38 protein-coding genes and 1 pseudogene (1 of these 39 running past the window's edge) are annotated in these 57,671 nt (G+C 47.9%); 3 read left to right on the forward strand and 36 right to left on the reverse strand.

Annotated features, from left to right (window positions below):
• Positions 1–86: 86 nt before the first annotated feature.
• The 4 genes and pseudogenes from ACE5KN_RS28700 to ACE5KN_RS28715 all read right to left on the reverse strand — a co-directional run bounded on the left by ACE5KN_RS28700 (position 87) and on the right by ACE5KN_RS28715 (position 2,800).
• Positions 87–245 carry a hypothetical protein gene (locus ACE5KN_RS28700; RefSeq protein WP_375527834.1) on the reverse strand — a complete coding sequence of 53 codons (159 nt, stop codon included), beginning with the start codon at positions 243–245 and terminating at the stop codon, positions 87–89.
• 80 nt (positions 246–325) lie between these two features.
• Positions 326–1,324 (reverse strand): SDR family NAD(P)-dependent oxidoreductase, encoded by a 999-nt coding sequence (locus tag ACE5KN_RS28705; RefSeq protein ID WP_375527833.1) that lies wholly within the window; start codon positions 1,322–1,324, stop codon positions 326–328.
• Between the two features lie 200 nt (positions 1,325–1,524).
• Positions 1,525–1,779: pseudogene (locus tag ACE5KN_RS28710) on the reverse strand (beta-xylosidase family glycoside hydrolase); the annotation flags it as partial.
• Between the two features lie 169 nt (positions 1,780–1,948).
• Positions 1,949–2,800 (reverse strand): SDR family NAD(P)-dependent oxidoreductase, encoded by an 852-nt coding sequence (locus tag ACE5KN_RS28715; RefSeq protein ID WP_375527832.1) that lies wholly within the window; start codon positions 2,798–2,800, stop codon positions 1,949–1,951.
• A gap of 359 nt (positions 2,801–3,159) precedes the next feature.
• On the opposite strand from ACE5KN_RS28715, the gene ACE5KN_RS28720 reads away from it, so the two are divergent.
• Positions 3,160–4,191 (forward strand): helix-turn-helix domain-containing protein, encoded by a 1,032-nt coding sequence (locus ACE5KN_RS28720; protein WP_375527831.1) that lies wholly within the window; start codon positions 3,160–3,162, stop codon positions 4,189–4,191.
• A gap of 40 nt (positions 4,192–4,231) precedes the next feature.
• Here the strand turns inward: ACE5KN_RS28720 and ACE5KN_RS28725 are convergent, their stop codons facing one another.
• From ACE5KN_RS28725 to ACE5KN_RS28800, 16 genes are all read right to left on the reverse strand, one after another.
• Complete coding sequence (locus ACE5KN_RS28725) at positions 4,232–6,733, reverse strand: glycoside hydrolase family 3 N-terminal domain-containing protein (protein WP_375533308.1); 2,502 nt, start codon at positions 6,731–6,733, stop codon at positions 4,232–4,234.
• 44 nt (positions 6,734–6,777) lie between these two features.
• Positions 6,778–8,400: a response regulator gene (locus ACE5KN_RS28730; protein ID WP_375527829.1), complete on the reverse strand. Its 1,623-nt coding sequence runs from the start codon at positions 8,398–8,400 to the stop codon at positions 6,778–6,780.
• Positions 8,397–10,154: a sensor histidine kinase gene (locus ACE5KN_RS28735; protein WP_375527828.1), complete on the reverse strand. Its 1,758-nt coding sequence runs from the start codon at positions 10,152–10,154 to the stop codon at positions 8,397–8,399. Before ACE5KN_RS28735 ends, ACE5KN_RS28730 begins: the two co-directional genes overlap by 4 nt.
• A 144-nt stretch (positions 10,155–10,298) precedes the next feature.
• Positions 10,299–11,183, reverse strand: coding sequence for a carbohydrate ABC transporter permease (locus ACE5KN_RS28740; RefSeq protein WP_375527827.1), 885 nt, complete (start codon positions 11,181–11,183; stop codon positions 10,299–10,301).
• Positions 11,184–11,196: 13 nt separating this feature from the next.
• Entirely contained in the window at positions 11,197–12,168 is a 972-nt protein-coding gene (locus tag ACE5KN_RS28745) for an ABC transporter permease (protein ID WP_375527826.1), read from the reverse strand.
• A gap of 78 nt (positions 12,169–12,246) precedes the next feature.
• Positions 12,247–13,779, reverse strand: coding sequence for an ABC transporter substrate-binding protein (locus tag ACE5KN_RS28750; protein WP_375527825.1), 1,533 nt, complete (start codon positions 13,777–13,779; stop codon positions 12,247–12,249).
• Positions 13,780–13,885: 106 nt separating this feature from the next.
• The gene (locus ACE5KN_RS28755; RefSeq protein ID WP_375527824.1) at positions 13,886–16,354 is read right to left on the reverse strand and encodes a glycoside hydrolase family 2 TIM barrel-domain containing protein; all 2,469 of its coding nucleotides are present in this window, start codon (positions 16,352–16,354) and stop codon (positions 13,886–13,888) included.
• A 26-nt stretch (positions 16,355–16,380) separates the two neighbouring features.
• Positions 16,381–18,192, reverse strand: a complete 1,812-nt coding sequence (gene uidA, locus ACE5KN_RS28760) for a beta-glucuronidase (protein WP_375527823.1) — start codon at positions 18,190–18,192, stop codon at positions 16,381–16,383.
• Between the two features lie 31 nt (positions 18,193–18,223).
• Positions 18,224–19,525: a glycoside hydrolase family 1 protein gene (locus ACE5KN_RS28765; protein WP_375527822.1), complete on the reverse strand. Its 1,302-nt coding sequence runs from the start codon at positions 19,523–19,525 to the stop codon at positions 18,224–18,226.
• Between the two features lie 169 nt (positions 19,526–19,694).
• Positions 19,695–21,755, reverse strand: a complete 2,061-nt coding sequence (locus tag ACE5KN_RS28770; RefSeq protein ID WP_375527821.1) for a PKD domain-containing protein — start codon at positions 21,753–21,755, stop codon at positions 19,695–19,697.
• A gap of 193 nt (positions 21,756–21,948) precedes the next feature.
• A complete protein-coding gene (locus ACE5KN_RS28775; protein WP_375527820.1) occupies positions 21,949–23,235 on the reverse strand; it encodes a family 43 glycosylhydrolase in 1,287 nt (428 codons plus the stop codon).
• Between the two features lie 66 nt (positions 23,236–23,301).
• On the reverse strand, positions 23,302–25,707 hold the full coding sequence (locus tag ACE5KN_RS28780; protein WP_375527819.1) for an alpha-L-rhamnosidase-related protein: 2,406 nt from the start codon (positions 25,705–25,707) through the stop codon (positions 23,302–23,304).
• Between the two features lie 29 nt (positions 25,708–25,736).
• Positions 25,737–26,582, reverse strand: a complete 846-nt coding sequence (locus ACE5KN_RS28785; protein ID WP_375527818.1) for a class II fructose-bisphosphate aldolase — start codon at positions 26,580–26,582, stop codon at positions 25,737–25,739.
• Entirely contained in the window at positions 26,576–27,598 is a 1,023-nt protein-coding gene (locus ACE5KN_RS28790; RefSeq protein ID WP_375527817.1) for an aldose 1-epimerase family protein, read from the reverse strand. The genes ACE5KN_RS28785 and ACE5KN_RS28790 overlap by 7 nt, the downstream gene beginning before the upstream one ends.
• A gap of 3 nt (positions 27,599–27,601) precedes the next feature.
• The gene (locus tag ACE5KN_RS28795) at positions 27,602–29,014 is read right to left on the reverse strand and encodes an L-fucose/L-arabinose isomerase family protein (RefSeq protein ID WP_375527816.1); all 1,413 of its coding nucleotides are present in this window, start codon (positions 29,012–29,014) and stop codon (positions 27,602–27,604) included.
• Between the two features lie 3 nt (positions 29,015–29,017).
• Positions 29,018–30,520: an FGGY-family carbohydrate kinase gene (locus ACE5KN_RS28800; protein WP_375527815.1), complete on the reverse strand. Its 1,503-nt coding sequence runs from the start codon at positions 30,518–30,520 to the stop codon at positions 29,018–29,020.
• Positions 30,521–30,646: 126 nt separating this feature from the next.
• On the opposite strand from ACE5KN_RS28800, the gene ACE5KN_RS28805 reads away from it, so the two are divergent.
• Positions 30,647–31,501 carry a PocR ligand-binding domain-containing protein gene (locus tag ACE5KN_RS28805; RefSeq protein WP_375527814.1) on the forward strand — a complete coding sequence of 285 codons (855 nt, stop codon included), beginning with the start codon at positions 30,647–30,649 and terminating at the stop codon, positions 31,499–31,501.
• A 44-nt stretch (positions 31,502–31,545) separates the two neighbouring features.
• On the opposite strand, the gene ACE5KN_RS28810 is transcribed toward ACE5KN_RS28805, so the two are convergent.
• The 8 genes from ACE5KN_RS28810 to ACE5KN_RS28845 form a co-directional block, all read right to left on the reverse strand.
• Positions 31,546–32,700: a serine hydrolase domain-containing protein gene (locus tag ACE5KN_RS28810; RefSeq protein WP_375527813.1), complete on the reverse strand. Its 1,155-nt coding sequence runs from the start codon at positions 32,698–32,700 to the stop codon at positions 31,546–31,548.
• Between the two features lie 60 nt (positions 32,701–32,760).
• A complete protein-coding gene (locus ACE5KN_RS28815) occupies positions 32,761–33,645 on the reverse strand; it encodes a carbohydrate ABC transporter permease (RefSeq protein WP_375527812.1) in 885 nt (294 codons plus the stop codon).
• 21 nt (positions 33,646–33,666) lie between these two features.
• A complete protein-coding gene (locus tag ACE5KN_RS28820) occupies positions 33,667–34,554 on the reverse strand; it encodes an ABC transporter permease (protein WP_375527836.1) in 888 nt (295 codons plus the stop codon).
• A gap of 141 nt (positions 34,555–34,695) precedes the next feature.
• On the reverse strand, positions 34,696–36,429 hold the full coding sequence (locus tag ACE5KN_RS28825) for an extracellular solute-binding protein (protein ID WP_375533309.1): 1,734 nt from the start codon (positions 36,427–36,429) through the stop codon (positions 34,696–34,698).
• A gap of 124 nt (positions 36,430–36,553) precedes the next feature.
• Positions 36,554–38,179: a response regulator gene (locus tag ACE5KN_RS28830; RefSeq protein WP_375527810.1), complete on the reverse strand. Its 1,626-nt coding sequence runs from the start codon at positions 38,177–38,179 to the stop codon at positions 36,554–36,556.
• Positions 38,172–39,908, reverse strand: coding sequence for a sensor histidine kinase (locus ACE5KN_RS28835; protein WP_375533310.1), 1,737 nt, complete (start codon positions 39,906–39,908; stop codon positions 38,172–38,174). The genes ACE5KN_RS28830 and ACE5KN_RS28835 overlap by 8 nt, the downstream gene beginning before the upstream one ends.
• Positions 39,909–40,013: 105 nt before the next feature.
• Positions 40,014–42,665 carry an alpha-L-rhamnosidase gene (locus ACE5KN_RS28840; RefSeq protein ID WP_375527808.1) on the reverse strand — a complete coding sequence of 884 codons (2,652 nt, stop codon included), beginning with the start codon at positions 42,663–42,665 and terminating at the stop codon, positions 40,014–40,016.
• 47 nt (positions 42,666–42,712) lie between these two features.
• Entirely contained in the window at positions 42,713–44,767 is a 2,055-nt protein-coding gene (locus ACE5KN_RS28845; protein WP_375527807.1) for a beta-galactosidase, read from the reverse strand.
• Positions 44,768–44,930: 163 nt separating this feature from the next.
• Here ACE5KN_RS28845 and ACE5KN_RS28850 point away from each other — a divergent pair, with 163 nt between their 5' ends.
• Positions 44,931–45,806: a helix-turn-helix domain-containing protein gene (locus tag ACE5KN_RS28850; RefSeq protein ID WP_375527806.1), complete on the forward strand. Its 876-nt coding sequence runs from the start codon at positions 44,931–44,933 to the stop codon at positions 45,804–45,806.
• Positions 45,807–45,885: 79 nt separating this feature from the next.
• Here ACE5KN_RS28850 and ACE5KN_RS28855 read toward each other — a convergent pair whose 3' ends face one another.
• From ACE5KN_RS28855 to ACE5KN_RS28890, 8 genes are all read right to left on the reverse strand, one after another.
• Positions 45,886–47,460 (reverse strand): response regulator transcription factor, encoded by a 1,575-nt coding sequence (locus ACE5KN_RS28855; protein ID WP_375527805.1) that lies wholly within the window; start codon positions 47,458–47,460, stop codon positions 45,886–45,888.
• Positions 47,461–47,480: 20 nt separating this feature from the next.
• Positions 47,481–49,097 (reverse strand): cache domain-containing sensor histidine kinase, encoded by a 1,617-nt coding sequence (locus ACE5KN_RS28860; RefSeq protein WP_375527804.1) that lies wholly within the window; start codon positions 49,095–49,097, stop codon positions 47,481–47,483.
• 568 nt (positions 49,098–49,665) lie between these two features.
• On the reverse strand, positions 49,666–51,246 hold the full coding sequence (locus ACE5KN_RS28865) for a glycoside hydrolase family 43 protein (protein ID WP_375527803.1): 1,581 nt from the start codon (positions 51,244–51,246) through the stop codon (positions 49,666–49,668).
• Positions 51,247–53,691 (reverse strand): glycoside hydrolase family 3 N-terminal domain-containing protein, encoded by a 2,445-nt coding sequence (locus ACE5KN_RS28870; protein WP_375527802.1) that lies wholly within the window; start codon positions 53,689–53,691, stop codon positions 51,247–51,249.
• Positions 53,684–54,550 carry a family 43 glycosylhydrolase gene (locus ACE5KN_RS28875; RefSeq protein ID WP_375533311.1) on the reverse strand — a complete coding sequence of 289 codons (867 nt, stop codon included), beginning with the start codon at positions 54,548–54,550 and terminating at the stop codon, positions 53,684–53,686. Before ACE5KN_RS28875 ends, ACE5KN_RS28870 begins: the two co-directional genes overlap by 8 nt.
• 433 nt (positions 54,551–54,983) lie before the next feature.
• Positions 54,984–55,886: a carbohydrate ABC transporter permease gene (locus ACE5KN_RS28880; protein WP_375527801.1), complete on the reverse strand. Its 903-nt coding sequence runs from the start codon at positions 55,884–55,886 to the stop codon at positions 54,984–54,986.
• 17 nt (positions 55,887–55,903) lie between these two features.
• A complete protein-coding gene (locus ACE5KN_RS28885; protein WP_375527800.1) occupies positions 55,904–56,854 on the reverse strand; it encodes an ABC transporter permease in 951 nt (316 codons plus the stop codon).
• A gap of 63 nt (positions 56,855–56,917) precedes the next feature.
• Positions 56,918–57,671: the end of an ABC transporter substrate-binding protein gene (locus ACE5KN_RS28890; protein ID WP_375527799.1), read on the reverse strand. 779 nt of this gene lie beyond the right edge of the window; 754 of the gene's 1,533 nt are visible here — the last part of the coding sequence; its start codon lies off the right edge, out of view — the gene reads right to left on this strand; it ends in the stop codon at positions 56,918–56,920.

The following is a 57,671-nucleotide window of genomic DNA, read 5'->3' on the forward strand; positions in this document are numbered from 1 at the left end:
CATGAGCCGGTATCACCGAGGGCGCCTTGGGTATCTCGCTTGCGATGTCATCGGTAAGATGGAGCTTGTAGCCGAACTATTGGACTCTATTGCGCCTCTGACGGAAAATAAAACGAAAATCTGTTACTGGTCCCCTCGAAGCCTCCATGGATATTCCGGTGGCGAACCAGCTGTTCCCGCCATTCATCGATATCCATATAAGGCTGCTGAAACTGGGAGGCTTGAGTTCCGTCATAACCTCCCATATTCTACCTCCCGAAAGTTTTGTAAGCAGCGCTTCCCCAACATCGCTTCGTACAAAACTCGCTTTGGAAGCGCTGCTAAACTAGGCCCACTCATTACGAGTGGCGATGGACACATAATCTTTCAATAAATTTTCGGGAACGGTTTTAATCAATTCCTCCACCGTCCAAGGATCATCGTTTTTATTGATCTCGCATGCCGGTTCAGGATCCGAGTATAGACTCAGTCGTCCGTTGGCCGTGATCGAAAACACCGCTCCGCTGATGAAGGAAGCTTCCCCCGTAGCCAAATAAGCGACGAAAGGTGCCATATTTTCCGCCGGTCCATGCGCCTCTTCAACCTCCTTCATTTTCGCCTCGTCAACCTCCATAGTGATCCCTTGCGCCTTCATCAACTCTCGCAACGTAGCGCGAAAATTGACGTGGCCGCGTGACGCGGCTTGGGGACAAAAAGCGTTGCAAGTTATCCCGAACGGCCACAATTCCTTGGCTGCCGCCTTCGTCAGACCGATAATCCCCGCATTCGCTGCACTGTACGCACCGAGCCCGGCTATTCCCACCCATGCGTCGGAAGCGACGTTCAGGATACGTCCGAACTTCTGCTTCATCATGAAAGGAATCCCATGGCTCATGCAGTTAAACGCGCCCTTGAGCTTAGGCACCGTTTGGTAATCCCAATCCGCTTCCGTCGTTGTTGCCAACATTCCGAATCCTAGACCCGCGGCGTTGTTAACCAGAATGTCGACTCTACCAAATGCATCAACGGCCGTTTGAATCAATTTTCCGGCTGTAGCATAGTCGGACACATCACCGTAAAAAGGTACAGCCTCCCCGCCTTCCCGGATAATTTCGTTCGCTGTACTTTCGGCATCGCCTTTTAATGCTAGAAGTTTTGCCCGCTCGTCCGCGCTGAACTGTTCGTCAAGTTCCTTCTTGAAGGAAGCTGCACCGGTCGATCCTGGTTTGCGGTTGTTGGTAACGACTTTGGCCCCTTCACGAGCCAGGACAAGCGCAATCCCTCTCCCGACGCCCTGTCCGGATCCTGTCACAACAGCTACCTTACCCTCTAATCTTTTGGTCATAATCGTTACCTCACTTTCCTTTTTGATCTATTGGAGCTTAGAAAGCCCTTGCACGTTTTAAGTATGGCAGACACTCCCTGGAAGATGGTAAGAAATCGGGGTTTATGCGATGCTCATCATAATTGTCAGAAACGTCACCAGTGCCAAAAAGCGAAGGGTTTCATTTTTCGATTCACACTGTTGCTCCCAGTAAGTTTGGTTCAGATATTACATCTGCATCGTACATTCGGGACGAAAGCGCCGGCTAACACTTTGATGACTTTCCACATCATAATATTGCTCTTAAAATCAACTGATTGGAGTGTATTGAAACCAGTCAAAATAGGCACCTTACGGCCGTCCTCCAAGTTATACGTTAAAGCAATCTCATAATGGAATCGCTCATTCATATACACCGTTAACCCGGCTTCTTCGTCCGCTTGGACCGGTTCAACGTTTAACAGCGTTGAAACAACGCACCAAAAATGCTATTGGAATGACGGGGGACGCTTTGCCGGAAAAAATTGTGATCCGCGAAGGCTTTCCACAAAGTAAGCACCATGGCTTAAAGCACATGCAATTCTATCATCAGCACACCCATTCCACCAAGCACAGAGATCGGGTTTTCACATGAGATTTCCAAATTTATTCACTTAAATTTATATGGGCTCCGCCGTCTACAAGTATACTTGCCCCATACATGAAATCCGCTATCTTTGTGCACAGCATGAAGATAACGCGAGCTACATCGTCCGGAGTTGTACTCATCGGCATTTTAATATACGCCATTTTAGCGCGAGTTTCTTTGTTATCCATGCCCTTATTATTCAAGAAATTTGCACCAATGGTATTCATTGCTCCAGGCAGTACCATGTTTACATTGATACCATACTGCTTAACCTCACGGGCAAAGGACCTGGAAAAACCCATCGCGCCGGCTTTTGCGGCGGCATAATGATTGAGAATGCCAAGCGGAGGTTCACAGTTTACGGCAGCATCAGATCCAATGGGGACAATTTTACCTCCATTGCCAAGTTGCTTCATGACTTTTGCGGCACTGCGACAAGTATTAAACGTGCCTGTCAAAACTGTATCAATGGTGTATCTCCACTCTTCATCAGTTAGCTCAAGGGAGGGGAAATAACTCCAGTATGCTGCACTATTAACACATATATCAAGTCTTCCAAACTGTTCAACAGCAAAATTCATAACGGTATCCATTTCTTCGGAACTTCTGATATCGGCCTTTATGAATTTAATATTTTTCCTTCCTATGGTAGTGAATGCTTCTAATGCAAAAACACCACACTCCTCGTCGATATCTGTCAATACGATTGCAGCACCTGCTTCTGAAAGACGGTTAGCCACCAGAAACCCCAGGCTGCCTGCACCACCTGTTACAACAGCAACTTTGCCGGTCAGATCGAGTAAGTCGGACATCGGGCCTGCCTCAGTTACATATTTCGAAGTCAAACTAAAAAATACATCCTTTTCCATTTCAACACTCACTCCCTTATTTTAATATCATTAACTATGAGATAGCCCTTACGCCTTTTTAGTATGGCAGATATTCTCCTGGAAATATGGTATAATACATATAAAAATCATATAAAATCGAGGGATTTACAATGTTCACAACGAATGATTTTCCCGATTTGGCTTATCTGTGCAAACAGCTACATGAAAGTTTGCAGCTTCCGGTTTATTGCAAACCGAATGCAGATTTTGAAGAGGAAATGATTTTAAATTCCAACCTCTCACCACATCCCTTCTTTTCGGATCCGGCTGAGCTTTTCCGTTCTGTGGTAAGTCAAGGAACTGATTTGCATGGTCCAATTCTCCGCGAAACCAATTTCATGGAGCAATTTATCGTTCTGCCATTAAAACAAAACGGCCCTGGTCAAACCATCATTGTCATCGGCCCGGCCATCCGGCAAAAGCTGAATGACGAGATTTCCACCAATCTCTTAAACGATTACAGCTTATTTCATCCGGAACGAACAAGATGGATGGAGTATTGGAACCGCCTTCCGGTCATGAACCGACTGCGCATGCTGCATATCGGCGTATTGGCCAACTGGATGATCCATCGGGAAGCATTGGATATTACGGATGTGCTTCAATCCAGCTTGCAATATGGACTTCCGAATCGGCAGAAGGAGAAAGTGGAGTTTGCTCTGGCGGACCGCCGCGAATTTTCCATCTTCTATGAGGGGATTGAAAGGGCAAACCGAATGCTGGCTTTAATTCGCAGCGGGAATAAAACCGAGCTGATGATGAAGTTAGCCGAAACTACTTACGAGGAAACCGAAGCACTCTCTAAGCGAAGCCATCTTCGCAGCGTAAAGAACCTCGCGATAAGCGGAGTCTCCATAAGCATGCTTGCGGCCATCGAAGGAGGTTTGTATGCGGGATTAGCCTTTACGCTCTGCAATATGCAAATTCAACATATAGAAGAACTCAACGAGGTCAAAACGGTAGAGGCCGCCGCCATCCAAGCGATGTTGGATTTCGCCGACCGTGTCGCCCAATGCCGCAAGAACTGCTTCTCCAAATCGGTTTATGTTTGCAAGGAATACATCTACCGCCATCTATTCGAAGAAATTAGTCTGCAACAGCTTTCGGAACTCTCTGGGCTTAACCCCGAATATCTGTCGCAGTTATTCAAGAAGGAAACCGGATTGACATTAATGAACTATATCCAATGGGAACGAATCGAAGAGGCAAAAAAGCTGCTCGCTCATTCCAATGAGCCGATTTCAACCATCGGAGCGCGACTCACCTTTTATGATCAGTCGCATTTTATTAAGGTCTTCAAAAAACACACGGGAGTAACGCCTAAGCAGTACAGGAACGGGATTCGAGCGGGCAGTGTTCAATTCCCGTAATAACAACTCGCCGAATTACGTCAGTCTGAACGCCCTATTGTTATCTAACCATTATTTTCGAAGCGAAGACCTTTCTCTCGATCTTCAACTTATCCCCGATAATCTCAAAATATCCCTGAAGCCGGATATCTTGTGAAGATGCAGCAATGAACAGATCCATCTCTCCCGGCTCCACGACTTGATTCATGCTCAGATCGTGGAAGGCTAACTGCTTCATATCGATCTCTGCCGTCACGTCTCTGGTCTCGCCTGCACCCAGGCTTATTCTGACGAAGCCGACCAGTTGTTTCACCGGTCTGACGATGCTGCTTACGCGGTCTCTGATGTAGATCTGAACCACTTCATCCCCTCGTAGCTGACCCGTATTCCGAATCTTAAACGACACTGTAAGCACCCCATCCGGGTGAACATACGCATCATGCTTCAGATCGCTGTATGCAAACGTAGTGTAGCTGAGTCCGTGTCCGAACGGATACAAAGGCTTATTCATGTCGCTGTCAACATACTCTGCCCAATCCTCAATCTCAACAAAAAAAGGCAGCCTGCTGTGATACATCGGGATCTGACTTACGTCTTTCAGAATTGTCACCGGAAGTTTGCCGCTTGGGTTGCACGCTCCCGCCAAGATGTTGGCGATTGCTTTCGCTCCTTGCTGCGCAGGCAGCCATGCATACAATACCGCTTTGCTACGCTCGCTGACGAGCGGTGTTGTTAACGGCCTGCCGGAGACGATGACGGTTACGACGGGTTTGCCGAGCTTGAACAGTTCTTCCATCATCTCAAGCTGTGTTTTCTCAAGCCCTATGTTGGTGTTATCCTTGTTCTCGCCCTCGGTGGCATCCGGATGGGTCATGCTCTCCTTGCCGCCTAAAATCGCGATAACAATATCCGCCTGCCCGGCAGCTTGTATGGCAGCTTCAATCCCACCAGCGATCGGCTTCCGAAGATCGCATCCCTGAGCGTAGAGAATATGATCTTCCCCGAACTTTTCCACCAAGGCCTCTCTGACCGATTTACAATCCGGATAGAACCGTTCGACGAACTCATCGGCGGTTTGATACGTTTTGTTTATACCCGCCTTCCGGCTCCTTAGCCTGGCGATAATCAGCTCTTTCTGTTCAGCCGAAGGTTCTTCCTCGAACACGATACCGTCCTGGGCCAGAACATGTTTATATTCTGTAATCATCGCGGCATAAGCCGTTTTGATAAAGTGATCTTCCTCAGAACGATCGAAATCGCTGCTGATCGTGCTCGCCGTGTTGACGGAGGAATATCCGCCAAAGAAGTTCGTTTTGCTATCGGCAGAAGGTCCGACCAGCGCGATTTTCAAACCTTTTCTAAGAGGCAGCACTTGATCCTCGTTCTTTGCCATGACGATCGACTTCTCTGCGATTTCCAGAGACAACTTCGCATATTCCGGGTTCTCGATCTCTTCGTCAAAGTCTCCGATTTCATACGGATTCTCAAATAATCCGAGCCTAAACTTCGTCTCCAGCACCCTTCTGACGGAGCGGTCAATATAAGCCTCCTCGATTTCTCCCAGCTCGACCGCCTCCACCAACGTTCGGTAGATGCTATTACTGGGCTGCTCGACATCCATACCGGCCTTAAGGGCCAAGATCGCCGTTTCCTGCTGATTCTTAGCCACCCGGTATCGAGCGTGTGCGTGGCTAATGCTGCCGTAATCCGCTACGACAAGCCCTTCGAAACCTAATTTCCCTCTCAACACATCAGTCAAGAGCCATTTGGAAGTGGACACCGCCTGTTCATTCAATATGCCGTAGCTGTTCATCACCGCCGTTACACCCGCTTCATGAATAGCCGCTTCAAACGGGAAGCAATACGTATCGAACAGCTTCCGTTGATCGATCTGCTGCTCGCCACCGTTTCTCCCACCCTCGGCGTTGCCGTAGCCGATGAAGTGTTTTGCCGTAGCCATTATTTCCTGCTCGCCTTGAATCCCCTTGACATATGCCACTCCCATCTGTGCAACAAGATAAGGATCTTCCCCGTAGGTCTCGCCGACTCTTCCCCATCTCGGATCTCTTGCCAAATCAAAGAGAGGCGAATGGACTGCCCGAATGCCGTATGCCAATAGCTGTTTGCGTACCGTTTCCCCGATCTTGCGAGCCAGTTCCGTATCCCAGGTGGAAGCCACATTCATCGATTGTGGAAAAGTCGTCGCGCCGGGAATCTGCGCGCCAGCAATTCCTTCGTTATGGACAAGCGCCGGAATGCCCAACCGCGTCTCTTCTATAAGATATTGTTGCAGGCTTCTTAATTTCTTCCTATCCTGCCCGTTATCCCCACTCAATGAGCTGTTCAAATAACTTAAAGTGCCAATGCCATGTTGCATGTTGCCTTGGATGGTGTCAACGTCTCCTACGATTAAAGAGCACGTTAACTGGGCCACTTTCTCCTGCAAGGTCATCCTGCTCAGCAAATCTTCTATCCTTTCTGAAATAGGTCTGACCGAATCTTTGTAAATCATCGTATCCTCCTTGCTAACCCCCTGTTTATGCAATTCAACATCTCCCTTCATGGTAGAGCATCCTTACCAGGTTCAGCTATACTTTTGCCGACCATTTAAGTAACAGTTTCACGACTTTTATCTGCCAGAACAAGGCTTCTGTATTCCCTAGGTCCTAATCCTATACATTTTTTGAATATTCTAGTGAAATGCGAAAAATTCGAATACCCGACGGAATTTGCTATAGAACTGATCGGAATATTCGTTTGTGTGAGCATGACCTTGGCCAGCTCGATTCGTTCTTTCAAGATATAATCCGAAATCGAATATCCCGTTCCTTTCTTGAATAACCGGGATAAATAATCGGGATTCAGAAAAACCATCTCGGCAATGGCTTCTCTGGACAAGTCCTGGTCAATATACTTCGTAATGTACCGTTGAACGGTTTGGACAACGGTATCGGACGCTTTTACCACTTCCGCATGATTCATAGCCTTCTCTACGGCGTGATGCACCCATATTACGAGATCCTTTACCGAGCGGCTTGCTTTGTCAGAAATTGTCATCGACTGTTCGTCGCTGAATAGTTGATGAGCCTGAATCCCCTCCATATGCAAGTAGGAGTATAATGCCTGCATAAAGTTTTGGTGAAACTGATAAAGAGACTTTGCATTAATTAACAAACCATCTACTAGTTGGCGCAAAAAATTCTCCACTTCCAAAATCACAGAATCTTTCGTGCCGGTTTTTAGCAAGGAAAGCCAGAAATTAAGCTCAGGCATCGCAATATTATAATCCGTGACCTCAACCGTATCGAGAAAGAAAACCCGGTTATAAAAAGCAACGTTGTTGAGGTTCTTTTGTAACAATTGCGCAGCCGTATCTGCCATTTGATGCGCTTTGACCGACTTCCCGATATAACATGAGACGCCGCAATAGAAATAACGATTGCAGGATTCAATAAAATGCCGGCAAGACGCCGCAACTTCTTCAAGATCCCATTTCATACTTAGCCCTAAAGTTATGATGCCAAGCAACAAGCCCCGATCCAGAGTAAAAAAAAGGCCGCTGGTGTCGGATTTTGTAATAATGTCTTCCGCCGAATTTTTGAGCGCATATTCCAAAATTTTCTCGTCACGCCTGTTTATTTCCTTATTCCAACTTTGCACTGCGATTAAAACAGGAAGAAATAACATATTATCCGTAATCGGCAGTTTATGCTGTTCGATCTGTGCGTGAATGGCTTTCGGATTACTCGGTATATTATGACTGATCAGATCCTGCCAAAATCTTTCAATGATCAGCGAATGGTGCTTCACCCACAACTGATGTGACAGGTTGGCCATATCTATCTCACTATTTTTGTCAATCTGCCTCTGCGCCTTTTGTAATGCCTCCTTGAGGTGGTCTCGAAGCACCGGCTTCAATAGATAATCCAAACTTCCAAGGCGTATAGCTTCTTTGGCGTACTTAAAGTCCGCATGGCTGGTCAGAAATATCGCGACGGTGCGCAACTGATGTTCCCTAACCCAGGTTAGGAGATCCAATCCGCTGCCCTGCGGCATCTCAATATCGCACAACATGATGTCGATCCGTTCACGAAGAAAAAAATCTTTGGCCTGCTTCGCATTGTGCGCCACGAATAAATGGCTGATTCCCAGCTTCTCCAGATCGAGATCTGCCCTCACTCCTTCTACCGCGTGTACTTCATCATCTACCAACAACAGATGATAGCTCATAATCCCCCCTCCTTGCTCGTTAGATCGGTTGGCATCACGATGGTAACGGCAGCACCGCCTGTATCTCTGTCGTTTTCAAAGCGAATTGAAGCGTTCTCATCATACAGTAGTCTCAGGCGCCGCTGCACGTTCCAAATCCCCGTCCGCTCTCCATATCCATTCTCGACACTTCTGCCCGCCTGAAGTTCCCGAAGTACATCCGCCGGGAATCCCTTTCCCGAATCCTCAATTCGGATACTGATTTTAGAGCCGGAATCGTCCACATATGCAATTTTGACGGCAAGATGGATCGTATCTTCCATAGTCAACGCATGTTTTATTGAATTCTCGACAAAAGATTGAACGATAAGCGGCGGTACAGGGATTTCGGCCAAATATTCCGGCGCATCGATGTCCCATGTCAACTTCAACGGAAATCGCAGCATCTGAATTTTTAAATAATTCCGCGTATGTTCCAGCTCATCCGCCAGTTTCACGAACATTGTATTGCTGCGGAATAAATAGCGAAAATACAGGATAAGGGCCAAGGTCATTTCCATGATTAAGTTGTAGTTTTTCACCTTGGCCAGATTATACACGATGTTCAATGAATTCAGGAAAAAATGCGGATTTAGCTGCAACTGCAGCCTCTGCAGTTCCTCTCGTTGCTTATTGATTTGTTCTTCGTATACATCCGCGCGAAGCTTCTGTATCTCATCCATCATGGAGTTGAAGGAATGCCCTAGAAGTTTGAATTCATATGAAGTTTTCCCTAGCTCCACCCGTTTACTCCAATCTCCGGTGCTAACTTTTTTCATAGCGAGCAAGACTCGCCCCAAAGGAACCGAAAATGAGCGAATCAAGTAGTAGAAGCCAATCGGAATAAAAATTAGTGTCACCAAGGTAATCACCCAAATGAATCGCTGCAGATAAGGGAGATTGTCCAGGATCGTACTATCCGAAATCAGGACATACAGTTGAAACGCTCCACGTGTAGATTCCGCCCGGATGATCAAGTACTTTTCTTCTGTACCGGATAGGTAATAGTCTTGCGGATCGTATCGCAAAACAATTCCTTTTTTTTGAATAAAATCCACATCTGTGATGGGCTCGTACTGATCATTGGCCAACACGACGACTCCATCCTCTCCAAACTGCAGTGACCGGAGCGGCGTGAGGATTCCGTCTGATTTGACCCAAGCACCAAGATAAGCATCACCCACTTGCACGATGTTGATAAAATAATCTCCCTCGCCGATTTTCACATGCGTCCATCTTTTGGAGTTCGTCCCTCTAGGAATTTGATCGCTTCGGATCAAGTTCGTCACATACTTTTGAATAGACTCTTCCTCATCGTATGGCAAGCTATTTGCATGGATGTTCATGTAATCTTGACGATGCTCGACATAGACGAAAAACCCATCTAGTAATGGATATAACATGATATCCTGGACAAGTTTATGAAACAAGTAAACTTTTTGCATATAATAGTCTTCCTCTGATTCCACCAAACTAAGTGACGCCAGATCAGTCGAGCCTATGCCCGCAACAGTATTAATATAAGCATCGACACCGTTCAAGTCGTTGTCAATCTGACTCATATGATGGTTCAACGTCTTCTTGTAGGATTCCGCAACCTGTTCCCGAACCACTTGGATGGCGTAGAAGTTGTTATAAAGCAGCAAACCAACAAGGGGCAGTATCATGATGAATACACTTAATGTCAGTTTGAAGCGCAAGGAACTATGCGGCTTTAACGAATGAAGTAGGCTCATATATTGCGAAGGCTCCTTAACGTTGTGTTGGTTCCTCGATTAAATCATATCAACAAGCAACGATTGTAGCCATGATTATATTTCTGAAAACTAAAATTTCCAGTTCCTAAAAACAAGCGTTAAAATAGCGAATTCCGGCTTATATCAACCTTTCACAGCGCCGAACATAATCCCTTTGATAAAATACCTTTGGAAAAACGGGTAGGCTATCAGAATTGGGAGCGATCCGATGACCGCTATCGCCATCTTGGCCGTATCCGACGGCATCTGTTGCATCAATTCGCCTGCATTCCCAGGCATATTCCCCGTGATAAACTGGATATCGTCCATAATTCGTTGCAACAAATTTTGAATACTGAATAGCTCTGGATTCGTAATATAAATCATCCCGTTTTGCCAGTCGTTCCAGTACATGATAGCCGTAAACAATCCGATCACAGCCAAAATCGGGGTGGAGGTCGGGATCACGATATGCCATAGAACTTTGTATTCATTGGCCCCATCCAATTGGGCGGATTCGATTAAAGTCGGTTCCAGAGAGCCTTGCAAAAATATCCTCATCATCATAATGTAGTAGCCGTTAGTAAGCAGTCCCGGGAAGATCAGCGCCCAGATTGTATTCTTAAAGTCTAGCAACTGCGTATAGACGAGATAAGTTGGAACCAGTCCACCGTTGAACAAGATGGAGAAGAAGACGATAAACAGGATCAAACCGCGATGGGGCGTTTCTTTTCTGGCTAACGGGTAAGCTATCAACAAAGTGATTATGACGCCGAGCAGTGTCCCGAAAACGGTAATAGACACCGAAATACCGTAAGCCCGAGCGATGTCCGCCCCCCTCATGAACAAGTATTCGTAAGCAGCTGAACTGAACACCTGAGGTATAAACGAATATCCATTAGCTAAAATTGAATCTTGATCCGTGAACGATGCCGAGATTAGCAAGATGAAAGGCAGTATACATACTGCTGAAAATAACAACAACGAGATATGGCTGATCCATGACAAGACCGGACTTTCGTTTTTCACCACAGCTTCCTCCTTAGAACAATGCGCTGTCTTTGTTTTTACGACGTACCAGATAGTTCACCGTGATCACCAGGATAAATCCGACAATCGACTGATAGACCCCTGCCGCAGCTGACATACCGATGTCGCCGCTTCCCGTCAGTCCGTTAAATACATAGGTATCGATCGTAGCCGTCGTTTCGAACAGCGCCCCGGAGTTCAGCGGAACCTGATAAAACAGGCCGAAGTCGGAATAAAATATCCGCCCCATCTGAAGCAATGTCATGATGATAATGACAGGCACCACGAGCGGAAGCGTAATATGGGCAATCTGCTTCCAGCGGCTGGCACCATCGATCCTCGCAGCTTCATAATATTCTTCATTGATTCCGAGCAAAGCCGCGAAGAAGACGATGCTGGAGTAACCGACCCCCTTCCAGAAGTGGACCAGACTTAGGATGACCGGCCAATATTTCGCTTCGTAATACCATGATATGCCATCCTTAATTCCCAATAGGGGGAGGATGGTTTTGTTCAATAATCCATTATCAACACTCAAGAACGCATACACCAGGTAACTGAGAATAACCCAAGAGATCAAATGCGGCATTGAAATGATCGCCTGATACGCTCTGAGCAGCCCCTTCTTCTTGATTTCGTTAAGGAAGATGGCGCAGATGAATGACAAAAATGTCCCTGCTACGAGAAAGAACAGGTTGTACAGGATTGTATTTCGAGTAATGATATAAGCGTCTGTCGTTTTAAACAGATACTCAAAGTTTTTGAAGCCGATCCAATCGCTTTGCCAAATCCCTTTGGCAAAATTGATGTCCTTAAACGCGATGGCAATCCCTAACATCGGCAAAAAATTGTTAATAAACAGATACAACAAGCCCGGGATCATCATAATCAAGAGCGGCGAATATTTCCGATAATCATACTTCTTCTTTTTCTTCCGCTTTGGCACGATGGCCGCCGATCGGGAAACCGTGGTTCCTTGATTCATAGAAGCATCACTTCCTTGTTTAAGTCTGGCTATATGCTCACATAAAGCCGGATCCTCCCAGAATCCGACGAATTACAATCACTTATTATTCGCAGCTGCCCATTCGTCCAGTTGCCGTTGTTTTTCCGCCATGTATTTGTCGACACCAGCAGCTTTCAATGCTTTTCTGAACTCATCAAGCTTATCAGTTGGACTGACCGTTCCGGATTCCAGGATAGCTTGATAACGCTCAATCACGTTATTAATGGCCGTAAGTTCGTTTTTGACCGGTGTTGCGTCAAAGAAGAAACCTAATGCTTTCGATTCGATGGCTTCTTCATTCCATTTCTTCACTTGTTCCCAATGGTCTGGCGACTGTGTACTCGAAACATAAGTGATGAGCGGATTACCCATGATCCAGGCCTGCATTTGATACCCTACGTTCGATGCGTCTACCCCTTCAGGATATGTGACTTGGGTTTCCGACACTTTAACGTAATGTTTTCCCTCGATTCCCCATACCAACAAATTCGCAAGCTCTCTATTCGTATACATGAGATTAAGCATCATCATCGCACGTTCTGGATTTTCCGACTGCTGTGCTATTACGTAAAGCCCGGTAAGAACATCGCTGGTCGTCTTATGTGTCTCTTCCATAAGAGGGGCGACGACCATGTCATGACCCATCAATCGGGTAGCCACTGCATCCGATCCCGGCTCGCCGACGATCATGGCGGAAAAGGCTTTTCCGGATTTGATCAATGCGTCCGGCGTACTCTGCGTCGTAGCCGCATCTTTGTTGATGAATCCCTTTTTATACCATTCATTCATTAAATTCAACAATTCTTCATACTCTGCGGACTCATAATAGTTTTCAACCTTCAACCCATTATCGTACCCCATCAGTACGCCCAAGCTATCACCGAGCCGATCATACGTGCGGTAGTACTGCAGTGGCGAGGCTAATCCGCTTGCCAGAGGATAAATATTGGGTTCATTCTTCTTGATGTTCTCGAATACGCTTTCCAAGTCATCTAAAGAGTTGATTGAAGCAACATCGATATTATACTTCTCGACCATATCTTTCCTTAGCGCAATCTCCGGCCTTTTGCCATAAACGCCAGTGACGGGCACGCCGTAGAGACTTCCATTAATTCTAGCCGCTTCAAGATTCCTCTCTCCGACAGCCTCAACGACTCCCTGCCCGTATTTCTCCAACACCTCGTCGAGAGCGGCGAGTCTCCCTTGTGCTACATCGGTTCCGTAACTCTGCCCGAAGGTGAAGAAGAGGTCCAGCTTTTCTCCGCCGGAGATCATAAGGTTTAGCTGCTGAGACCAAGCACCAACACTAATCGGCAAAATCGTTATCGTTGTATTGATTTCCGCTTGCGTAATTTTGTTGATCTCCGCTTGAACTTCCTCCATATCTTTAGGGACTGCCCCATATACTGGAATTGCCAACGTCAATTTGTATGGCTCCAACGCTCCTTCGTAGCCCTCGCCCTGTGTACCATTTGAACCAACTGTGGTGTTACCGCTGCCGTTGTTGTCCTGTGTCGAACAAGCGGCCATCAGCGATATGATGATCATGACAATAATCGGAATTGCAAGCATTTTGAACTTTCGACTCATGATTTGTCTTCTCCCCTCTGATCCTGGTTAGCATACGATTTCAGTATAGCTCCTGCTTGAGATGCCCACTAACTCTTTGACGACATTTTTAATAGCGTTTTCACGACTACTTCTTAAAAGATTCATCCAACCGATTGATCACAGGAATCTTGACGAAAGACGTACTGAGTCCTTCTATGCTGACCTTAAATACAGACGCCCCCGGTTCGTAACCCGCGCGGATAATCGCAAGCAGGCGCCCTTTATAAGAAGTGAATTCACCGCTAGTATAATTTTCGGTGGTCTGTGGCCTGCCGGTGCCGAATGCCGCAAGCACCGCCGAGCCTTCCACGTTAGCCGATGCCTTCAATTCGGCTGTCGGAACGAGACGGCCTTCCCCGTCGACTATTTCCACGATCGCATGAACCAACGCTTGACCGTCTGCAGGAAGGACATTCTTATCGGGAGTGATGCGAATGCCTGAAGGCTTTCCTGCGGATTTCAGCAAGTCGGACGAGATTTTCCTACCTCCTCGATAACTTATGGCCTCCAAGATCCCCGGCTCAAACGTTAGCTCGAAGCGGGCCGTGTATCGATGTTCTCTACCGGCCGGCTTTCTCCCCAGGCTCTTCCCGTTAAGAATCAACTCTACCTCCTCAGCTGCCGAATAAACATCAACCTGAACAGGTTTTCCTTCATGCCTGGTCCAGCTCCATGCGTTCTCGCAATCCGGCCATCCCCATCGGCCCAGAATTTCCGTTTTGCCGTAATTGGCCGGATTGTGCGAAGCAATGAAGGTTTCGTCGGAACCCCACACGATTCTGCGATAGGCAAGCTGCGGGCGTTCGAAGCCGCAGAGATCGAAATCAGCGTCACAGGCAGTGCGCCAAGGATAAGGGGATACATGGACTTTCATGGCCGCTTCTGCCACCGCTTCCGGGTTGACATACATTTGCTTGCCGATACCCGCTTCGCCGAGGTAGTCGTGGCTCGTCCAATTAAAGTCGCCGATCACGTGGGAAAAGCGTTCAACATCATGCCAATAAATATCCATTTCTCTCGGTTTGCTTTCGGTACTGCAAATGACCCGATTCGGAAATTTGGTCAAGGCGTCTTCAAAATGATAATTTAAGTAGTTATAACCCACGACATCCAGAGGTGCGCAGAAGGCTTCAGTGTAGTCGGGCCAAACGCTGCGGCCGAATTCCGAATCCAAATTTTGCATACCTACCGGCTTTACCTTCATTTGTCGCAGACCTTCAAAAAATTTCGCCTGATCCTCATCCTCCAACCCATTAAAGAAGGAGCATAAGGAACTAATAATCGGGCGCGTCGGATCCAGCTCGCGTGCATAATCCGCCAGCTTGGAAGCCCATACATAGCCGTCGGAAAGACCGCCCCGTTCCGGAACTTCGTTACCGGTCGACCACATGATGACGCAAGGATGGTTCCGATCGCGCAGGATAAACGTTTTCATATCCTTCTTCCAATCCGTTTCAAAATATTGGCTATAATCATGAATGTTCTTCTCCATGACCCACACGTCGAAGGCTTCATTAATGACGAGCAGTCCTAATCGATCGCATGCCTCCAACATATCCCTTGAGGGCGGATTGTGCGCGCTCCGGATTGCATTGTACCCGTTGTCCTTATGGATTTTCATTCGGCGATATTCACTGTCGTAGAACGAAGCTGCGCCAAGAATGCCATTATCGTGATGCACACAACCACCCTTAAGCTTAATCGTACGCCCGTTCAGCATAAATCCATTTTTGACGTCAACGGAAATTGTCCTGATACCGAATAGGATGCTGTCTTGATCGATCACGGACTCCTTATCCGTCAATTGGGCAGTGATCTGATAGAGGTTTGGGGCGTCAATATCCCATAGATTGGCGTTTTCAACAGCGATCATTACCCGTCCAACCCCGCTTTCTCTTGCAGGAATATGAACTTTGACCCTGCCTAATCCTGCTTCCTTACCACCCGATTCCTTCTCGATCTTAATCTCCACCCATACGTTCGTGCTTTCGGATGTATGGTTTTCCACCTTCGTTTCCACGATAACAAACGCGGTTCCGCCTACAATATGTGAAGTTCGGGCATAGATTCCCCACGGCGCGATGTGAACCTGCGGAGAAACAAGCAAATCTACATGTCGGTAAAGACCGCCCCCGGTATACCATCGCCCGTTCGGTTGCGCTCCATTGTTAACCGTGACCGCAAGACGATTCAACGTCCCCGGCTTGATATAAGGAGTCAGGTCGGCATGAAAAGGCGAGTACCCCGAGTGCTGTTTGGCAACGGTATGTCCGTTCAGTACGACGGTGGTATTCATGTACGATCCGTCGAACTCTACCAATACGCGTTTCCCCACAAGTGTCTCTGGTATGTCAATCCATTTCGTATAGGTGCCAACTCCTCCCCCATAATACCCCGTTAAAGAACCACCCGGCGCCTCCGAAAAGGTATCGGTCCCTATCATAAAATCATGCGGCAGATTTACTTTTTTTGTACAAGTTGCTCCAAAGCCCGGTATCGAAGACGGCTTCCCGTTTACGAATTCCCAGGAGCGGTCAAGGCTTTCTCGAATCATGCAAAGCACTCCCTTTCTACTTCGGATTAACGGTCTCCTTTATAACCAAAATTTGGTATAATATGCCAACGTCTACGCAGTTCATGAGCTGCTGCTTTCGGCTTGCGATCTCGCGTAAAGACACCCTTCTTATTCCCTTGCACCCGTACAATGCCTTGGCTGGTTTGAAAATCCGCAAAGTTCCAAACGTGTTCACCTACAAACGGAACAATTTCATCAAATACTTCATGATTCGCCCGTAAGAACTCGACCTGATATTCTTCCGTGAAGAGCACGGGATCTACGTCATGGAGTCCCGCGATTGTATCCGCGCCGTATTCGGTCATCATGATCGGCTTCCCCGGACAACGCTGGATCCAGGCGCTCAGTTCCTGTTTTAACATGGCTTTGGCCGTTTCCAAGTCACCTGCGAATACATACCAGCCGTAATAACGGTTCAGACACAACACGTCGACAAGTTCCGCCACTTTATCCTTATCCGGAGTGGCCATCATCATATTTACGATCGTAACCGGCCTTTTTTGCGGATCTATTTCCTTGGTCAATTCCACAATCGGCCGGAAATATTCCGCCGCCCCCTTTTCCTCGGAGGCAGGTTCGTTGGCAACGCACCACATCACCACGCTGGGATGATTTTTGTCACGGGCGATAAGTTCCCGCACCGCGTGCATATGGTCCGCTTGTGTTTTCAAGACCTCCCAAGTATTCCGTTTGGGACCTCGCTGAGGAGTAATATTAAAACTCAGATGCAAACCTACGGCGGGGGTTTCGTCGATGACCACAATTCCCTCCTTATCCGCTAAACGCATGATCTCCTCCGAATATGGATAATGCGCTGTCCGGAAGGAATTAGCCCCAATCCAGTTCATCAGCCGGAAATCCATTACGTTAGCAGCTTCGTTCAATCCCCGTCCGTTCATTGGAGTGTCCTCATGTTTGCCAAAACCTTTGAAATAAAACGGTTTGTTATTGATCAGGAATTTGCCGTCCTTCACTTCTACCGTCCTGATGCCGAATGGCTGCTCATATATATCGATGACTTGTTCGTCCTGCATGATTTGAAGCTTAAGATGATAAAGGAAAGCATTCAGCGGTTCCCATAATTTCGCGTTGTGGATATGGATGGTACCGGACGTCCCTTCACACTCTCCGCGAATTGCGCCCGACTGATCCACACACGCGACCTTGACCTTGACCTGAGCCTGGCCTTCGATCACCGCTTCATAACTGACGATCCCCGCCGAACCATTCAATTTCGTCACAATACTTATATCCTTAACGTAGGCCGTTCTAGGGGTTGTGTAAATCTTAACCGGCCTGTGAATTCCTGCATAGTTAAAGAAATCAAAATAAGGACTGTTCTTGGCAACTTTGCCTCTTCCCGGCACTTCCGTCTCGCTGTAACTTCCCATTGGCAGCGTAGTTTCATCTACGATGTTGTTTACCGCTACCGTAAGACGGTTTTTGCCAGCTCGAACCAACGAGTTGATCTCGGCTTCGAACGGAGTGAATCCGCCCACATGTTCGACGACAGGTTGCCCGTTTACATAAACCTTGGCCTTATGAGTAACAGAACCGAATCGGAGCACGATTCGTTCCGAAAATAACAGGATTGGCATCGTAAAGTCCCGTTCGTACCAGACCCAGCCGACATGGTTGCGAATGTCGGCTGTGACGCCGACATCATTGAACGAAGACGGGACGGACATGCTGATCGGATCGGGAAGGTTAGCCGTGTACCATTCTTCCTGAAAACCAATGCCTGAGTCCAGTTTAAAATTCCAAATGCCGCATAAATCGATCATGCTGCGCGTTTCCGTCACGATCGGGTATAACATAAGAGTGTCAGCTCCTTCATGGTTTGTTGTACTACTCGACAATGCTTTGACTGTCTTCATCCGCCAACCTATTCGTTGCGGCAATCTTTCCATAATAATAGGCACTGGGTTTTGGATAACGCTGCTGGGTCGTGCGGTCCACGGCAATCAGACCGAAGGTCTTGGAGAACCCCAACTGCCATTCGAAATTATCAAGCAGCGACCAATGCATATACCCTATGACCGGAATCCCGTCAGCAATGCAGGCGTGTACTCCAGTTAAAGCACGTTGAATGAAAGCGATTCGCCGCTCATCCTGGTCCGTAGCCACACCGTTCTCCGTCACAAGAACCGGCATATCCAGTTGCTTGGCCACATAACGAATAACCGCCTCCAACGCTTGCGGATAGTATTCGTTGCCCATTTGGGTCTTCTCGGCATCGTCCGGGATCGGCAACATGCCGTCAGGTCCATAGACCGCACGAGTATAATTTTGCAAACCGAAGAAATCGTCTTCCTTCAAATAAGCTTGGAATCGCAAAAATTCTTCGTTTAACGCATGCTCTGCCTGTTTTTCCCCGCCGGATATGCTCTGGATATCATAAAGGGACATCGTGATTCCGATGCGAGTGCTTGGACTAACGCAACGAATTGCATTTCTGGCCTCAACATGCGCCTGAAAAATAATCTCGAGCCCCTTTTCCGTCCGCGGCCCCAAGAAGGAGTGCACTTCCTGTGGATGAACGTTGAAAGCATCGCTCAGCGCGGCATAATAAGCTTGCATGCGGGTTCCCTTGTCCGTATTAATGCCGACTTGTACAGCAGAGGCATTGATCTGATGCCGCTTTATAATTTTAGCTATCCCAATGGAAATGTTCGCCTCGTTGATCGTACATACATACGGAATCATGTCGCCTAACTTACGCATGACATAGGAGCAATAACGCGCGAATCGGAAAGGGGTTTCGGCCGACTCCCATCCCCCCGACCGAATCAGCCAAGCCGGAGAAGTAAAATGGTGCAGTGTCACGATTGGCGTAATCTTGTTTTCCTGGCAGGCCTTCAGAACATCCCGGTAATGCTCGATCTCCGTTTCGTTAAAGACGCCTTCTTCCGGTTCAATTCTCGCCCATTCGATTGAAAACCGATAAGCATTCATTCCTAGTTTTTCCATTAGGGCAATATCTTCCCGAAAGAGCCGGTAATGGTCCACAGCGTCTCCGGAAGGTTCTTTAAACGTGGAGCCATCCAGATTCTCCATCACCCAAAAATCGGAGTTGACGTTATTGCCTTCCACTTGATGGGCAGCGGTAGATGCTCCCCACAGAAAACCTTCGGGAAAATGATAAGACATTGTTTAAAATCCTCCTCTGTAATCATTGTCGCCCTTACTCTCATTCTATAAAAAGCTTTCCACCCAAACTAACGCTTTCCCGACTTCTTAACTAACGCTTTCCCGACTATTTCCCCATGAAAAAAGCGGCCTGCCCGGGTTGATGCCGAGCTGCCGCTGTATTTTGCGCTTAGTGGACTACAACACGAACACGCCCCAGGTTCTGAACTTTCGCAAAAGGCGTGGCCTTATCACCTTCACGGTCGGAGGTCGCTCGCAGCGCCGGGAAATAGGTACCAGGCGTTTTGTAAGTGAATGTTGCCGACATCTTTACTGTCTGACTGGGACTTCCGTAGGACGATGCCACGAAGTCGCCCGTGCCAAGGAAATCCCAATCGACGCCCACAATCTTGCCAGCCCCTGGCGGTACCTGAATCTTCGCAGTAAAAGTAACGGTCTGGCCAGCAGCGATGTCAATCCGGTCGGATCCGTCTACGGTCAGATTGACAACAGGCTGAATCCCTCGGCGTGCCGCAGCGATTTCCGGTACCTTGATCTGACTATCGACTACATTGTAACGAGTCGATCGCGCAGGCGGTACGCCCTTCTCGGCCCAAGCGCTCACGTCTCGCAGCGCCTGTTGGAGAATACCGTTGTACTGCGCAAGGCGGGCGGTGCGAGCACCTATATGATCCGTGTTGTCGTTATACCAGAGCCGGAAGTTGTCGTCATAGCGCTTGCCAAGAGACTCCCTCACTCTTGCGCTGTACCAATCGGCATGCCACGGAAAGGCATCGGTATCGAGCAGATTTGCGACCATGATAACCTTGCCTTGAATCTTGCCGTTATGCGTACCCCCATCGCTCACGTTGCGGGACATGGTGGGGCCTATCTCAATGGGGCGCTGAGGATAAAGCGTTGTCCCGTCAAGCGCCTTATATTGACTCCAGGCGTAGTAGCCTGATCGCTTAGGTACCTGGTGCCTGTGGTACGAGAGTAGTGCGAGAGACCATCGATTGTCGATCCTAAGCTTGGAACCGGAATTGATGGCGCTTAGTACACTGTCTGAGTTCCCCTCTCCGATGGTGAAAATTTTTGTGGCCGGATCCAGAGAACCCGCTAGTATCCCGACTCTTGTCGTACCGTCGGCTGCGTAGAGCGTGTAATCAAGACCCATTTTTGTCGGAACCGTTGGTACGCTGTCGAGAATAAAGCTTGTTGGCACATTTTGATCGTTCCTGCTGATCTGGGAGATGCTGGTCAAGTGATCTATCTTAGCTGTTTGGAGCAGATTCCCAAGCGGCGAACGATCCGTCCCAAGGTATCCCGGCTTGCTCCAGAAGTCATCGACATACGTGGGATCAACAGTCCGAACCACGCTTGCGAAGCCAAGGAGACCATCGGAAGCGTTCAGACCGAGCAAATACGCATAGTCCTCCCAGGCCTGCAATGGTACACCCATCTTTGTCACCTCGCGCAGAACCTCCCGCTCCATCCCGCTGAGTCCAGCATAGGGATTGCCGCTGCCGCCCGGGCTTACCGCATCGGCAATCTGCGGCGCTTTGTCCTCCAACACGAAACGCGCGAAAGCCCGGACAAAAAAGTCATTGGGAATGGAGGTCGGTACGCCTGGGATAAACGGTACGGCACCGTCCCACACCCCGGAGCTATTCTCGATGGCACCGATAGTCTGATAAGACCCGCCGCTTCCCCCGTAAATATAGCCATATATTCGTCTGGACGAACCGTAATAATTCGCTGCGACCGTCTTGGAAAACTTGGCCGCGGCCGCATCGACCCGGTAACCAACGCTGCTGTTCGTCTGAACCGTATATGCCCCGCTGTCCGCGCCGAAGCTAACGGCTTCATCGCTGGCAATCTCGTCTTGTAAGGGGTACACCGCTTGAAAGAAGCGCCCCTCCCACTGATTCTTTGGCGGGAAATAGAAGGTAAATCGCTTGTCGGTACCCTCGAAGTGGCCCGACACCTTGCGATGAGGCACGGGGGTGCTCAGATCGATCTGGCTGTCGATAACCGGGCGGTTGTACAGTGGATCGACACAGTCCGCAGTGACCCAAAGGGGGCCATCGGCTTCCTGCGATGCGCACTCCGGAAGCGCTGCCTTGGCCGAAATACTCCTGTCAACTAACAGCCATTCGCCGAGGATTAACATTAAAACTATCACAAACTTCCAATTCGATCCCGACCTACGAGCTGCTGTGCGGAAACCTAATCTTTTGAAAAACGTCATTGCTTTCCCCCCATCAACTTATATACTTGAGTCGTTATTGTGTAAATGATTGCGCTTTCAGTTTTGACTTGCACAAGTCATTGTATGAGATCTCTTGAACTAAGTATATAAAGAGGAGACGAAAACGTGTATGGGACTCTATTTGGATTTTTAACTTCCCTTTGTGAATTTACTCCGTCCCCTTAGTACGCCGTTAGTCCCTGAACCAAAAGCTCTCCAGATTAAACAACCTTCCGTTCGGCCTGCCTTTAAAAATCAGAAAAACCGCATGAACGCCGGAAGTAGGTTTGATCATGCACGATACATTCTCCCAGACATGCCAGCCTCCAGTACAGCCGATCTTGCAAGAACCGATTCGAGTACCCTCTGGAGAATCGAGCACAATTACAATTTCACCACCATAGGCGGCGCTGGACACCAATGCTTCGAATGAGGTTTTACCGAGACCGAAATCGATATATTTGTATGCCGCCCAATTTTCGTTCTCAATGAAAGCCAGATGCTCACGATAACGTTCTTCTCCCGCTCCAGGCCCTTTGTCAACAGGCTCCGTGCAAACCGTCCCCGACAGCAGGCACGCCCGCCAGGCTTCCACTCGACTTCCCGCGTCGAGCGGCGCCGACACACCTTGAGTGGTCATCTCGACCTCATTGATGCTGCCGTTATCATTGAAGAAGATCGGCTCTACACATACGCGGCGGTTGTAGCGGCTGGCTTGAGAGGATCGATGATAGAAGACGTACCAGTTTCCGTTGAATTCCGCAAGCGACCCGTGGTTATTCCATGTTTCTGAATCGCATCCATCGTTATCGATAATAATGCCTCTTTTCTTGAACGGACCGAGCGGGGTCATACTGGTCGCATATCCGATGCATGTTGCTCTCCCCCGGCTAATATCGGTATAGACTAAATAATAGATCCCGTTCCGCTTGCGTAGGGAGGCTCCTTCGTGAAAGCCATGCTCCTCTTCGTTGATCAGGTTTGTATTTAAGGTAGCAGGATCGATCGATTTCATATCAGGCTTCAGCCTTGCGCCGCGGCAATTGAATTGTCCCCAATAGATATATGCTTGCCCATCATCATCGACAAAAACGGCCGGGTCGATCGCATCTTCATGCGGCCCTTCTACGGGCACCGCATCTCGGAAGGGCCCGTATGGTGTATCGCTGACGGCAACTCCTTCACTATTATCCGCAGAGCAGAAATACAAATAGTAGCGTCCGTCTTTATAGATGCAATCTGGCGCGTACAGTGGGAGCGGGATAATCCCCGTGTGCCACGGCACGTCTTCCGATGTGAAACTGACGCCGTGCTCCTGCCAGTTCACCAAATCTGCCGAAGAAAATACACGGTATTCGTTGCTGCACCAGAAGGTATCGCCACTGAGGTCATAGGACCCGTAGATATACATTCTCCCATCTTTCCATTGTCGAGCCTCTGCATCTGGAACAAAATACTGTACAGGTAATATTGGATTCAAGGAAAAACCTCCTTTTAATTTATGTGAATATAAAGCTCTTCCGCCCTCGCCAAAGCTTCAAGAATTCTATTCGTTCCATTTCACAGACTCGTGAAACGAGCCGCCGTTCTTGTAATAACTGTCGATCCCGCCGCTCCATCGAACACGGAACGGAACTCCATCAGGCACCTTGCCTGAAATGAAGAAGGACGTATCCGATTTACACCAACCAACAGATATAACCCCTGCTGGAGTGTATATCTCGCCTTTCATTTCCGGGATATCCAAAGTTTGAGGTTCGATTAGAATTTCGCTCCATCCCGGCTTGACACTTTTCACCCCGAGTATGCAATGGGTAAATTCATAGATCGGCAGCGCGCTCCAAGCGTGGCAATCGCTTCGCGCCTCCACAGGCGTCTCCGGAAGAGTGGTCAACTGAAGCGGCAATAAATCCCTCCATTGCTTCATCAGCTCAGCCGTTCGTTCATAAAGACCGCCTTTTTCCAATGCACGGAACAGATAAAACGCCATGGAAAAAGAACATTTCAACACTTGCGGCTTATCTAACGCACGGTTCAAAATACTCTTCGCTCTTTCGCCCTCGCAAAGTCCGGTAAGCACCGCCCACAGTTGGGCATGCTGGCTGTATTGCTCAACTGCCGGACCTTCACGGTACATTCCCCGTTCCTCAGACCAGCAAAGACGCTCAATCGAGCATAGAATACTCTGAGCGCGCACCTCGTATTCATCTCCGATTTGGCTGCGTCCGGTCGCAAAGTATAATTTAGCTGCAACTTGCAATGCACTTGCGTAAACTAGATTATGGATGGTAGATGGCCCTACTTTACACGCGGAAGGCTCTCCCCCCTCCCATTCCGTTACCCAATCGATATATTCCCAATAACCTATACGCTCTACCAAGCCTGATTCGCCTACCTTGCGGTCAAACCAGTCAAGGATAGCATCTATAGTCGGCCGATACCGTTTGATGAGATTTATATCGCCCGTTTGCCAGTAGTAATCATGAAGCATAAAAATATAATGCAAAGAGAACGAGGGGATGATCTGCACCATGGTACTGGGGAAACGATTCTGCGTAATTCCCTCCGGAAGCAAAGAACAGTGGAAGTCCTCCAACGCCTTACGGATCAGGCCAATATCGCCTCCTGCACTATACGTAAACAAGGCTTGGAGCCGCGTATCCATAATGAACTGCATCTGTTCGTAATAGGGACAATCTTCGTAGGTCTCATGCATGCAGAACTGCAAAGTTCGCAAACTGATATTATACAATGATTCAACCCAGGAGACCGGCGAAACGACAGAAGACCGCGGTTGAAGCGGATACGCACTCTCCCTGTACCATGGACGCAAGAAACGCAACGGACGCTCCTCCGTCTGTACTTCGATCCTGACAAAACGAAACGTCCTTAGCCAAAAGGGTTCATATAACTCAGTTCTGCCGGATGGGTAATAAACATCTTCAAAACCTATGATGACGCCATTTCGCGCGTCGTCCCGCACCGTACTACTTTTCTCATTGCCAGGTTTAAAATAGCGCTCCGCATACCGGAAGGTAACACAAGCCCCTTCTCCTTGTTCAATGCAATAGGCTGGGTACCCGGTGACCAATTCTCCTGCATCCAACTCGACGACAACATGGCTGTGAGAAGGAATCTCCACCCATTCGTTTGCTACAACCGAATTAATGAAGCTAAACGGCTTGACATCGTCCTTACGAATTGGCATTTCCCGAATAAAGTCCCGCTTCCTTTCGTACAACAACGGAATCGGACGCTCAACAAGAGGATGCGTTGGTACAATATAAAAAGGATAAGGATCTTCAATCCCCAGGCAAGGTTCGCTCTTTTCCGCCTTGAACCATCCCCCTTCCGGCTTCTCCTCGTACTTCCAACCGTGTGGAAGCCGACCCGCGTTAACTCGTTCGGCAATCGCTCCCAAGAAAATGGTATACTTCTCGTCCGAATGGAAAGTGATCGCGTCGTCGACATAGACACGCCAATCGGCTACACCGGTTGTGAGGTCTGCCAGTGACTCTCCATGAGCGTTTCTGCAGATTCCGTTTAAAGCAAGTCTTGGGCCGACCGGCAAGGATGAGATGGAATACAAGGGTTGATCTGCTCGTAATGGATCGTTGACCAGGTAAGTGTTAAGCGACCACACCTGTACTGCAAAAATGTTAAGCCCGGATCGCAAACTGGAACCCACGTTCAAAGTCTCGTAATAGTGTCTCCATCGATCACCCTTGCACGGTCCGGAAACAATCGGCTCCCCATTAATCCATAATCTATAACGGCTATTTGCACTGATCGATATTTCAAGTTGATCAGGCTCATCGAGATGAACGGCATAGCGGTAATAGACAAATCGACTTTCTTTTAAATCTGGTGCAAGACCTTTCTGCTCATAGGCTTCCCGAGGTGGTTTAATCCAGTAAGCTCCCTTGAGCTTACATTGCTTTATTTGTGTCATGGCGCCTCCTTTATCCCATATGTGGACTTTTATCGAGAATAAAAAACCCTCATTGCTTTTTCAATATCGGCTTTCATCGCTTCCATCGCCGCTACGGACAGGTCATGGAAAAAGTCCACCTTTTTTTCCTGCAACAATTTCTCTGCTCCCTCTACACCCGCTCTGGCCATATAAGAATAATAGTTGATCTTCCGGATTCCTTTATCAATGGAGGTTATATAGTCTTCCGGACTCACTCCGGAACCCCCATGCATCACCAGGGGAATATTAACCAGCGATCTTATTTTTTCAATTCTGTCAAAATCCAGCTTGGGCTTTGCTTTGTAAAACCCGTGTGCGGTTCCGAAGATCGCAGCTAAAGCGTCGATGCCAGTTTCTTTCACAAATCGGTCTGCCAAATCCGGATCCGTATAGACACTTTCCATCGATGGGGCAGGTTCATTCCCTCCCGCTTCCCTGCTGCCAAGAATGCCGATCTCCGCTTCTACGCTTGCACCATATTGTTTGGCCATACGCACGGTTTCAACGGTATTGCGCACATTTTCCTCATAAGACAGCAGTGAGCCATCATACATAACGGAGGTAAATCCCAGTTTTAGTGCTTTTTCTACATAATCCAGGGTCTCGCCATGATCCAGATGGACACATACGGGAACTGTTGCGCTTTTGGCAAAATGCAGCATGACCGGGCCGATTGTCTCGATAGGTATAATGCTTTCATGCAATTGGGCATGGCTGATGATCACCGGTGCGCCCATGTTTTCTGCAGTTTCAATCACCGCTAGAATACTTTCCAAATTAGGCGTGTTAAAGGCCCCGACGGCGAAATTATGATCCTCCGCCATTTTCAATACTTCCGCCAATGAAACTAACATATTTTTGCCTCCTTGATTCTTTTCCAGGCCTGATAACTTTGAATCATTTCGATATCAATTTGATACGTGACCGTTTCCCCCGGGCCAATAAACTTTAAGGTATTGTCTCTACGCATGACATTTCTGCCGTCGGGATGGCAGTTCCCGGGCTCCAGTCCCAGCACGTAGTCTCTGTGTCCAAACATTTTCCACACGGTGAAATAGTCCAATAACCGGGCATCGAATGAAATAACCAAACCTTTATGGATCACTGGGTTAAAGATTCCGGCAAAACCACTTTCACGCTCGAACTTATGGTAATAACACTGTTCCTCGAAATTGGACTGGGGTTCCAACATTTGATCCCAGGTCAGGATATCTTTTTCCGCATGTTTGTTTCTTGCCGTTATGTGGCTGGAAGGAATAAACAATTCCGCATGCTCGCTCAGCAAAGGATACCCGATGTTCATATGGTACAAAATCATCAGTGGGGTTAACTGATCGCCCTTATTTTCGATCCGGTCTTCGATCTGCAATTTGTTATCCCGTTTCGAACACGTGATCTTACGGAACATCATTAGCTTCTCCGAAAACAAGCCCATCTGATTGACAGCTGCATGAATAACGATGTTGTCTTCATCTTCCGTATAGTAGACATGTTCGGCCGGCGTGTTGCTTACCGTTCCATGCAAGGGCAGTTCCTGACCGTTATCCTCGCAAGGAGCCCCAACCGCCGTTAAACCGCACGTTGTTAAAAACCCCGCCGTAAACGATTTTAAAAAGCCTGTGCCTTTATCGTCATAATAGGTCGGCGCCACATAGCCACTCGGGGAAATGTAAGCAAAGTTATCTCCTTTAAAATACAGCCTGGAAATATCGGCCCCCCGGTCCACCGACACCGTAAAATGAAGACCAAGTCCGTTGCGCACCTCCAATAGATGCATCCCGTCGCCTTTTCCTCCAACCAGTCGATGCTCCTCTACTCCGCTAACCTGGGAAGGATGTCCGATATATTTATGGATCATACGGTTTGTCATCCCTTATTTCTCCAAATCAAGGATTTCGTACCCTAAATAATACTTGAAGGCTTCATACAATACCGATTTCAGATGACCTACACCAACCGCAGTATGATGGCGGAAACCGTTGCGTCCGAGCGTAATGAGCTTCTTCTGCAAGCCTGGGATATGGGCCACACCAGCACAGCCGAAAAATCCGTCTTCGATAACATCGTCGGTGAACTCGCCTTCTTCTACATAGAAAGTAAGTTTGCCATCCTCCGTAATACAGTTGGAATAGGTCATCGGGAACGCCCTGATTCGCCCTTCGTTACTTCCCCAACCGCATCCGGGAGCCGTTTTGGCGAACATTTTATGGTCGGTGACGGTTCCTTTGCCGGTCATTAAGCTTTGGGCTACCGGTCCGCAGTGGAACAAAATGACTTTATCCGGATCATCGCCGTAATTGTTGTTCCAATCGAGGCAAGCCGCCGGCTCTTCCGCAGCAAGCTGCAGCGAGTACATATTAATCGCGGTACAGATATCAATCTCGCAGGAAGCAACGATCCCTCGATCATTCAACTCACTTAAGATCACGCATGGCGCAACCCCCAGTACCGTCTGCAGCTCCGTCCAGCATCGAATCGACAACGCTTGCAATCGGTACTCGGCAATATAATCGTCGAGCACTACGCTGATTTTGGCCAGAATGGTCAGCTTGTCATCCGGCACGTTGCTGCAATCCGTGTAGTTGATGAAAGTTTCCCGCTTGGCTAATACTTCCGGTCTATCGTCCTTCATGTTTTGCACACGATGAATAAGTTCGGACAAATCGAAGGTCTCTACCGTAATACCGTATTTCTGCAGCGTGATCTCATCAAAACGAACCGTCTTGAAGGCGGTGGTCCGGGCTCCAAAACAGCCAATGGTGAACTTTCGCATCCCGTTAACCACCCGGCAAATCGCCGCAAAATCCCGCAGATTCTGCGTAAATTGCGGAGAGGAGGGATGAACGACATGCGGTTGCAGTGCGGTAAAAGGGACCCGATACTGATGGAACACATCTTCGATGCTTAATTTGCCGCAAAAAGCGTCTCTTCGATAGTCAAAGCCCATTTTGCCGATTTCATCCGGATAAGCCTGGATCAGGATCGGTTTTCCGCATTCCTCCAAAGCCGCGATGGCGCCGTTTTCGTCGCTGAAATTCGGCATGGACAAGATAACCCCATCATATTGTCCTTCATGCTCTTTTAGCCATTTCGCATAAATCCGGCCTTCCTCCCTGGTTTCCACCGATCCGTATCTTGTGGCTTTTTCATCCATCATGATGTAATCGTAGCCGGCGTCCGTAACCGCCCTGGATACTTCCTTCCTTGCTTCAAGCGCCAGCGATTCCGGCATAAAACCTCGGTTTCCGAAATAAAGGGCAAAAGTGAGTTTCTTTGTTTTCAACATGGCTTAGTCCTCCTCTTCCGTTGCAAGCACGGTTTTAACAGCGTTATAACACTTTTTGTATTTTTTCAGCCATTTCTTGTATTGTTCATGTTTATCGGGGTTCGGAGCATAGGTTCGGTTGACCTTAACGAAAATTTGCTCTGCTTCTTCAATGGATTCGTACAATTCACATGCCAGTCCCGCCAGCATAATACACCCCAGCGTACCCGACTGTGTCGCCCCTAGAGAGACAATAGGTTTGTTCAGAATATCCGCTTTCATTTGCAGCCAGACATCGGATGCAGCTCCGCCGCCGGTCGCCCGGATCGTATGAATTTCGATTCCCGCTTCCGCCAAACGCTCCATATTCAAAGCCATCTCATACGTGACTCCTTCCATCAGCGCCTGATAAATCTGCATACGGGTGGTTTCGGTGGTTAAACCGATAATGGCGCCCCTGGACTCAGGGTCCATATAAGGCGTTGCCGCTCCGGCAAAATGGGGCAAAACCAACAGTCCTGACGGTTTCGAAGCATCAACTTGCCCGTTGAAGAAATCATACGGATTCGCTCCGAGTTTCTGAATTGTATCCGCTTCCATATAGGCCAACTTGTCACGGTACCATTTCAGTAAAGCCCCGCCTGTAAAAGAAAAAGCATAGGTCACAAACTGGCGGTCCAGAAATGGAACGATAGCGTAACTTCCTCTATATAACGGTTCACGATGAGTATCTCGGCCAAAAACCGGAGTGATGCACTCGACAGTCCCCGTTCCGTCCACGGCCATTCCCGGTTTGTATACACCGGTTCCGATCGCTGCAGCAACTTGATCATGACATCCGGAAACAATGATCGCCTCTTCCCATATCCCCAATTCCAAGGCCATTTCTTTGCGAATCTTACCTGCTTTGCTTCCAATCGGAACGGGAATCGGTAATACACAGCTGTCAATTCCCGCGAACTGTAAGATGGGCTCACTCCACTCCAGGGAGTTGATATCAAAAGCCATCGTTCGACTCGCAAGCGAATAATCGATCTGCCGAGCTCCGCATAACATATAAATGATAAAGTCACCAAACAAACAAATTTTCTCACACTGCTTGAACAATTCCGGCTGGGTCTCTTTGATATACATGATCTTGGGAATGCTGTACATGGGACTCGGGTTTAATCCGGTGATTTGCGATAAATCCTCTTTTCCGAAGTGCCTTACAAGTCGCTCGCATTGCTCGCCCCCGTTTGGATCGGTATACAACAAAGAATATGTCAGCGGATTATCGTTTCCGTCCAGCAATACAACTGCTTCTCCAAAAGAAGTGACGCCGATTGCTGTGATGGGTTCGACGCCTCTGGCCGCCTCTTGCATAACGGCTTTCGTATTTTCCCAAACGAGCCATGCATCCAATCTATGATTTTCGGTCATACCGGGCTGGTATTCGCGATATGCCTCACTCAGGAAATGTCCTTCCCGGTCATATACCGTACACTTGCAACCTGTTGTACCGATATCGATTCCCGCTATCGCCACTTGGTTCACCTCCTGCCTAAGTAGTAATTTTGACTTCACTACGTGTTGATCTTATCACTTGCAAAATGTATGATCATAGTAACAATTGATCGAAAAAATAGTCATTTTGTTTCCGGAGGTACATATATGGGTTTGCAGTTTAACCTTTCCGATTTAAAAGAATTGCTGCGCAATTTTTATACGTTGACGAAAATACGCACCGTCATCTTCGATGATTCTTTCCATGAATTAGCGGCCTATCCAACCCGCCATTCCTCCTATTGCCATCTCATTCGCAGCGATCCCCGCGCGGAAGCGAAGTGTATCAAGTGCGACCAGGCCGCATGTATTCGCTGTAAAAACGAACAGAATCTTTACACGTATCAATGTCATGCTGGGCTAACGGAAACGGTGGTTCCCATCAAAGCGGACAATCTGGTGATTGGCTATATCATGTTCGGCCAGGTCCTGCAAACCGAAGACCGCGAGCGATTATGGTCTGAAATCAGCAAAGAATTAAGCGCTTTCAACTTGGATATGAACGAGCTGCGAAAAGCTTTTTTGCGCAAAAAATATATATCTAAGGAAATCATTGACGCTTATGCGAAAACGATGGAAATGAGCGCCAGTTACCTTTACCTGTCACGGAAGCTGATACTGAAAAAGGATGCGCTGGCTCAAAAAATCGATGATTATATCGCGGTTCATATCAAAGAAGATCTTTCCGTTCCCGTTCTCTGCAAACACTTTGGGATCAGTAAATCACATCTTTATAAACTATCGCAGCAAAGCTTCGGTATGGGGATCGCCGAGCATATTCGCAGCACACGGATTCACTTGGCAAAGCAACTGTTGGGGGATACGGATGCGCCAATCTATGAAATCGCGGAACAAGTCGGAATATCCGACTATAATTATTTTACGAAGGTTTTTAAACGGGAAACGGGGGTTCTGCCAACGACGTATCGAAAGGAAAGTGCTTTAAGGTATAGAATGACTTGAACATATAAAAACTGCTCGCTCTTCATTGGAAAAGGGGATTTCCCCTATTCAATCATTCCATAAACAGCCGCTCTCACTTTATGCTGTCGGATTTCGTCGTATTCCGATGGCATCAATTGATGCATATAGACAATGGACAACTCTTCTTTCGGATCGACCGCCATCCAGGTGCCTGCCGCTCCGCCCCAACCGAATTCACCTACAGTGCTGTTGCTTCCGCCTTTCGCCCGATCGATCATGACCCGAACTCCCAGACCATAACCGTATCCCGACCAGGTGCCAACTGCTTCGAAATCGCCCAATGGCTGCCTGTTCAAATGGTTCGTCGCCATAAGCTCGATCGTCTTGCGCCCCAGTAAACGGTTGCCGTTCCACTCGCCGCCACGTGACAGCATTTGCGTGAAGCGCCCATAATCATGGAGCGTTGACAGCAGCCCATGGCCTCCAAATTCGATTTTCCAATCAGGCTCGTAGTAGATTTCGGAGTCCATATTCGGTGTAAGCGCGTTATCTTCAGCACGGCTGTATAACATGGACATCCGTTCCTTCTTATTCTCCGGAATCCGAAAGAACGTGTCACGCATGCTGAGAGGTTCGAACAGCTCCTCATTCAAAAATTCTCCAAACGATTTTCCCGACAACACCTCGATTAACGCGCCGAGCACGTCGTGACTGAAGCCGTAATTCCATCGGGTTCCTGGGTCAAAGGCAAGCGGAATATCGGCGAGCCGCTTGGCCATCGTCCGTAAGTTGGGGATATCTTTGAGCGACAACTTGGATACTTGCCTCTCCGTTTCGTTACGGTTTCCGTGCATGGTCAAACCGGAAGTCATGGTGAACAAATCATTGATCCGAATCGGGCTTACAGCCGGAGACGTATACAACGTTCCGTCGACTCCTTGGCGGTGCACCAACACATTCCGAAACTCCGGCAAATATTCATAAAGCGGATCAGTCATCAAATAAAGCCCCTTCTCATACAGCAACAGAGCGGCCGTACATGTCACGACCTTGCTCAATGAGAAGAGCCGGTATATCGTATCCGGCTCGATCGGCCGCTTTTCAGCCAAATCTGCATACCCGAAATAACCCTCGTACAGCGTTTCCCCGCGGCGAACAACCGAAAGCGCACAACCGGCTGGTCCTTCTTTTAAGAAACTTCGAAGCAGTGAATCCAGAACATCATTTCGTGACGTCACCGTTCTTTCTCCTCTCCAAATTAACGTAATACAATCCCTCCATATCGGAAGGAAAAACCATTACCCCTTCACACTGCCCAGCACAATTCCTTTCATAAAGAAACGCTGGAGGAACGGGTATACGAGCAGAATCGGCAGCGAGCCGAGAAAGATTTGCGCCGCTCTGAACGTTCGATCATCTACTTTCTGCAAAGCCTGTATCACCTCAAGGTTGTTGATCGAGAAATTTTTCGCAATGACCACGGTTTGCAAGTAGCTCTGCAACGGATAGTGGGTCGGAGAATTCATGAAGATCAGTCCGTCGAACCAGGAATTCCAATGAAAGACCATCGCAAACAGCGCAATCGTGGCCAAGGCGGGCATGGACAGCGGCACATATATTTTCCACAACGTCGTCCAGTGGCCGGCCCCATCTATGAAAGCGGCTTCCTCCAATTCCTTAGGTAAGCCGCGGAAAAAGTTGAGCAGCAGAATCATATTGAAGACTGGCAGCGCCCCAGGCAGCACGAGCGCCCAAACGGAGTCGAGAATGCCCGTGTATTTGACAGTCATATACAAAGGAATGAGACCGCCATTGAACAACATCGTAAACACGAATACCCAGGCGTAAATCGTTCGTGAGCGGAATTTTTGCACTTCTTTCGACAGTGGATAGGCTACCAACACCGTCAACACCATATTAACGGATAAGCCAATGACCACACGTTCCAACGTCACAAGGATAGAACGGAAAAACTCCTCTTTTCCAAGCACATACTCATAGGAAGCCAATGTGAAATCAACCGGCCACAGCTTGACGTAGCCTGCAGCGGCCGCGGAACTCGAACTGAATGAAACTGCCAGAACATGGATGAGCGGCAGCAGACACAACATGGACAGGAGGGTCAGGAAAATGTAATTGAAACCTATAAATAGCCTGCGGCCAAGCGTAAATCGTTCTACCATAAAGATCGACCCCTCTCTTCATTAGAATATTCGGTAGTTGGCGAAACGGTAGGCTAGGAAATAAGCAACCGAGAGGAGTGTGAGCGACACGACGGATTTAAAGAGCCCGACAGCCGTTGCCACCCCGTACTGCGCATCGACGATCCCGATCCTATACACAAACGTGTCTATAATGTCGCCGGTCTCATACACCTGCGGACTATAGAGATTGAACACCTGATCGAAACCGGCGTTAAGGACTTGGCCCAGCGCAAGTGTTGCTGTCAGAATAATAATCGGAGCCATTCCCGGCAGAGTGACATAAAACGTCTGTTTCCATCGGCCAGCTCCGTCGATGACCGCCGCCTCATAAAGGGCCGGATTTATGCTTGTCAGCGCAGCCAAGTAGACGATCGTGTTAAATCCGAATTCCTTCCACACGTCCGAAATCACGAGCACGGAGCGAAACCATTCGTTGCTGCCCAGAAAGTAGATGGGTTCTATTCCGAGCCACCGCAGGAAGTCGTTGACAATCCCATGCGAAGGGGACAAAATGTCGATCAAAACTCCTCCGAGAATAACCCACGACAGAAAATGCGGTAAATAAATTATCGTCTGCACGCTCCGCTTGAACAGTTCCTTACGTACTTCATTTAGAAGCAACGCAACCGCGATAGGGACAATGAGCCCGACGACGAGTTTCAATACGGCAATGATTAACGTGTTCCAGACGACTTGAAAGGAGTCAGGCAAATTCATGACGTAGCGAAAGTTCTCCAGGCCATACCAAGGCGACTTGAAGATACCGAGCGCCGGATTGAAGTCCTGGAATGCTATGACGGAGCCTAACATGGGACCGTAGCTGTAGACGATCGTCAATAGGAGCGCCGGTAGGATCATCAGATGCAGCGGCCATTGCGATAGTCTCATCGGTTTCGTTCGTCCACCGGCCTTGAGATCCATGTATACCGGTCTACCCTCAATCTTGTATTTCAACACAGTTACACTTCCTCTTCTGACAAGTTGATCGGAGTCCGTCCGCTAGGCAGACAGACTCCGGTTTTAGCCGATTTATCTCGACTTGTACCAATCGTTGACTTCCTTCGTCATCTCATCGCCGCCGAGTTTCTTCCAGTTCTCGACGAACTGGTCGAAACTGTCAAGGGGTTCACCCATGATAATCTTGGAGAATGTCTCCAGTTCCAGCTTCTGTAGAGTCGAATCACGCTTCAGCATTGTACTTGTCGAAACCGCGGCAAACGCGTTCGGCTGCAGCATGTTATCGTTCACGTATTGATCGATCACGTTGAACGAGGAGTTTTCCGGACCGAAGACACGGTTTAGAGCCCACTCCATCGGTTCCAGCTTCTCACCAGACAAAGCTTTCATGACGCTTGTATAAGCACTCTTCTGTTCATTGTTCAATGCCGATTTGTCTTTGCTGCCGTTTACGATCTCTTTGAGCAATCGATGCGTATTCAGGTTCTTTTCCGGCTCGCCCGTGTAGATGGAATACATCCAGCGCTCGACACCGTCAGTAGGACTGGTCCCCAGTTTATCTACTTGTTCTGTAGTATAACTTTTTCCATAAAATACTTCGAAGAACAGGTTAATCATCTTGATCAGCGCTTCCGGATTCTTGGCATCCTTTGACACCGCAAGATATTGTGGAGAACCGAGCGCAATCCCATCTACTTGCGGCTTAACCGGCTGATCATCAACCGATACAAGCGGGAAGGCTTGCCAATCCGCATTCGGATCATTCATTCGCATATCGTTAATAACGATTGGAGTCGACATGCCGCCATAGTATAAGCCAATCTTACCGGAAGCGACCAATTCTTTTTCCTTGGACCAGTCTTTCACCCCGAATTCGCGGTCAATGTATCCTTTCTTGTACAGCTCCTGTAGCTTGCCAAGCGCCGTCTTCACTTCCGGTTGAATACTGCCGAAGATGAGGTTGCCATTGCCGTCTTCAACCCAGTTTGCTTTCCCTCCATAGCGTGGATACGCGTGATAGCTGTTGAAGAATCCTTCTAGAGTCGCGAAGAACCCATACAGATCTTTGTTCAAGGCCATACCGTATGTGTCCTTCTTCCCGTTGCCGTCCGGATCCTGGTTGACGAACGCATCCATGATTTTATACACGTCATCCATCGTTTTGGGAGGTTTAAGGTTCAACTTATCCATCCAATCGGTACGAATAAAAATCAACGGTACACCGTTGTTAATAGAAGCGACGGTAGGAATCGCCAGCAGTTTTCCGTCGAAAGTAGCGGATGCCAGCGGGGCAGATCCTGCTTGGGAAAAGATATCCTTGGTCATTGGTGATGCATATTTTTCAAAAACTTCTGTTATGTCCGCTAACTTGCCCGCATCCGCTAACTGCCTCAACTGTGAGGCAGTTAGCGGTACGATGTCCGGTAAGCTACCCGAGGCGATCGTGACATTCATCTTCTGTTCGCCTTGGCCGCCAGGCTCGTCACCGGTGACGGACCACTCATTTTTGAGCTTGATCCCCAGTTTCTTTTCATATTCCTGATACCATACATTGCTATCGATCGTTTCTCCGTTCTCGAATCTCATCGCAGGGCTGAGGATCCGCACCGTTGATACATAGATAGATGGTTCATACTTTCCGAAATACAAATCTTCAGGATTGGCTTGCTCGGATTGCAACGTCGTCTCGGTCTGGGACGGGCTATCTTGAGTGTTACTTGAAGACGATTCTGAACTACAGGCACTTACGATCAAACTGAGAACCAGCAACACGGATACAGCCAGGATTCCCGTACGTCGTCTCATGCGTGTGTCCCCCCTTTTTTAGTGTAAGAGATCTCTTAAGACTAAGTATAGTTAGAAAGAGCAATGTCTGAAATAAGACTCTATTTGGATTCTTTACTTCCTTTTGTGAGTTTACCTAGCGCCACTACTCGACTGAGAGTCTGCTGCGGAATTCCTGCGGCGTTACTCCGACATGCTTTTTGAAGAACCGCGTGAAATACCCCGCCGTACCGAAGCCGACAGCCACGGCAATGTCTTGTACCTTCGCATTTGATTCCGCTAGCAGGGTCTTCGCCCGCTCGATCCGCAACTCTGCGATATAGTCGGAGATGTTGCGCCCGGTGCAGATTTTGTACAAGTTTGACAGATACGAAGCGTTCAGGTAGACGGCATCTGCGAGGACAGCAAGCGACAGGTCCTCGTTAAGATGCTCGGTAATGTACCGATTCAGCTTGCGAATGATGCGATCTGTTCGCTCATCCTGCTTTTGCTTCCCTTGGCGAATGAGATTGATGCCCATTTCACTCAAAAATCGTTCCGCCTGCTCTTTTGTCTTATGCGTATTCAGGTCAAGCAGCCTCCTGATCGTCGCCTCGGCGGCCGCAAGGGCAGCGTTGTCACCACGATGCGTTTTGTTCCACTGATGAAGCAGGATTACAGCAACAGCGTAATAAGTTTGCGCGTAGACGCTGAATTGATTCGGCAGTCTGTGGAACAAATCGCTCATCAGTTTTTGGAATAAGGTTTCCTTCCCCATCTCGACAGCGATCTCGAGGTTTGAAAAAACCGATCTTGAAACCTCTGTGGCAGCATACACTGGTACTTCTTCTCTGCCGAAGAGGAGGATCATCTCCTCTCCATTGCCTAGACCGAGGATGAGATTTTGCTTAAGCTGTTGGAACGTCTGGGCGATATCTTTCCATTCCACGGCACTTTCATGACAAATAAACGATACCGGCAGCTTGAGCAACGCCCTGCACGTTTGTTGAATACTTTCCAGTGTACCCTGGATATAGAGGGCCACACTGCCCCACCCATCCGTTTCTCCCGAACGTTCCGGTTGAATCAGCCACACGAAATAAGAAGCGTCAAGCATGACGGGGAGCATAACGACTCTCTCAAAGTATTCCTCGGCGATATTCTGGATGCCGTATATAAGCAACGTCTGGTCGGACATGCTGTAATCGTCGCTCCAACGGTCGACACGGCCGCAGACGAGCATCACCCGATCCCCAGGATTGAGCGGCGAGTCCAGTTCCAGCAAACGGATATCCAAGTTATCCATTAGTTGATCTCCTTGCTCCAGCATGGCCATAAACCATTCGCGGCGCAGTATCGGGAGCATCTCTGTCAGTTGCCCTTTGGCACGGAGCAGAATATTCTCGTTATGCAATTCCTCCTGTAAAACACTCCAAGTACGTCTTACACTTCGTAAGATCGCTTCGTCTCCCTCGGTTTTCAGAATATAGTCAACGCCACCGCCTCGTTGTGCTTGCTGTGCATACTGGATATCGCTAATCCCCGTCAGGAAGATCACTTTGCAGCGAGGCCAGCGGGCCTGTATCCATTGCTGCAGTTGCAACCCGTCCATCTCCGGCATACGGATATCGCTTAGGACGATATCCATTTTCGTGCGGGACATCCATTCGATCGCTTCTTCCGCAGAATACGCCCGATAGAGATCCATTTCGATGTCCGGCACATCCGATAGCATTTCATAAAGCCCGTCAGCAGTAAAGGGTTCGTCCTCGACGATGAGCAATCTAAGCATGAGGCATAACCTCCTTAAGGGGGATGACAACAATGATTCGTAGTCCGCCGAGGTCTCCAGGGCTTATTCGCAGACCGGCTGGACCGCCATATTTGATCTGTAATCGTCTGTGTACATTGATCATGCCTGTTGTAACCGTCACATCCTGCTGGGTATTCAGCAAGGTTTGCAACTGAGCAACCTTTTCTTCATCGATTCCCCCGTTGTCCTCTATGCGAATAAGCAATTCCGTCTTCGTGATACCGAAGTCCACCTCGAGCAGGCCGCCCTTCGCCTTTTTCTCCAGCGAATGCACGAAGGCGTTCTCGATGATCGGCTGAAGGATCAAACGCGGCACGGCGAGCAGTTCCACCTCCTTTGGCACTTCCGAAAAACGAACACTTATGCGGTTGGAGAACCGGATCGTCTGAATTTCCGTATACGACTTGGCATGAGCGACCTCGTCTGCCAACGTCGCTTCTTCGGAGCCGTCTCTCGTAATGAACTGGAAATATTCACCCAAATGCTTCGTCAGTCGTACAATGTTCTCGTTTCCTTCCTGCTTCGCCATACGGTATAAAATAAAAAACGTGTTGTACAGAAAATGGGGATTGATTTGCGACTGAAGATGCCTTAATTCGGCCAGACGTGCCCGATATTGCTGTTCATAAACTTTATAGATCAGCCGCTCGAGCTCCCGTACCATCGCATTCAGCTGCTTGTACAAGTAACCGAATTCGTCCGTGAACGGATATTCGATGGAAATATCGAACCGACCGTGCTCGATTTTCCGGAACGAGTGAACCAGGAGCTTGAGCGGACGGTGGATGAGGCGATACATGCCGAACGAGAATGCAATGATGATAAGCACCGAAACCCCGAACCAAACAAACGCCCAGACGCGATATCGATCAAGCGGCTGCTCAATCCGTTCAATTGGTACAAACATTACCAGCTTCGCATTCAGAATATCCGATTTCTGGCCAGCAAACAGATAATCGGTGTTGCCTATGGTGATCGATTGAGGAGCCTTCGCATCCGCTGATTCCAGCCGGGCCAGCATTTTCTTGCTCATGTTCGTTTCATCCGGGCTGGAAGATGTCCATTCCATTCGGCTGCTCGCCAGCACAGCAATGCTACCTTCCTGAGCGAACTGCTTGAGCTTGGATGAGATTTTCTCGCCGGATATCTCTACAGCAAGCAGGAACAGCGGCCCATCATCCAAATACCCGTAAGGCATGCTGATAAAAACCCGGTTATCCCAGAAGACAAAGGGGTCACCGTACATATTCGTCGTTTGAGACAACGCCCGGAACATTTCAGCGTCGAAGTCGATGATCGCGTTCGTGTTCGAATCCACGCTTCGGTTCATCATCGGAATGAAAGCGGTTGCATTTATGGCCAAATCACTCGACCGTTTCAATAGGTCCATCTGATGCTTCAGCCGAAGCACCGCTTGGGTCCGTTCGATATCGGGCATAATTTCCGACGATGTACTGAGTTTCATTAGATCATCGTCGTTCACATATTCCTGCAGGAGTTTGATGATTCGGTCAAAATCCCCGTCCAACATGTCCGTGAACAGTTCAACGCGCGAGGACAGCGAGTTTACGATCTCTTGGCGGACAATGTCCGAACCGGAGTCGTTCATCTCCAGTCCTAAATAGAAGAGCGGCGTCACAACCAACAGAAAAGTAATCGCGATTTTCGGCAAGATGGGCAGCGAACCCATCTTTTGGATGACAGGCATGTTCAACCGTCCTTTCAACTCCGTGATTTTCTCGGCTTCCTTCACCTAGTGGAACACAAGTGAAGATCAACCAGAAATACTGGCTGACCTTCACTTGTGTTGCGGCTAAAATGTAAAGTTGTAACTTCCGGACCCAATCAGAAGCATATGGCCTTCGGTAGTTTGTTCCACTCCCCGCAGACCTTCGGTTTGGTCTAACGACTTCCCGCTTTCCAAAACACGCCCGCGCTCACTCGTTGCAATGATGACCTCCGCCGTCGTATTCGCAGGAATAACTACATCCATCTTCACCGTACCCTGATCCTGTTTAATCCAAGATACCCTTATGGTTCCATATACGGAATCAAGTGAAGCTTCATTCCATGAGAACTGCTCGCCGATCTGCGGCTTGATCCGTATTTTCTTGTATCCAGGTTCGATCAAATCGATACTGCCAACAACGCGATATAGCCAATCCCCGATGGCGCCATATGCGTAATGGTTGTATGAGTTCATACCGTCGCTCCAGAACGAACCGTCCTGTTTGATGCCGTCCCAGTGTTCCCAGATCGTGGTCGCCCCTTGGATCACGGAATATAGCCAGGATGGATATTCCTTCTGTAGTACCAGTCGGTACGCCAGATCCGTATAACCGAACCGCGAAAGGACCAGGCATAGATAAGGCGTACCGACGAACCCCGTCGTCAGGTGTACTCCGTTGTCTTCGATATGCTCGGCTAACATCTTGGCCGTGCGCGGACGATCCTGTTCCGCCAATAAATCGAACATGAGGGCCAAGACGTAGGCGGTTTGCGTCGGAGAGGCCACCCGCCCATTCGGCGTGACAAACTCCTTGCGGAATGCCCGAACTATATTTTCGTGCAGCCCTTCATACGCTTTCGCATCTTCATTTTTGCCTAGCACAGCCGCGGTTTTGGCCAGCAATTCCGTCGAATAGGCATAGTAGGCTGTAGCGATCAAATCTTTCGGCGTCGCCCCGATGTAGCTGTTTTCTTTGGCATCCAGACCAAGCCAATCTCCAAAGTGAAATCCGGTATTCCACAGAAACTCGTCTTCACCTTGTGCCCGAATGTACTCGACCCAAGCTTTCATGCTCGGGTATTGCGTTTCCAGGACGCGAATATCCCCATAACATTGATACAACGTCCAAGGACAAATGACGGCGGCGTCCCCCCAAGCGGCAGAACCGTATCCGGCAACCGGCACGTCGGGAATGACATGCGGAACCCTTCCGTCCGCCTCTTGATCTGCGGCCAAATCCTTTAGCCACTTTTCAAAAAACGTAACGACATTCATATTAAAGGCGGCGGTGCGAATAAAGACTTGAGCGTCTCCCGTCCAGCCCAATCTTTCGTCGCGCTGCGGGCAGTCTGTCGGGATATCCAGGAAATTGCCCTTCTGTCCCCATAAGATGTTGTGCTGCAGTTGATTCACCAGTTCATCCGAGCACCGGAAGCTGCCGGTTGGCTCCAAGTCCGTATGAATGACGCAGCCGATGAATTGCTCCAGCAATTGTTCTTGCGGTACACCGGTCACTTTCACATAGCGGAATCCTTGGAAGGATAAGTGCGGTTCGAATGTTTCCGCTTCGCCGCCCCGGCATATATAAGTAATCGTCTGCTTGGCCGAGCGCAGATTTCCGGTGTAGAAATTCCCGTCGCGGTCCAAAACCTCCGCATGCTGTAAAGTAATGACCGTTCCGGCTTCGGCGCGCACCGTAAACCTCACCCATCCTACCATGTTCTGCCCCATATCGAGCACAGTCTCGCCTTTAGGCGTTGTTACAACAGCGATAGGCTTGATGGTCTCGATAATCCTGGCCGGCTCGTTTTCTTGGGCAACTAATGCGGATTCCGGAGGATTCGTAATCATCGCCTTTGCCCAATCCTGATCCGCAAACCCGGGAGAAGACCACCCGTCCATCTCGAGTCTGGCGTCATAGGTTTCACCCTGATACAATTCCGACATCAGGAGCGGTCCTGATGAAACACGCCAGTTCCCGTCCGAAACGATGATTTGTTCGGAGCCGTCGGACAATGTAACATGCAACTGGATTAGTACAGCGCGCGTTGTGCCGAAGTGCTCCTTTTTACCTTCCCAGGCCAAATACCCTTTATACCACCCGTTTCCCAGAAGGCAGCCAAGCGCGTTGTCGCCGGAGGAGAGGAGTGGCGTCACGTCATAGGTTTGATACTGCAGCCGTTTGTTATAGCTGGTAAAACCGGGGTTAAACAGTGTATCATCCGCCGGAACGCCGTTAACATACAGCCGGTACAAGCCGAGCGAGGTCGCGTATACCCGCGCTGAAACCACGTTGTCCGGCAGGGCAAAGTCCGTGCGCATATAATCGCATGGTTCTTCCCACGACTCCTCGCGGCGCGGCGGCGCCGTAATCCAGCTTGCTTGCCATTCTTCGACAGACAAAAGTGTCGTTTCCCAGTAACCCGATTCGCTCCATGCCGATACATTCTCTTGGCGGTCCCAAACCCTGATCCTGAAATAATAGCGGGTACGAGACTTTAACGCAGGGCCCTGATATTCAATATGAACACTACGATCCGACTCCACTTTTTCGGAGTCCCAGACGATTTCCGATCCAAAATCGGGATCACAGGCTACTTGGACCTGATAGGCATTTTGCACAAAACCTCTGGTTTCCGCGCTGATCCGCCAACTGAGCCGGGGCCTCAAATCGTCGATTCCTACGGGATTTTTTCGATAATTGACACTAAGGCCAGAAACTGTAAATTTGCTCATCGGCACCACTCCTATGCTTTTATTGCCCCCTTTGTCTTGTTACGTACTTATACCTCTAAAACCAATACACCGTAAGGTTCCATCTGAACCTCATGCTTCACTAACGTTCCCGTAATCAAGTCCTTCAGTTCCTTCTTGAAGCGGATCATCGCCGGGCGATCCGAATAATTCAACAAAAACGCATAGCTCGTTCCGTTTGAAGAACGCATCCCAAACTCGACTTCGGCCGGCACATCCAACCAGTCGGCAGCGGGAGACACAAGTCCCAGCTCTCCGATGAGCGCATCGACAACCGGCTCGCTGAAGGCGGCGCCGTAATACCAAACTTGGCCCTTCCCTACCGCGCGTCTCGTTAGCGCCGGTTTACCCGCATAATATTCGTTTGCATACTCTGCTACGATCTCCACTTCAGGATCCTCCAAATGCAAAATCTCGTTAAAGCCCACTGCCTTCGTCCCTGAAGGCAAGTGGCTGCCGATAAAGCGCAGCTCCGCTGGAGGGACCGTGCCCTTGATTAACGTATAATCTTCGATAGTGATTCCGCATAACTCGGCAACCGGTCCCGGAAGCGGACGCATGTAACAATGGCCATGCGGATTCTTGTATCCGGTACGCGCACCGAACAATAACATGCCGCCCTGCGCAACATATTGCGTTAGGAGCTCTGCAGTTTGGTCCGTCATGATCGCCGGGTGCGGATACACGATGACCTTATATTTCGTTAAATCCGCAAGAGCGGTCGTTGATCGCAATGTCATAAGGTTTGCGGGAATATGACGGTACTGCAGCTGCTTATACCAAGCGCGCTTGCTTTGCCATTGAAGGGGACCGTGCCACTCGTCCAGTTCTCCATCCCATTCGTTATCATAGTCTTGTAAAATGGCCACATCGGCTTGGTAGGCCGTTCCTGCAATTGCGGCGCCGATTATCGCGAACTCCTCACCGATCTGTGCGACCTCCCGCACTCTTCGATTCGGTTGATTATGGTGGTCATTGATGCCGTGCCAATACAATTCGGTCCCAAATGTCGCCGTGCGCCAACGGAAATAAACGAGCAAATCGCTCCCATGCAAAACCGATTGATAAGACCATAACCGGATTTGCCCCGGCCGCGGGGATCCCATTCCGATGCGATCCACCCAACCGCCCGGTCCGGATTGCTGTTCCATCACACAGAAATTCGGTGAAATGGAGCGGACATTGGATAAATATAAACTCGACCCACGATCCCGGAGCGAGTTCTCGTCTTCGCTTGGGAAAATGGTGGAAAACTGCGGATAGGAGTCGTAAGACATGAAATCCAGAAGCTGATCCGTCAATTCATGGCTATCCAAGTGCCCGAACATCCCGTTCGTCGTTATCCAATGATGCGGGGCCAGTTCCCGGATCAGATCCGTCTGAAGCCTGGCGAACGATATCGTATTCGCGGAGATGAACCTTTTTTCATCCAAAGCTAAATGCGGATTCGGGGAACAATGGATCATCGGTCGGGTTAAATGAACCTGCTCCCAAGCGGTATAAGTTTGACTCCAAAAAACGGTTCCCCAAGCTTGATTCAAGCGCTCAAGCGTACCGTACCGTTCCTTCAACCACTCCCGAAAGGCAATATGATCCGCTTCGGAATAAAATACATTCGTTTCGCAATTCAGTTCATTGTCGATCTGCCAGCCGATGACTGCGGGATGATCTTTGTAGGCCTCCACCATCTTTCGCACGATCCGTTCGCAAAGCTCTCGATATTTCGGACTGCTGTAATTATAGTGGCGGCGCATACCGTGTCTATACAGCACACCTTCCGTATTAGCATTCAACACTTCCGGATATTTGTGGGTGAGCCATGCGGGCGGAGTCGCCGTCGGCGTCCCCAGAATCACCTGCAAACCGTAACCGAGGGCCAGGTCCAGCGCACGTTTAAATAAACTGAAATCGAACCGGCCTTCTTCCGGCTCGAAGATCGCCCATGCGAATTCCGCCATCCGAACGACGGTAATATTCAATTCTGTCATACGCCGGAAGTCGTCCTCCCACATCGTCTCCGGCCATTGTTCCGGGTAATAACAGACGCCTAGCCGCAATCTGTCCATTCGTATCGATTTTCCCATACATTACCACTCCTCTTATCTATCGTTACTTCTTATTTTACGGGGCCGGACACTCTCAAACAGGGGGTGTTTCCGACATTTTTATAGGTTGATCTGGACAATTTGCAATCGGTTTCGTACGATGGAGGCAGACCAAACCAACCGCGCGAAGGGGGAAGCAAACATGAGTTTCAAACGTAGCTCTTATGTCATGTCGGGAGAAAGCTTTTTCGAGCCGGGGGTTCCGATCTATGTGAACCGGGCTTCCGAAACGTTCGAATTGGCCGAGCATGCCCATGAATTTATCGAAATGACGTACGTCAGCGAAGGAGCGGGCGTTCACTATATCGCCGGCGAGGCCGTTCCTGTGGAACATGGGACACTGTTTTTCATTCCGGTCGGACGCAGCCATGTGTTTCGACCGAAGACACTGAAGACTGACCGTCCTCTTATCGTATACAACTGTTTATTTCCGGTCTTGTACCTAACGGAGTTGCGGGCCGGATTTCCCCAAGCCGCAGACATTTGTGAATTATTTACCAACGAGCGCTTGCCCTGGTTATCCATGAAAGATGCCACCGGAGAATATCAGGCCATGTTCCGCGAGATGTATCGTGAATTCTCGGCAAAACCGCCGGGATATTTGGCTGTGCTCGCTTCCCTGGTGGTGCGGATATTGACAGGCTTGTACCGACACCGGCTGCAGCTCGGTACGCCTGCCGGGGACCGCCCGCAATGGCTGACCGTCGACGAAGCCATCGCTTATATTAACCGTAATTATGCCACCGATCTTAAGCTTGGCGAACTCGCCGCCAAAGCGAATCTTAGCGAGCGGCAATTCAGCCGCCTGTTCCAGCGTCAGACTGGCATGAACTTTACCGACTATGTGCAAAGCATCCGCATGGACGCCGCCTGCCGTTTGCTGACCGGAGGACGCAGCAGCGTAGGGGAGGTTGCTGCCGCAGTCGGTTATGCCGACTTGAAATTTTTTCACCGGCTGTTTAAGAAAAAGATCGGCACCACCCCGAAACAATATCATGAGGTGTTTTCGCAAGGTTAAACCATCACCCTGAAATCGATTAGAATTGAATGATCGCGCTTTCATTTTTCGAAATAGAGCAAGGCAGCTCTTCAGCAATTTATTGTTTGGGTTGTTTCCTCAATACCGCTGGCGAACAACCCTCCATTTTTTTAAATACCTGCGTAAAATACATGTAATCCGAAAAACCAACTTTCTCACCGATGACGTACAAAAGTTCATTGGTTTGGATGATCAGCTCTTTCGCTTTAGCAATCCTTAACCGGTTTACATATTCTTTAAAGGAAACGCCAAATTCACGTTTAAACCGGTGACTAAAATAATTAGGCGTCATTCCCACATGCTCGGAAAGCTTCTCTACGGTAAGCTCCTGTGTATAGTTCCTGCGAATAAACTCCTCCGCACGTGTCATGACAGGACTTAGTTCTCTCGATAACCGTATGCTCATCTTCTCAAACACGGACACAACGATCTGCTTAAAATCATCCATCGCCAAAGCCTCCGATCTTTCGTCGATCACGGCTATATTTTTATGGATATATTCGACTACATCGCTTGGAGCGTTTCTTATGATGACCATAAAAAACTGAAGCAAGTTCTTTGTATACGTGGCGATGCTCTTTCTGCTATATTTACGTTCCAGCTTAAGCTGTTCAAATTCATTTTGAACCACATCAACCAAGGATGCCAAATCCCCTTGAAGCAACTGTGCTTTAAATTTCGCATGATCCAGCAAACCAGCTATCGTTTCATCTACGAATTCCATCGTTTCATCTTTAACATGTATAGAACCCTTGCCTTCGTACAGCCTTAAAGATAAAGCTTGATTAGCTTCGTTATACATCTCCATAAATTCCGACACATTGCCGTAACTGCTTATTCCTGCCGAAAATGAAGGTTTGCCCTGGGATTGCAATTCACGGTTCCAAGCACGCAGCTGATTCAACAATTCACTTACCCATTGCCGGGAGTACAAAAAGGACGGTGTCTCGGATTTGAGCAAAAATACAAGGCTGCCTTCTTTAGATCTCAAACAGATTCCTTTTTCAGCCAGTTCACTCGATTCAAAGAGATGGCAGAGCATCTCCGCTGTGGCTGTCACTGTTTCGATATTCGTATTCCAGTCTTCGTCAATCCGAGCGGCTGCACATATAAGCCCCCCCGCTGCGTCAAACCCATAATGTTGCTGCAAACCTTCCAGAATGATCAAACGGTCCGTTATATTGCCCGCAAGCAGTTCAGACCTGAAACTGGCTTTATAGGATTCGAGATATTTATTAAACTCTTGTTCCGTCATTTGTTCCCGGATAATCTCCTCTTTGACCCTCTTGATCAAGGCGATTAGACTCCGTGCCCGAATAGGCTTCATTTCATAATCTACAGCATCCAGTTGAATGGCTGTCTTGAGGTATTCAAAATCGTTATATCCGCTTAGTATGATCACCTTGGTTTGCGGTTTAATCCTTTTAATTTGCTTCAGAAGCGTAAGTCCGTCCATTCCGGGCATTCTCACATCCGTCAGCACGATCTCCGGCAACATTTCCGTAAATTTTTGCAGGGCCTCAACTCCATTTGAAGCCGTAATCACTATCTCGATATCCAAGGCATGCCAGTCGATTCCTTGCTCTACGCCTGTTCTGATCTGATCATCATCATCCACAATTAACAGCTTCATTCAGAATCACCTCCCATTCTTTATTCAATAAGAGGAATGTACACTTCAACTCTAGTGCCGACCCCGTGCTTGCTGGTGAAATGAAGGCCATATTCCGGTCCGTAACTGATCTTGATCCGATCATCTATGTTTTTTAAGGCAAATACGTTTTTCTTTTCTCCTTCTTGGTTCATCATTTGATGAATTTTGGCTTCATCCGTCCCCAGGCCATTATCGATAACGATGAAACGAATTCCCTGCTCCGCTCTTGTTACACTAACTTCGATTACACCCCCATCAATAACCTGTTCCAGCCCATGTACGATCGCGTTCTCCACTAAAGGCTGCAAAACTAATTTAGGCATTTTATAATTCATCAGAACAGGATCCACATGGATACGGAGCTTGACCCTTTGACCGTATTTTCGTTTTTGAATAAGCATGTAATTTTCTAAAAAATCGACTTCTTGACGAATGGTGACAAAAGGCTCTCCCTTATTGAGAACATGCTTGAATAATTCCGCGAGCGCTTCGATCTGCTCGCTTACATCATAATTTTTCTGTTTTAAGGCAAGCCAATGGATCGAGTCTAGCGTGTTGTATAAGAAATGAGGGTTGATTTGCGCCTCCAATGCCTTGATTTCTGCCTCCCTCTGTTTAATTCTTCCAACATATACGTCATTTATCATTTCTTTCAGTTGATGAACCATCCGTAAGAAACCATTGCTTATGTCACCAATTTCATCTTTGGAATCAACCGTCAAAGCAATATTGAAATTTCCGCTTTTCAGCTTCATCATTTCTTTCCGCAGTAGCTGCAGAGGTTTAAGTAAATATTTGTGCTGTACAAAAGAGAACAGTACGCCAAAAAAAAGACACAGCAGAATTGCGATGAGTAAAATTAAATTGATCGTTCTCCTTAACGTAGAAAAAGATTTTTCCGGAATGATTTGCACTAATTTCCAATCAGGTTCCTCGATCGTATAATAAAAAGCAACTTTTTTGTCATCATCGATCGTCTTTTCCAGGTAGCCTTCTTTTGTATTAAAAATTTCTTGGATATTCGCCACATAATCCAGTTTGCTTCCGACCAAATTTCTTTCCGTTGAAGATAAGACAAGCCCCTTAGAATCCAATAGAAAAATTTGAGCACCGGCATTATACTGAAGATTGCTGAATATCCGATACAGGTTTTCTTCATCCAAATTGAATCTTACGATCCCGATCATTCTTCCATACATATTCAGGTCCATGATCCCTCTGTAATATTCAATTTCTCCAGGCGCGGTTATCCATAAGGCTCTTCCTTGAAGACTCATAACACGTTCCCTCACCGCCGGATCAATCTCCGGGACCTGCACCCCTTTTTGGAAGAAAGGCTCTTGACCTGTATATAAGCTTATTGACTTGTAGTATTTTTGGGTACCCGGTAAATCATCCAGCCAATTGTTGACGTTCCAATAAATTTTGTCGTAATCCGTTAATTTATTGTATATTCCGCTAGCGAAATCTTGAATAAGTTCGTTGGACAATATTCGCTTTGAATTATCGTTCGTATCTGCCACGATGGATTCAAAGTTTTGGCGGGATTGCTTTAAAGTCTCGAGTACAGTATCATAGGTTCTTTTTTGCGTTAAGCTGGCGAATTGATAATTCAAATACAAGCCCACCAAAATTAAGGGAAGGATAATAAATATCATAATGCAGGAGTAAAGTTTCAACCTCAATGAGAAGTCCTTAAACTTGATGATACTTATCACGCTCCAATGTCATTAGTGCGTAACCTCTACTAGTCATGCCGGATAGCCTCTTGCCTAAACATGTCCAACTCTTCCAAAGCATCCATTCCATAAAATAAAAAGCGTCCTCCCGGTAACCTTGTTTCCGAAACAAATTCCCCCTCATTATAAGGTAACCAGATAAATACAACAAACCGGGTACCATGCATCATCATGATTGGACTAAAAGTGCGAGTTCAAAAAGTCTGGTTTTCAGGACCGAGAAGGTTGGATGAAGCCAGGGACTGAGTAGCGGAGCGTAGACAGATCTACGTGAGCAACTAAAATGTTTCCGCAGGAAACATGCCTCGGAAGCATACGCTTTGACCCGGCTGAATTCAAGATTCGACGCCCAATCCACTCCCTGAACTGCTTCGTCATGGAAAGATGACTTTTTGAACAACTTCTAAAAGCAGGTCAACCTACAAGGTCGACCTGCTTGTTATGTCTATTCACGTTCCACATATTCAAACCAATCAAAATCGGCATGCTTATCATTGCCGCTCATATCCTGGCAACAAATGCCTACAAAGGCTCCGGTAAACCCCATGCCTTCACTAAAATTATCGGAAAGGGTGCTTGCATCCATAACCGAACCAATCGGAATCCAATCTTCTTCATTCTTTGAATAGTAAAATTGCAATCGATCGAAATCAACGGTCACCCGCAGATAAATCTTCCCCCAGCCCTCGATGGCAACCTCCTGAATCGGCTGATTAAACACCATATTTTGTGCACTGATTATTCCAATGCACTTGCCTAGCTCCTCATCATAGCTTATTCTGAGATAATAAAAATTTTGTCGATCATAAAGACAGACAAGCCCTGCCATCTGTTGGAAGTTATCCGGTTCGAACTCAACACAGGTTGATGCAGTATACTTGAACGCCTGCTGCCTTCTGGCAACCAGACTCTGCTTGTGCGTTGAAATTAGGGATTCTTTACCTTTTAGTCTTAGAAATCCAGGTCTTTCCTTAAGGGACATCATGTTCTCGCCTAATGGGATTCTTAATGTAGCAAAATGGATATTTAAGCGCTCCGAGTCAAAGTCTTCTCTCACTGGTTCTGCTTCCCATTTATGTTCAGGAAGCTTCGGAGCCGGTACCTTTACTTGAGGCTTATTCCCCCCGTGTTCCAGTCTAAACCACCCATCTTCCGTCCACAGCATTTTTTGTATGGCTGTTTCTCTCCCCAGAATACATCTTCCGTTTGCAGGTATTGGCCTGCCGCAGAGATGTACCATATACCATTCACCGTTTGGAGTGTCCACAATGCTTGCATGCCCCGCTTTCTGGAGAGCCAAGGTTGGATCAAACCTTGACGTCAGGATAGGGTTCTCCGGATCTATTTCATAGGGTCCTGTTATATGCCTAGAACGGGCCATCGTAACAGCGTGGTGCAATCCGGTTCCCCCTTCAGCCGTCATTAGGTAATAATAGCCGTTATATTTATATAGATGAGGTCCTTCGGTAATGCCGATGCTTGATCCTTCAAAAATATTAACGGGCTTCCCGATTAGCCTCTTTTCTTTAACGGAATACTCCTGAAGAACGATTCCAGCAAACAGATTTTTGTTAGACCTGTAGTCCCATAGCATATTTACAATCCATTTTCCCCCATCGTCATCATGAAATAATGACGGATCAAAACCGCTGCTATTCAAATATATAGGATCGGACCATTCTCCCGTGATTTCAGTAGCAGTTACAAGATAATTATGGGTATCCTTAAATCCCCACCCATCCACTGATTTCGTATCAGTAAAAATTAGGTAGAAAATGCCGTCCGAATAAGTCAGGCATGGTGCCCACACCCCACCAGAGCATGGATTCCCTATCATGTCCAGTTGGGAAACTCTATTTAGCGGATGTGCGACAAGTTTCCAGTGGATTAAATCTTTTGAATGATGTATTTGCACGCCAGGAAACCATTCAAATGTCGAAGTTGCTACATAAAAGTCATCTCCAACTCTTAGGATGGATGGATCCGGATTAAACCCCGGCAGTATAGGGTTATTAATATAACTCATTTATGACACCTCCACATCCGCGTAAAAACCTCTTGTTTTTCCGTCAATGAACAAGTCGGAGCAAATTCGAAAAGAGCCTTTCGCCCGGATGTCATGGGAAGAAGCGCCAACCATAACCTCGACTTCCCCCGCTTCGATTTTCCACGCCATGTTGGTATCCAGGAAAGCAAATTGACTCGGATTCATACGGAATTGAACCGTTCTCGTCTCAATTGGTTTCACCGGGACTCTAACGAAACCGGCCAGTTCTTGCACGGGACGTACGACACTCGCATATTTGTCGCGAATGTAGAGCTGAACGACTTCCTCGCCGAATACCTCTCCGGTATTCGTGACGTCGATCGTGACGATAACTTGTTCAGCAGACTCATACGCTTCCTTGCTGACCGTCATGTTCGAATATCGGAAGGAAGTGTACGATAAGCCATGTCCAAAATAATACCGAGGCTCGCGAGGGCAATCCAGATAACTCGTATAGTCGTTCATTGTGCCGACATGGTAACTTGATCCTTGATCGTGATTATAGAAAAGAGGCACTTGTCCGGCGTTGTAAGCAATCGAAACGGGCAATCTTCCGGCCGGATTATAATCGCCGAATAAAATATCCGTCACGGCTTTCGCCCCGTATTGTCCCGGATTCCAGGCTTCGAGAACAGCGTCGATGTGCTCGTCTGCCATGTCGCTCGATATCGGTCTGCCGTCAAAATGAACCGCGACCGTCGGCTTCTGCAAAGCCGCCAACTTACGGATGAAGCTTTCCTGGCATTCCGGAAGCCCAATATTCGTCGTATCGATCCCTTCGCCCGTTGTGCTGAACATGCCCCAGCCATGCTTCCCGCCCAAAGTAAGGATGACCACATCCGCTTCCGCCGCCGCCGCCAATGCCTCATCATGCTTGGACGTATCGTTCCCGGCATAGGCGTAACCATAAGCATAGGTCACTTCGGCATCCGGGCATTCCAGAATGATTTGCTCGAGCAGATTACTACATGTCGGATAATGTTTTCTGACGAGTTCCTCCGTTTTTGGGCTTTCGATCTGTACAATACTTCCGGGATACGTGTAGTGATCCTTAGCCACACCGAACTCGCTCGTGTTCAGATTTGAAATTTGCTCAAAGTCCACGCCCGCCATCGTGTTCCCGACATTATGCATGGCATCGAAAAAGCTCGCATACGAATAGCCGCCGAACAACGATCTCGAGGATGCCGCGTGGTGACCGATAACGGCGATTTTCTTCTGCGCGTTCCTTTGCAACGGAAGCAGGCCATTATTCTTCAGCAGAATGATTGATTGACGCGCTGCTTCCAAGCTGGTTGCTTCATTATTGGGATCTGCATAAATCCGTTCCACGGCAGCGCTTGGCATCGGATAAGGATTCTCGAACAAGCCCAATTCAAACTTTGCGATCAATACGCGGCGGACAGCTTGATCGAGAATCTCCATGGAGATCTTCCCGTCTTGAATACGCTGCATTAACTCGTCGTTATAGCAGTCTTTCGCAGGCAATTCCACTTCCATGCCGGCCTTAAAGGACACTTCACCGGCATCCGTTAAGGTCTCGACTACCCTATGCCTCGAATGAATCTCCGAGATGGAGCCGTAGTCGGATACGATCAAACCGTCAAAGCCCATTTCCCCGCGCAGAAATTCGGTGAGGTACTTACGGGAACCCGCTACGGTTTCGCCATCGATAGAGCTGTACGTATTCATGATCGATTTCATGTCTGCAAGCGTTATGGCAGCCTGGAAGGGCTTCGCATATACCTCTCGGAGCATTCTTGGCGGAACCGGCGTTGACGCAGCATGAATGCCTCCCTGGGTCATATGGTAGCCGATGAAATGTTTGGCGCATGCCATCACCCCTTCTTTAAGGTTACCATCGTTTTGCAAACCTGACACATAAGCCGTTCCCATGGCCGCCGCCAATGCCGGATCTTCCCCATACGTTTCGCCAAGACGACCGAATCGAGGATTGCGGTTAAGATCCAGCACCGGAGCGAACGCGTGCGAAACGCCGACGGCCCGGGCCTGATTGCGAATAATGCCGGCCAGTTCCTTCTGAAGCCCGGGGTTCCAGGTGGAGGCTTGTCCGATTCCCGTGGGGAAGCTTGTTGCTTCAGGAAGCATGGCCCCCGTTAATGTTTCCAGATGAAAAATAGCGGGAATGTTGTGATCGCTTAATTCCATAATTTTATTCTGGATGTGTGTAACCTTTTCAACTACGGACCCCTTGTTCTCCAATCCGCCCGCGAATAACATGACGACTTCCCCTGCGCCCTGGGGAAAGTCCTGCTCCAGCTTTTCAATCGACCCTTTATCCGGCATATAGCCGACGATTTGTCCCATTTTTTCTTCAATGCTCATTCTTTTTAATAAGTCATCCGCACGTTCTTCAGCCGGAAGCGAAGCATTCATAAATTTTGCATTAACAAACTTATTCATAATCCTCAACTCTCCATTCGTCTTTCCAGTCTAAATAAGCCATCTCTCCATCAAATCGGATCGGCAGCCATACGTAATCTGCGACCGATGTATCGATATTCATGTCGCATGAATAATGGACCTCATCCATAACAAAATCAGTATCCGGTTCAAACATTCTACTATATATCTCCGCAGTTTTTTGATAGCCCTTGCCGTTTGCATGATCTTCCCCCGCTAAATCAGGAAGATTTGGCATCCATCTGTCAGCTAAAGCAATGTACAAATCTTTTTTGAATGGATGCCTGAATACAGAAGTAATCTGCGAGTTATAAGAAGTTCTGGAGGTATCGTACGGATGCGGATCACCCAGAACCTCCCACGGACCATGGAAGGATTTCGCTTGCACCACCTCCGAAGGGTTGGGGTGATATCCGGTTGTTCCGGACGTAAACATATAATGCCGTCCCTTCCTAAAGAAGTAGGCTGGGGCTTCACGTACATATGGCGGCTGAGTATTAGGAAAATGTGTGGAATAATATCCTGTCACATCCGTATAGTCCTCCGTCAGATCCGCACAAATAAGCTCACTGTGGACTCTTTCGAAATAATAGTAGACCTTACCGTCGGGTCCCACGACTAAATCGAAATCTCCCGCACTCATATTCAACGGGCGAAGATCACTTTGCACCATCGTATAAGGCCCCAGGATATGATCGGCCGTCAAAATCGTTGATTTTTGCGTCCCATCCCTTTTCATTACTTTGAGCCAGCATACAAATTTTTCTGTCTTTAGATTAAAAATAATATGAGGTCTGTCCATATATTGAGCAGGATGCAAAGGAGAAGACTCATCTTCTTCATCCGGAGGAATAATGATCCCCTTGTCTTCCCAGTTGTATAAGTCTTTAGAAGCATAACATCATACTCCCCAATGCCAGATTCCGCTTCCGGGTTTCGTCTTTTCTTTATTTTCACCGTACCAATAGAAAGTATCTCCCACCGCAGTAACAGATCCCCCCATGTGCCTGAATACGTTTTCCTTCGGTATCCAGCCATACCTGTCCGGGTCTAATTGAGTTGTATTCCATTTTCATCTTTCCTTCCGAATCAATTTAATAAGTTGTTCAAAAAGTCGACTTTTGATCACGAAGCAGGCCAAGAAGCGGATTCGACATCGAATCTTGAATTCAGCCGGGCCTTCCGGTGCTCACGTACCCAAAACGTACGCTCCGCTCCTCTGTCCCTAGCTTCATCCAACCTTCTCGGTGCTGAAAATCCGACTTTTTGAACTCGCACTTTAACTGAACTTACTATTCTTTTACTCCCCCTAATGTTATTCCTTTTACAAAATATCTTTGGAAGAAAGGATACAACACCAGGATAGGCAAAATTCCAATTGCTGCAATGGCCATTCTTATCGTCGTTGAAGGCAGCTCCGATACATTAGCGCCGATAGACTGGGCTTTGGAAGCATTTTGCAGCAATACTTGGATATTTTCGTTGATATTGTTCAAAATGATTTGAATCGTGTATAAGGAAGCCCCGTCACGACCCGACAAATAATACATCCCATTTTGCCAGTCATTCCAGTAAGACAGACCGGTCATTAATCCAATCGTGGCAATAATCGGCAAACTTAGCGGCATGATGATTTTGGCGAATATTCTGAATTCACTGGCGCCATCAATCGTGGCCGCTTCTTTTAACGCTCCGGGAATACTATATGAAATGTAATTCTTGACCAGAATTACATTAAACGCGTTCATCAGAAGATTCGGAATAAGCAGTGCCCATATCGTGTCTTTAAAATTCAGGTAATGAACGTACGTGTAGTAGGTTGCAACCAAACCTCCATTGAACAGCATGGTGAAGATCAGAATGAAATTAACAATTTTCATTCCGGGTATGTGGGATTGGGATAAACCATAGGCAAATAGAGTCGTAATGAATACACTGACAACAGTCCCAATGCATGTTACAACCAGCGTCATAAAATAGGCTTTCCCAATCGTCCCCCACTGCACCGCAATATATTTATAGGCTTCCAAGCTTAGCTTTCCGGGAAAAAATGAATACCCATGTTCACTAGCCCATGCTTCCGCAGTAAATGAAGAGATAATTAACAGCAAAAATGGCAGTATCGCACACAGTGCAATGATGCCGCAAACCAGGTGGGCGATAATTTGTGTTACTCTAGCCTCTCGCGTTCTCATATTTATCCCCTTCCCCCTTAAAACAACGCATTGTCACGGTTATATTTCTTAATAAAGAAATTTGCGGCTAGAATAAGAATAAATCCTACGATCGATTGATAGAAACTGGCAGCGCTGGACATCCCGTAATCGCTGTTGCGCAACAGGGCCTGATACACATAAACATCCAAGGTTCTCGTTACAGAGTAGAGCGCTCCGCTGTTTTGGGGCATCTGATAAAATAGACCAAAGTCGGACCGGAATATTTGACCGACACTGAGGATAAATAATGTAATAAACGTAGGCTTCAGCAGCGGTATGGTAATATGCTTAATCTGTTTCCATTTGCTCGCTCCGTCAATCGTCGCGGCTTCATAATAGTCCTGGTTGATTCCGACAATGCTGGCAAGATAAATAATCATGCTGTACCCAATACCTTTCCAGGTATTAACAAGTATTAGGATTAATGGCCAGTATGTCTTATCCATATACCAGTTTATCGGGTCTTTGCCTAAAGGCTCCAGGATCGAGTTATTAATTAAGCCCGTTTCCGAAGACAAAAAAGCGTATCCAAGATAGCTTACAACAACCCAACTCATTAAATACGGAAGCAAGATTACACTTTGATAAGCTTTTGAAGCAAACTTGCTGCGGATCTCATTAAGCAAAATGGCCATAGCTATTGCCGCAATGGTGCCGACAATGAAAAAAGCAACATTATAAAGAATGGTGTTCCTTGTAATGACCCAGGCATCATTTGTGGCAAATAGAAACTTGAAATTGTCCAATCTGCTCCAAGGGCTTCCGAAAATGCCGTCTGAAAAGTTCAATTTTTTAAAAGCAATGATGACTCCAAACATCGGGAAATAGTTATTTATTAAAAGATAGAGAAGCCCCGGCAAAATCATCACATAGACTGGAAGAAACTGTTTCCAACGTTTCTTCTTTTTTTCTTTAACCGCAAGCTGCTTGATTCCATTAGCCGCCATACAAATCCCCTTTCCGTAAGCGATAGGGCCGCCTTCCGGCAGCCCTCTTCCCCTCTATGAAGTCTACTGCTTGTTACTTTGCAGCCACTTATCCAGTTGTGACTGATTTTCTTGGATAATCTTATCCATCCCTGCCGCTTTCAGCGCAGACAAGAACTCAGGCATCGCTTTCGATGGATCCAATGCTCCACTATTAATAGCTGGGGTAAACTGTTCTATCACCGTTGAAACGGCGGCGATTTCCGATGATACATTGGTCTGAACAAAACTATACCCTAAAGCCGGCGAGTACCTCGATTGAGGGATACGATCATCATCCTCTTTCAGCATTTTGTTCTTATCAATCGGTGCAGGAGCCACAACAGGCCACTCCAAACTATTCCCGTAAATACCATAGGGTTGATAATAAGGAAGTTTAGAAGTATCTTTGTCCAAATACTCAATTAAAGTGCCATCGTCCGATTGTTCCACCACTTTATATGATTTTCCTCCGATGCCAAACTGGATTAACCACGCCGCTTCTTTATTTTTATAAATATAATTCAGTACTTCCATGGCTTTGGCAGGATCTTTTGCCGCCTTCGTGATGTTCCACATAACTCCTGGACCGCCATTGTTCGCGACATATGGATCATGCATTGGAATTCCGGTAAACTCCATACCTGAAGACGCGCTAAATTCACTAGCCGAAAACCGGTCATTCCAATAGAACATCCCTAAATATTTTTTGGTGGCAATCAGCGAATCCGGTGATTGTTTTGTAATCGCAGCATCTGAGGAAATGTATCCTTTCTGTGCCCAGTCATACATTTTTTTC

It is taken from the genome of Paenibacillus terreus, from assembly GCF_042138595.1.
Classification (GTDB): domain Bacteria; phylum Bacillota; class Bacilli; order Paenibacillales; family Paenibacillaceae; genus Paenibacillus; species Paenibacillus terreus.

What these genes read in the sequence shown, in the direction of transcription:
- ACE5KN_RS28730 (WP_375527829.1), bottom strand. Translation starts at nt 8,400, where the DNA reads ATGAGCTATCATCTGTTGTTGGTAGATGATGAAGTACACGCGGTAGAA.
- ACE5KN_RS28855 (WP_375527805.1), bottom strand. Translation starts at nt 47,460, where the DNA reads ATGAAGCTGTTAATTGTGGATGATGATGATCAGATCAGAACAGGCGTA.
- ACE5KN_RS28835 (WP_375533310.1), bottom strand. Translation starts at nt 39,908, where the DNA reads ATGCCTGTCATCCAAAAGATGGGTTCGCTGCCCATCTTGCCGAAAATC.
- ACE5KN_RS28880 (WP_375527801.1), bottom strand. Translation starts at nt 55,886, where the DNA reads ATGAGAACGCGAGAGGCTAGAGTAACACAAATTATCGCCCACCTGGTT.
- ACE5KN_RS28830 (WP_375527810.1), bottom strand. Translation starts at nt 38,179, where the DNA reads ATGCTTAGATTGCTCATCGTCGAGGACGAACCCTTTACTGCTGACGGG.
- ACE5KN_RS28825 (WP_375533309.1), bottom strand. Translation starts at nt 36,429, where the DNA reads ATGAGACGACGTACGGGAATCCTGGCTGTATCCGTGTTGCTGGTTCTC.
- ACE5KN_RS28815 (WP_375527812.1), bottom strand. Translation starts at nt 33,645, where the DNA reads ATGGTAGAACGATTTACGCTTGGCCGCAGGCTATTTATAGGTTTCAAT.
- ACE5KN_RS28705 (WP_375527833.1), bottom strand. Translation starts at nt 1,324, where the DNA reads ATGACCAAAAGATTAGAGGGTAAGGTAGCTGTTGTGACAGGATCCGGA.
- ACE5KN_RS28750 (WP_375527825.1), bottom strand. Translation starts at nt 13,779, where the DNA reads ATGAGTCGAAAGTTCAAAATGCTTGCAATTCCGATTATTGTCATGATC.
- ACE5KN_RS28865 (WP_375527803.1), bottom strand. Translation starts at nt 51,246, where the DNA reads ATGAGTTATATTAATAACCCTATACTGCCGGGGTTTAATCCGGATCCA.
- ACE5KN_RS28845 (WP_375527807.1), bottom strand. Translation starts at nt 44,767, where the DNA reads ATGGGAAAATCGATACGAATGGACAGATTGCGGCTAGGCGTCTGTTAT.
- ACE5KN_RS28765 (WP_375527822.1), bottom strand. Translation starts at nt 19,525, where the DNA reads ATGTCTTATCATTTTCCCGAAGGTTTTCTGTGGGGAGCATCTACCGCT.
- ACE5KN_RS28785 (WP_375527818.1), bottom strand. Translation starts at nt 26,582, where the DNA reads ATGTTAGTTTCATTGGCGGAAGTATTGAAAATGGCGGAGGATCATAAT.
- ACE5KN_RS28885 (WP_375527800.1), bottom strand. Translation starts at nt 56,854, where the DNA reads ATGGCGGCTAATGGAATCAAGCAGCTTGCGGTTAAAGAAAAAAAGAAG.
- ACE5KN_RS28745 (WP_375527826.1), bottom strand. Translation starts at nt 12,168, where the DNA reads ATGAATCAAGGAACCACGGTTTCCCGATCGGCGGCCATCGTGCCAAAG.
- ACE5KN_RS28780 (WP_375527819.1), bottom strand. Translation starts at nt 25,707, where the DNA reads ATGACACAAATAAAGCAATGTAAGCTCAAGGGAGCTTACTGGATTAAA.
- ACE5KN_RS28755 (WP_375527824.1), bottom strand. Translation starts at nt 16,354, where the DNA reads ATGATTCGAGAAAGCCTTGACCGCTCCTGGGAATTCGTAAACGGGAAG.
- ACE5KN_RS28870 (WP_375527802.1), bottom strand. Translation starts at nt 53,691, where the DNA reads ATGAATAAGTTTGTTAATGCAAAATTTATGAATGCTTCGCTTCCGGCT.
- ACE5KN_RS28715 (WP_375527832.1), bottom strand. Translation starts at nt 2,800, where the DNA reads ATGGAAAAGGATGTATTTTTTAGTTTGACTTCGAAATATGTAACTGAG.
- ACE5KN_RS28720 (WP_375527831.1), top strand. Translation starts at nt 3,160, where the DNA reads ATGGAGCAATTTATCGTTCTGCCATTAAAACAAAACGGCCCTGGTCAA.
- ACE5KN_RS28770 (WP_375527821.1), bottom strand. Translation starts at nt 21,755, where the DNA reads ATGACGTTTTTCAAAAGATTAGGTTTCCGCACAGCAGCTCGTAGGTCG.
- ACE5KN_RS28840 (WP_375527808.1), bottom strand. Translation starts at nt 42,665, where the DNA reads ATGAGCAAATTTACAGTTTCTGGCCTTAGTGTCAATTATCGAAAAAAT.
- ACE5KN_RS28700 (WP_375527834.1), bottom strand. Translation starts at nt 245, where the DNA reads ATGGGAGGTTATGACGGAACTCAAGCCTCCCAGTTTCAGCAGCCTTAT.
- ACE5KN_RS28790 (WP_375527817.1), bottom strand. Translation starts at nt 27,598, where the DNA reads ATGACAAACCGTATGATCCATAAATATATCGGACATCCTTCCCAGGTT.
- uidA (WP_375527823.1), bottom strand. Translation starts at nt 18,192, where the DNA reads ATGTTATACCCGATCGTGACGGAAACGCGCAGCATGATCGATTTATGC.
- ACE5KN_RS28735 (WP_375527828.1), bottom strand. Translation starts at nt 10,154, where the DNA reads ATGAGCCTACTTCATTCGTTAAAGCCGCATAGTTCCTTGCGCTTCAAA.
- ACE5KN_RS28725 (WP_375533308.1), bottom strand. Translation starts at nt 6,733, where the DNA reads ATGAAGGGAGATGTTGAATTGCATAAACAGGGGGTTAGCAAGGAGGAT.
- ACE5KN_RS28850 (WP_375527806.1), top strand. Translation starts at nt 44,931, where the DNA reads ATGAGTTTCAAACGTAGCTCTTATGTCATGTCGGGAGAAAGCTTTTTC.
- ACE5KN_RS28795 (WP_375527816.1), bottom strand. Translation starts at nt 29,014, where the DNA reads ATGTTGAAAACAAAGAAACTCACTTTTGCCCTTTATTTCGGAAACCGA.
- ACE5KN_RS28805 (WP_375527814.1), top strand. Translation starts at nt 30,647, where the DNA reads ATGGGTTTGCAGTTTAACCTTTCCGATTTAAAAGAATTGCTGCGCAAT.
- ACE5KN_RS28820 (WP_375527836.1), bottom strand. Translation starts at nt 34,554, where the DNA reads ATGAGACTATCGCAATGGCCGCTGCATCTGATGATCCTACCGGCGCTC.